General features: G+C 73.7%; 51 protein-coding genes and 1 riboswitch (2 of these 52 cut by a window edge). Of the genes, 31 read left to right on the forward strand and 20 right to left on the reverse strand.

Annotated features, from left to right (window positions below; genetic code table 11):
• The 3 genes from ACIOGZ_RS18565 to ACIOGZ_RS18575 all read right to left on the reverse strand — a co-directional run.
• On the reverse strand, positions 1-1,235 hold the 5' portion of the coding sequence (locus ACIOGZ_RS18565; protein WP_363580603.1) for a S8 family serine peptidase. It extends 253 nt beyond the left edge of the window; 1,235 of the gene's 1,488 nt are visible here — the first part of the coding sequence; the start codon lies at positions 1,233-1,235; the stop codon falls past the left edge of the window.
• Between the two features lie 208 nt (positions 1,236-1,443).
• Positions 1,444-2,580, reverse strand: a complete 1,137-nt coding sequence (locus ACIOGZ_RS18570; RefSeq protein WP_400986471.1) for an amidohydrolase family protein — start codon at positions 2,578-2,580, stop codon at positions 1,444-1,446.
• Between the two features lie 3 nt (positions 2,581-2,583).
• Complete coding sequence (locus ACIOGZ_RS18575) at positions 2,584-4,038, reverse strand: glutamine synthetase family protein (protein WP_363580599.1); 1,455 nt, start codon at positions 4,036-4,038, stop codon at positions 2,584-2,586.
• Positions 4,039-4,569: 531 nt separating this feature from the next.
• Here ACIOGZ_RS18575 and ACIOGZ_RS18580 point away from each other — a divergent pair.
• The 9 genes from ACIOGZ_RS18580 (at position 4,570) to ACIOGZ_RS18620 (ending at position 16,169) form a co-directional block, all read left to right on the forward strand.
• Positions 4,570-6,345: a 3-hydroxybutyryl-CoA dehydrogenase gene (locus ACIOGZ_RS18580; RefSeq protein ID WP_363580597.1), complete on the forward strand. Its 1,776-nt coding sequence runs from the start codon at positions 4,570-4,572 to the stop codon at positions 6,343-6,345.
• Positions 6,346-6,539: 194 nt separating this feature from the next.
• Entirely contained in the window at positions 6,540-7,460 is a 921-nt protein-coding gene (locus ACIOGZ_RS18585; RefSeq protein ID WP_363580595.1) for a TetR family transcriptional regulator, read from the forward strand.
• Positions 7,461-7,826: 366 nt separating this feature from the next.
• On the forward strand, positions 7,827-9,164 hold the full coding sequence (gene ccrA / locus ACIOGZ_RS18590; RefSeq protein ID WP_363580593.1) for a crotonyl-CoA carboxylase/reductase: 1,338 nt from the start codon (positions 7,827-7,829) through the stop codon (positions 9,162-9,164).
• Positions 9,165-9,174: 10 nt separating this feature from the next.
• Positions 9,175-11,202 carry a protein meaA gene (locus ACIOGZ_RS18595; protein ID WP_400986473.1) on the forward strand — a complete coding sequence of 676 codons (2,028 nt, stop codon included), beginning with the start codon at positions 9,175-9,177 and terminating at the stop codon, positions 11,200-11,202.
• Between the two features lie 27 nt (positions 11,203-11,229).
• Positions 11,230-12,213 carry an HpcH/HpaI aldolase/citrate lyase family protein gene (locus tag ACIOGZ_RS18600; protein WP_400986474.1) on the forward strand — a complete coding sequence of 328 codons (984 nt, stop codon included), beginning with the start codon at positions 11,230-11,232 and terminating at the stop codon, positions 12,211-12,213.
• A gap of 11 nt (positions 12,214-12,224) precedes the next feature.
• Complete coding sequence (locus ACIOGZ_RS18605) at positions 12,225-12,728, forward strand: MaoC family dehydratase (RefSeq protein ID WP_400986476.1); 504 nt, start codon at positions 12,225-12,227, stop codon at positions 12,726-12,728.
• A gap of 147 nt (positions 12,729-12,875) precedes the next feature.
• Positions 12,876-14,078, forward strand: coding sequence for an acyl-CoA dehydrogenase family protein (locus ACIOGZ_RS18610; RefSeq protein ID WP_363580585.1), 1,203 nt, complete (start codon positions 12,876-12,878; stop codon positions 14,076-14,078).
• A 533-nt stretch (positions 14,079-14,611) separates the two neighbouring features.
• The gene (locus ACIOGZ_RS18615; RefSeq protein ID WP_363580583.1) at positions 14,612-15,304 is read left to right on the forward strand and encodes a phosphatidylserine decarboxylase; all 693 of its coding nucleotides are present in this window, start codon (positions 14,612-14,614) and stop codon (positions 15,302-15,304) included.
• A complete protein-coding gene (locus ACIOGZ_RS18620) occupies positions 15,291-16,169 on the forward strand; it encodes a CDP-alcohol phosphatidyltransferase family protein (RefSeq protein WP_030059975.1) in 879 nt (292 codons plus the stop codon). The genes ACIOGZ_RS18615 and ACIOGZ_RS18620 overlap by 14 nt, the downstream gene beginning before the upstream one ends.
• Positions 16,170-16,271: 102 nt before the next feature.
• Here the strand turns inward: ACIOGZ_RS18620 and ACIOGZ_RS18625 are convergent, their stop codons facing one another.
• Positions 16,272-17,705, reverse strand: coding sequence for a hypothetical protein (locus tag ACIOGZ_RS18625; protein WP_363580581.1), 1,434 nt, complete (start codon positions 17,703-17,705; stop codon positions 16,272-16,274).
• A 346-nt stretch (positions 17,706-18,051) separates the two neighbouring features.
• Positions 18,052-19,173 carry an alpha/beta hydrolase family protein gene (locus ACIOGZ_RS18630; protein ID WP_400986478.1) on the reverse strand — a complete coding sequence of 374 codons (1,122 nt, stop codon included), beginning with the start codon at positions 19,171-19,173 and terminating at the stop codon, positions 18,052-18,054.
• A 263-nt stretch (positions 19,174-19,436) separates the two neighbouring features.
• Positions 19,437-19,569: riboswitch (cobalamin riboswitch) on the forward strand.
• A 107-nt stretch (positions 19,570-19,676) separates the two neighbouring features.
• Here ACIOGZ_RS18630 and ACIOGZ_RS18635 point away from each other — a divergent pair.
• The 5 genes from ACIOGZ_RS18635 to ACIOGZ_RS18655 are packed head-to-tail and all read left to right on the forward strand — an operon-like array spanning position 19,677 to position 26,347.
• Positions 19,677-20,645 (forward strand): cobalamin biosynthesis protein, encoded by a 969-nt coding sequence (locus tag ACIOGZ_RS18635; protein WP_363580577.1) that lies wholly within the window; start codon positions 19,677-19,679, stop codon positions 20,643-20,645.
• Positions 20,642-22,180 carry a cobyric acid synthase gene (locus ACIOGZ_RS18640; protein ID WP_363580575.1) on the forward strand — a complete coding sequence of 513 codons (1,539 nt, stop codon included), beginning with the start codon at positions 20,642-20,644 and terminating at the stop codon, positions 22,178-22,180. Before ACIOGZ_RS18635 ends, ACIOGZ_RS18640 begins: the two co-directional genes overlap by 4 nt.
• Positions 22,177-24,321: a putative cobaltochelatase gene (locus ACIOGZ_RS18645; RefSeq protein ID WP_400986480.1), complete on the forward strand. Its 2,145-nt coding sequence runs from the start codon at positions 22,177-22,179 to the stop codon at positions 24,319-24,321. The genes ACIOGZ_RS18640 and ACIOGZ_RS18645 overlap by 4 nt, the downstream gene beginning before the upstream one ends.
• Before the next feature lie 6 nt (positions 24,322-24,327).
• On the forward strand, positions 24,328-24,933 hold the full coding sequence (gene cobO, locus ACIOGZ_RS18650) for a cob(I)yrinic acid a,c-diamide adenosyltransferase (RefSeq protein WP_400986481.1): 606 nt from the start codon (positions 24,328-24,330) through the stop codon (positions 24,931-24,933).
• 4 nt (positions 24,934-24,937) lie between these two features.
• Entirely contained in the window at positions 24,938-26,347 is a 1,410-nt protein-coding gene (locus ACIOGZ_RS18655) for a cobyrinate a,c-diamide synthase (RefSeq protein ID WP_400986482.1), read from the forward strand.
• A 22-nt stretch (positions 26,348-26,369) separates the two neighbouring features.
• Here the strand turns inward: ACIOGZ_RS18655 and ACIOGZ_RS18660 are convergent, their stop codons facing one another.
• From ACIOGZ_RS18660 to ACIOGZ_RS18680, 5 genes are all read right to left on the reverse strand, one after another.
• Positions 26,370-26,843 carry a hypothetical protein gene (locus ACIOGZ_RS18660; RefSeq protein ID WP_400986484.1) on the reverse strand — a complete coding sequence of 158 codons (474 nt, stop codon included), beginning with the start codon at positions 26,841-26,843 and terminating at the stop codon, positions 26,370-26,372.
• Positions 26,844-27,053: 210 nt separating this feature from the next.
• Positions 27,054-27,842, reverse strand: coding sequence for a hypothetical protein (locus ACIOGZ_RS18665; RefSeq protein WP_400986485.1), 789 nt, complete (start codon positions 27,840-27,842; stop codon positions 27,054-27,056).
• A 66-nt stretch (positions 27,843-27,908) separates the two neighbouring features.
• Complete coding sequence (locus ACIOGZ_RS18670) at positions 27,909-28,943, reverse strand: TolB family protein (RefSeq protein ID WP_400986487.1); 1,035 nt, start codon at positions 28,941-28,943, stop codon at positions 27,909-27,911.
• The gene (locus ACIOGZ_RS18675) at positions 28,940-30,268 is read right to left on the reverse strand and encodes an MFS transporter (protein ID WP_400986488.1); all 1,329 of its coding nucleotides are present in this window, start codon (positions 30,266-30,268) and stop codon (positions 28,940-28,942) included. The genes ACIOGZ_RS18670 and ACIOGZ_RS18675 overlap by 4 nt, the downstream gene beginning before the upstream one ends.
• Before the next feature lie 5 nt (positions 30,269-30,273).
• Entirely contained in the window at positions 30,274-31,221 is a 948-nt protein-coding gene (locus tag ACIOGZ_RS18680) for an alkaline phosphatase family protein (protein WP_400807528.1), read from the reverse strand.
• 243 nt (positions 31,222-31,464) lie between these two features.
• On the opposite strand from ACIOGZ_RS18680, the gene ACIOGZ_RS18685 reads away from it, so the two are divergent.
• Both ACIOGZ_RS18685 and cobC read left to right on the forward strand, forming a co-directional pair.
• Positions 31,465-32,841 carry a cobalamin biosynthesis protein gene (locus ACIOGZ_RS18685; protein WP_400986490.1) on the forward strand — a complete coding sequence of 459 codons (1,377 nt, stop codon included), beginning with the start codon at positions 31,465-31,467 and terminating at the stop codon, positions 32,839-32,841.
• On the forward strand, positions 32,838-33,884 hold the full coding sequence (gene cobC, locus ACIOGZ_RS18690) for an Rv2231c family pyridoxal phosphate-dependent protein CobC (RefSeq protein ID WP_400986492.1): 1,047 nt from the start codon (positions 32,838-32,840) through the stop codon (positions 33,882-33,884). Before ACIOGZ_RS18685 ends, cobC begins: the two co-directional genes overlap by 4 nt.
• 53 nt (positions 33,885-33,937) lie before the next feature.
• On the opposite strand, the gene ACIOGZ_RS18695 is transcribed toward cobC, so the two are convergent.
• The 7 genes from ACIOGZ_RS18695 to ACIOGZ_RS18725 all read right to left on the reverse strand — a co-directional run bounded on the left by ACIOGZ_RS18695 (position 33,938) and on the right by ACIOGZ_RS18725 (position 40,973).
• Positions 33,938-34,729, reverse strand: coding sequence for an MOSC domain-containing protein (locus ACIOGZ_RS18695; RefSeq protein ID WP_400986494.1), 792 nt, complete (start codon positions 34,727-34,729; stop codon positions 33,938-33,940).
• Complete coding sequence (locus ACIOGZ_RS18700) at positions 34,726-35,256, reverse strand: hypothetical protein (protein ID WP_400807522.1); 531 nt, start codon at positions 35,254-35,256, stop codon at positions 34,726-34,728. Before ACIOGZ_RS18700 ends, ACIOGZ_RS18695 begins: the two co-directional genes overlap by 4 nt.
• Positions 35,257-35,305: 49 nt before the next feature.
• A complete protein-coding gene (locus ACIOGZ_RS18705) occupies positions 35,306-36,403 on the reverse strand; it encodes an LLM class flavin-dependent oxidoreductase (RefSeq protein WP_400807519.1) in 1,098 nt (365 codons plus the stop codon).
• Positions 36,404-36,620: 217 nt separating this feature from the next.
• Entirely contained in the window at positions 36,621-37,643 is a 1,023-nt protein-coding gene (glnII, locus tag ACIOGZ_RS18710; RefSeq protein WP_363580549.1) for a glutamine synthetase, read from the reverse strand.
• A gap of 220 nt (positions 37,644-37,863) precedes the next feature.
• The gene (locus ACIOGZ_RS18715) at positions 37,864-38,901 is read right to left on the reverse strand and encodes an SCO1860 family LAETG-anchored protein (protein WP_400986495.1); all 1,038 of its coding nucleotides are present in this window, start codon (positions 38,899-38,901) and stop codon (positions 37,864-37,866) included.
• A 184-nt stretch (positions 38,902-39,085) separates the two neighbouring features.
• On the reverse strand, positions 39,086-39,763 hold the full coding sequence (locus tag ACIOGZ_RS18720) for a uracil-DNA glycosylase (RefSeq protein ID WP_363580545.1): 678 nt from the start codon (positions 39,761-39,763) through the stop codon (positions 39,086-39,088).
• Positions 39,764-39,881: 118 nt separating this feature from the next.
• Positions 39,882-40,973, reverse strand: coding sequence for an amidohydrolase family protein (locus ACIOGZ_RS18725; protein ID WP_063349565.1), 1,092 nt, complete (start codon positions 40,971-40,973; stop codon positions 39,882-39,884).
• Between the two features lie 97 nt (positions 40,974-41,070).
• Between ACIOGZ_RS18725 and ACIOGZ_RS18730 the strand changes: the two genes are divergently transcribed.
• Together ACIOGZ_RS18730 and ACIOGZ_RS18735 are read left to right on the forward strand one after the other, a co-directional pair.
• Entirely contained in the window at positions 41,071-42,156 is a 1,086-nt protein-coding gene (locus tag ACIOGZ_RS18730; RefSeq protein ID WP_363580541.1) for an aminotransferase class V-fold PLP-dependent enzyme, read from the forward strand.
• Positions 42,157-42,409: 253 nt separating this feature from the next.
• The gene (locus ACIOGZ_RS18735; protein WP_400986497.1) at positions 42,410-43,990 is read left to right on the forward strand and encodes a phosphonate degradation HD-domain oxygenase; all 1,581 of its coding nucleotides are present in this window, start codon (positions 42,410-42,412) and stop codon (positions 43,988-43,990) included.
• A gap of 48 nt (positions 43,991-44,038) precedes the next feature.
• Here the strand turns inward: ACIOGZ_RS18735 and ACIOGZ_RS18740 are convergent, their stop codons facing one another.
• Entirely contained in the window at positions 44,039-44,818 is a 780-nt protein-coding gene (locus ACIOGZ_RS18740) for a GntR family transcriptional regulator (protein ID WP_363580537.1), read from the reverse strand.
• Between the two features lie 369 nt (positions 44,819-45,187).
• On the opposite strand from ACIOGZ_RS18740, the gene ACIOGZ_RS18745 reads away from it, so the two are divergent.
• The 13 genes from ACIOGZ_RS18745 to ACIOGZ_RS18805 all read left to right on the forward strand — a co-directional run bounded on the left by ACIOGZ_RS18745 (position 45,188) and on the right by ACIOGZ_RS18805 (position 55,449).
• Positions 45,188-46,354 carry an ABC transporter substrate-binding protein gene (locus ACIOGZ_RS18745; protein ID WP_400986499.1) on the forward strand — a complete coding sequence of 389 codons (1,167 nt, stop codon included), beginning with the start codon at positions 45,188-45,190 and terminating at the stop codon, positions 46,352-46,354.
• Between the two features lie 7 nt (positions 46,355-46,361).
• Entirely contained in the window at positions 46,362-47,399 is a 1,038-nt protein-coding gene (locus tag ACIOGZ_RS18750) for an ABC transporter permease (protein ID WP_400334696.1), read from the forward strand.
• A complete protein-coding gene (locus ACIOGZ_RS18755; protein ID WP_387818562.1) occupies positions 47,399-48,208 on the forward strand; it encodes an ABC transporter permease in 810 nt (269 codons plus the stop codon). The genes ACIOGZ_RS18750 and ACIOGZ_RS18755 overlap by 1 nt, the downstream gene beginning before the upstream one ends.
• 78 nt (positions 48,209-48,286) lie before the next feature.
• Entirely contained in the window at positions 48,287-49,372 is a 1,086-nt protein-coding gene (locus ACIOGZ_RS18760) for an ABC transporter ATP-binding protein (protein WP_363580531.1), read from the forward strand.
• A 55-nt stretch (positions 49,373-49,427) separates the two neighbouring features.
• Positions 49,428-50,177, forward strand: coding sequence for an HAD family phosphatase (locus tag ACIOGZ_RS18765; protein ID WP_363580529.1), 750 nt, complete (start codon positions 49,428-49,430; stop codon positions 50,175-50,177).
• A gap of 5 nt (positions 50,178-50,182) precedes the next feature.
• On the forward strand, positions 50,183-50,503 hold the full coding sequence (locus ACIOGZ_RS18770) for a multidrug efflux SMR transporter (RefSeq protein WP_363580527.1): 321 nt from the start codon (positions 50,183-50,185) through the stop codon (positions 50,501-50,503).
• A 100-nt stretch (positions 50,504-50,603) separates the two neighbouring features.
• The gene (locus tag ACIOGZ_RS18775) at positions 50,604-51,092 is read left to right on the forward strand and encodes a hypothetical protein (protein WP_363580525.1); all 489 of its coding nucleotides are present in this window, start codon (positions 50,604-50,606) and stop codon (positions 51,090-51,092) included.
• A gap of 134 nt (positions 51,093-51,226) precedes the next feature.
• Positions 51,227-51,523, forward strand: coding sequence for a hypothetical protein (locus ACIOGZ_RS18780; RefSeq protein WP_363580523.1), 297 nt, complete (start codon positions 51,227-51,229; stop codon positions 51,521-51,523).
• A complete protein-coding gene (locus ACIOGZ_RS18785) occupies positions 51,520-52,839 on the forward strand; it encodes a putative T7SS-secreted protein (protein WP_363580521.1) in 1,320 nt (439 codons plus the stop codon). The genes ACIOGZ_RS18780 and ACIOGZ_RS18785 overlap by 4 nt, the downstream gene beginning before the upstream one ends.
• On the forward strand, positions 52,829-53,509 hold the full coding sequence (locus ACIOGZ_RS18790; protein ID WP_363580519.1) for a hypothetical protein: 681 nt from the start codon (positions 52,829-52,831) through the stop codon (positions 53,507-53,509). Before ACIOGZ_RS18785 ends, ACIOGZ_RS18790 begins: the two co-directional genes overlap by 11 nt.
• On the forward strand, positions 53,506-54,165 hold the full coding sequence (locus tag ACIOGZ_RS18795; RefSeq protein WP_400986501.1) for a hypothetical protein: 660 nt from the start codon (positions 53,506-53,508) through the stop codon (positions 54,163-54,165). The genes ACIOGZ_RS18790 and ACIOGZ_RS18795 overlap by 4 nt, the downstream gene beginning before the upstream one ends.
• Before the next feature lie 78 nt (positions 54,166-54,243).
• The gene (locus ACIOGZ_RS18800; protein WP_400986503.1) at positions 54,244-54,720 is read left to right on the forward strand and encodes a WXG100 family type VII secretion target; all 477 of its coding nucleotides are present in this window, start codon (positions 54,244-54,246) and stop codon (positions 54,718-54,720) included.
• 75 nt (positions 54,721-54,795) lie between these two features.
• Complete coding sequence (locus ACIOGZ_RS18805) at positions 54,796-55,449, forward strand: hypothetical protein (RefSeq protein ID WP_400986504.1); 654 nt, start codon at positions 54,796-54,798, stop codon at positions 55,447-55,449.
• 19 nt (positions 55,450-55,468) lie between these two features.
• Here the strand turns inward: ACIOGZ_RS18805 and ACIOGZ_RS18810 are convergent, their stop codons facing one another.
• A complete protein-coding gene (locus ACIOGZ_RS18810) occupies positions 55,469-56,143 on the reverse strand; it encodes a phosphonatase-like hydrolase (protein ID WP_400986505.1) in 675 nt (224 codons plus the stop codon).
• Between the two features lie 11 nt (positions 56,144-56,154).
• A protein-coding gene (locus ACIOGZ_RS18815) for a TIGR03364 family FAD-dependent oxidoreductase (RefSeq protein WP_363580509.1) crosses the window boundary here: on the reverse strand, positions 56,155-56,787 show its 3' portion. It continues 489 nt past the right edge of the window; 633 of the gene's 1,122 nt are visible here — the last part of the coding sequence; its start codon lies off the right edge, out of view — the gene reads right to left on this strand; it ends in the stop codon at positions 56,155-56,157.

Consider the following 56,787-nt stretch of genomic DNA (forward strand, 5'->3'; position numbering starts at 1 on the left):
TGCATGTAGCCGTACTTGTTGCCCGGGATGGTGGAGAGGATCCGGCCGTTCTTGTCCGGGGTGTCCGGGATCTGGTAGCGGGCGTCGCCACCCGGCGCGGCGACGGTCACGACGCCCTTGCCGTAGCTGGAGTAGTACGCCTTGTCGCCCTTGACGCCCACCGAGGAGACGGCGATGACGCCGGGCAGCTCGGTCGGCAGCGACAGGCAGTCGTTGGTGACCGGGCGGGTCACCTTGGTGGTGTCGTCCGGGCTGGCGACGTCAACGGTCTTGTGCGCCAGGTCGATGTTCTCGTTGCCCGCCGCGGCGACGTTGAGGACGCCCTTGCGCTGCGAGAACGAGACCGCCTTGCGGACGGCGGCGCTGATCGCGGCCTGGTCCTTGTCGTTCGGGCAGTTGAACATCCACGGGTCGACGTAGTAGCTGTTGTTGGTCACCTTGAACTGGTGCTCACCGGCCCACACGAAGCCGCAGATCGCGTACTCCGGGTAGATGAACCCGCCGTCGTCGACGACCTTGACCGCGGCCAGCTTCACGTTCGGGGCGATGCCGACGACGCCCTTGCCGTTCTTGGCGGCGCCGATCGTGCCGGCCACGTGGGTGCCGTGGTCGCTGGTGGTGGGCTGCCAGGACTTCCAGTCGGTGTTCGGCTTGCCGCCGTCGATGCAGGAGACCGACTGCGAGGCGTCCACGTTGGCGGCCAGGTCCTCGTGCGTCGCGTCGATGCCGGAGTCCAGCACACCGACGGTGACGTTGCGGTTGCCGAGCGAGAGCTTGTGCGCCTTGTCGACACCGATCTGGCGCATGTCCCACTGGTTGGCCTCGTACGGCTCCTGACCGGCGGCGGGCGCGCCGGCGGGCTCGGCGGCGACCTCGGCCTTGGCCTGGTCGGCGGCGGTGATGCCCTTGGTGCGGCTGGCGCCGACGGAGTCGACGCCCTTGGCCTGACGCAGCTTCTGCGCGAACGCGGTGTCGTCCGAGCGGGCGATGACGACGCCGATCTGCTCGTACGAGTACACCACCGAGCCGCCGAGGGCGGTGATCGCCTTCTCGACCTTCTGCACCTGGCCGTGGTTGGCCTTGGTGTTGACGACGTAGCTGAGCAGCGGACCGGTCGTCGAGCCCGCCGAGGGGGCCGCGACGGCGGTGCCGGCCGGGAGCGCGAGGGCGCCGGCGGTGGCGAGCACGAGGCCCACCGCCGCGAACCGGGTCCGGCTGATCCGAGGAACTCTCATAGGGGTTGGCCCTCCCGAGTCGTCATGCGGCAGCTGCGGTGTGGCAGGTGCGCCTGGAATGATCGGGACGCTAATGAATATTCGCTGATAAGCGCAAGAGGTAGTCATCTAATCGTCACATGTTGGCCAACATCGGAACCGAGGAGTCCGGAGGCCCAACACGTCAACAGAGTTGAAGAGTGTTAAAAAGTGACGGTTCGCCGACGTGCTACGGTGCGCCGGGCAGTGAGTACAGCGCGCGGGCGTTGTCCGCGGCGACCAGCCGGGCCAGCCGCCGCGCGTCCGCCGCCGAACAGGCGCCACCCGCCTGCCAGTCGGCCAGCACCGCCCCCAGTCCGTACCGGAACTGGGCGGCGCCCACCAGGTACAACTCGGGCAGCCCGTACGCGTCGGTGGAGAACAACAGCTTGCCGAACGGCGCCAGTTCCAGCATCTCGCCCAGCACCGCCGCCACCCGCGGGCCGGTGTAGGAGGCGGTCAGCCCGAGGTCGGTGTACACCGTCGGGAAGGCCTGGGCCAGCCACCCGGCCTGGCGGTGGTACGGGTAGCAGTGCAGCAGCACCAGCGGGACGCCGCTCGGCTCGGCCGCGCGCACGAAACCGGTCAGCAGCGACGGATCGGCCCGGTGCAGGGTGAGGTCGGGATCGCCGAAGCCGGTGTGGAGTTGGAGCGGCAGGCCCAGCCCGGCGCAGACGTCCACGGCCGTCCAGAGCAGGTGGTGCAGCAGCACCGGGTCGGCCAGCCGGCCCCGCCCGCCGCGCAGCCAGGCGCCGGCCGCGGCCACGACGGCCGCCCGCGCGGGCCGTTCGGCGGGGGCGGCCAGGCCGTGCCGGTAGGCGAGCACCGACTTGACCGCGACCGCACCCGCGGCGGCGGCCGCCAGCGCCTCCCCGACGGCCTGCGGCCAGGACTCGGCCGGGCCCGCCACCGCCTCGGCCACCGACTCCAGCCGGACCACCTCGTGCACCACCGCCCCGGCGGCCGCGGCCAGTTCGCCGAGCGGCAGCAGCGGAAGGCCCGCGGCGGTGGTCAGCCCGGTGTCCACCAGGCAGGTGTCCAGCCCGGCGGCGGCCAGCAGCCGGCGGGTGGCCTCGGCGCCGCCCAGCTCGCGCCGCCGGGCCAGGTAGTCGGCGGCCGGGGCGTGCGCGGGCAGGCCGAGGGCGGGCGGGCACCAGCGCCGGACGGCCAGGCCGAGCGCGCTGTCGAAGGGCGAACAGCCGGGCGCGGGCGGTCGGTCGGACTCGGTGAGCAGCCCGGCCAGGACGTCGTCGGCGAGGTCGGCCGCCACCACGCTGTGGCAGTGGTGGTCGACCAGCGCGGGCAACGCCAGGGCCCCGGCGGGCACCGGTCAGTACCGCCAGCGGGTGGCGGCGACCAGCTGCTCGGGGGTGGCGACGGCGTACTGCTCGCCCTCGGCCCGGCGCACCGCCAGCACCGCCTCGTACAGCGGCCCGCCGAGCGCCTCGCGCAGCACCGCCGATCGCTCGAACGCGGCCAGCGCCTCCGCCGGGCCGGTCGGCAGCCGGGGCACCGAGCCGGGCTCGGCGGCGGCCGGGTCCCCGGTGAACTCCGGCGGCAGCGAGAGGTGTCGGTCGAGACCGACGAGACCGGCGGCGAGCACCGCGCCGACCGCCAGGTACGGATTGGCGCTGGCGTCGAAGCACTTGACCTCGGCGTTGGCGGCGGCGGCCCGCTCCCCCGTGGAGCCCGTCACCAGGCGCAGCGCGGCCTCGCGGTTCTCCAGGCCCCAGCACTGGTAGGCGCCGGCCCAGTGCGAGGGCACCAGCCGCAGGTAGCCGGCCGGGCTGGAGCAGCCGAGCACCAGGAGTTCGGGCAGCGCGCCGAGCACCCCGGCGAGGAAGCCCTCGGCCTCGGCGGTCAGGCCGTGCGGGCCGGGGCCGCCGTGGCCGAGGTTGTGGCCGTCCCGCCAGAGGCTCAGGTGCAGGTGCCCGCCGTTGCCGACCGCGCCGGGCTCGACCACGGGGGCGAAGGAGACCCGCAGGCCGTGCCGGGCGGAGACGGCCCGCACGGTGTGCCGGACCAGGACGGAGGTGTCGGCGGCGCCGACCGGGCCCTCGGGGGCCACCGAGACCTCGAACTGGCCCGGGGCGTACTCGGGGTGGATCTGCAGGACGGTCAGCCCCTGCTCGCCGAGGGCGCGCAGGACGTCCCGCAGGTAGTCGGTGAGGTCGGTGAGCCGGTGCATCCCGTACGCGGGGCCGTGCGTCGGGTACTGCGGCTCGTCCTGCGGGCCGCCGGCGAGGGCGACCACCCACTCGACCTCGATGCCGGCCCGCAGGGTCAGCCCGCGCTCGGCGGCGGCGGCCTCCATCCGGCGGGCGAACAGCCGCTGGCAGCCGGGGTGCGGGGTGCCGGCCTGGGTGTGCCGGTCCCCCGGGGCCCAGGCCCAGCCGGGCTGGGCGGCCAGCGGGACGACCCGGTCGAGGTCGGGGTAGAGCCGCAGGTCCCCGGTGGGGCCGCCGGTGCTCGGGCTGGTGGTGATGCCGTCGTCGGCGAGGAAGACGTCGAAGCAGGGTGCGGCGCCGACGCCCCACTGCGCGGCGTGCACCAGGGCGCCCAGCGGGACGGCCTTGACCCGGGTGATGCCCGCGTTGTCCACCCAGGTGACGGCCACCGCGTCGACGGCGGCGGTGCGCAGCCGGTCGACGGCGGCCTCGGCCTGTTCGACGCGCGCGGCGCACGGGGGCAGCGTGACGGCGGCGAGGTGCCCACCGAGGCCTCCGGCCGGGCCGGTGGAGCCGGTGGCGGACGCGGCGGGGCCGGCGGCGGTTCCGAGGGTCATGCCCCCATGTTGCCCCGCCCGTCGCGGCCGGGTAACTCCCCTATCGAGTGGTCCCCGTGGACGCCCGTCCGCCCGTTCACCCGTTCGGACCACCGCCGCCCGCCTGACCCGCCGTCCCGATGCCTTTTGTGACGCCCGCACCCCTTCCTACTCGCGGGTAGCTTCGCTACAGTGGCCGGACGCACCACCGCCGGGCTACGGGAGCCGCACCGGCGGGGGCCTGCGGTCGCCGTGTCCACGGCGGGCGCGCGGTGCGTCATTCACCGGCCGGCGCCGCGAACCGCGGCGGGCCGGGTCTCCTTCCTCGTATCAGAGCCGCTTCCTTTCACCCTTGAGCGCCTGAGCACCACGGCACACCCCTCAGTTCGGCCGGAGCGGACCGGCCGCCGCGGCGGTGTGCCGGAACCCGTCATCTCCCCAGCCCCGCGCGCGGACCCTCCCCCGGCGGCGGCCGCCCCCGCCGCACGCGCGGGCGCGGCGGCCCGGCCGCCGGGGCGTGCGCGGGCCCTTCAGGACTAGGAGTCAGGACAGATGGAGCGTCCCTTTTCCACGGTCGCCGTCGTCGGCCTCGGCACGATGGGTGCCGGTGTCGCGGTGGCCGTCGCCAGGAGCGGCCGCCGGGTGATCGGCATCGAGGCCACCGAGGACTCGGCCGCCCGGGCACTGGCCCGGATCGAGGAGGCGACCGCGCACGCGGTCGACCGGGAGCGGATCACCGCCGGGGAGCGCACCGCGCTGCTGGCGCTGATCTCGGTCGGCCACGAGCTGTCGGCCGCCGCCGGGGCCGAGCTGGTGATCGAGGAGGTGCCCGAGCAGCTGGAGCTGAAGCGGGAGCTCTTCGCCGAGCTGGACCGGATCTGCCCGGCGGAGACGGTGCTGGCCACCGGCACCACCGCGCTCTCGGTGACCCGGATCGCCGCCGCGACCGCCCGCCCGGAGCGGGTGCTGGGCCTGCACTTCTTCAACCCGGTGCACAGCATGAAGCTGGTCGAGGTGGTCCGCACGGTGCTGACCTCCCCGCAGGTCGCCGAGGACGCCGCCGCGTTCGCCCGGGACCTCGGCAAGGAGCCGGTGGCGGCCGGCGACCGGGCCGGCTTCGTCGTCAACGGCCTGCTGTTCGCGTACCTGAACCAGGCCGCCGCGATGTACGAGTCCAAGTACGCCTCCAGGGAGGACATCGACGCCGCGATGCGGCTCGGCTGCGGCCTGCCGATGGGCCCGCTGGCGCTGCTCGACCTGATCGGCGTGGACACCGCGCGGACCGTCCTGGAGGCGATGTACGAGCAGTCCCGGGACCGCCTGCACGCGCCCGCCCCGATCCTCGGCCAGCTGGTCGCGGCCGGGCTGCTGGGCCGCAAGTCCGGCCGCGGCTTCTACACCTACGAGGCGCCCGGCTCGTCCAGGGCCGTCGACGCGGCGGCCGGCCCGGCGCGGGCCGCGGTGGCGGGCCGGGAGGTCCGCGCGGTCGGCGTCTGCGGCTCGGGCACCATGGCGACCGGCATCGCCGAGGTCTTCGCCAAGGCCGGCCGCCCGGTGCTGCTGGCCGCCCGCAGCCAGGAGAAGGCCGACCGGGCCAAGGCGCAGCTGGCGAAGTCGCTGGCGCGCGCGGTCGACCGGGGCCGGCTGAGCGCGCAGGCGCGGGACGCCGCGCTGGCGCTGGTCACCCCGGTCGGCCAGTACGCCGAGCTGGCCGAGGTGGACCTGGTGATCGAGGCGGTGGCCGAGGACCTGGCGGTCAAGCGCGAGCTGTTCGCCACCCTGGACAAGATCGTCAGGCCGGGAGCGGTGCTCGCCACCACCACCTCCTCGCTGCCGGTGATCAGCTGCGCGACGGCCACCTCGCGGCCGCAGGACGTGATCGGCATGCACTTCTTCAACCCGGCGCCGGCCATGAAGCTGGTCGAGGTGGTCTCCACCGTGCTGACCGCGCCGGACGTCACCGCGACCGTGCTGGAGCTGACCGCCGAGGTCCGCAAGCACCCGGTGGAGTGCGGCGACCGGGCCGGCTTCATCGTCAACGCGCTGCTCTTCCCCTACCTGAACGACGCGGTGCGGATGCTCCAGGAGCACTACGCGACGGTGGACGACATCGACACCGCGATGAAGCTGGGCTGCGGCTACCCGATGGGCCCGTTCGAGCTGTTGGACGTGGTCGGCCTGGACGTCTCGCTGACCATCGAGCAGGTGCTGCACCAGGAGTTCCGCGAACCGGGCCTGGCCGCCGCGCCGCTGCTGGAGCACCTGGTCGCCGCCGGCTGCCTGGGCCGCAAGACCGGCCGCGGCTTCCGCGACCACGCGCGCCGGTGACCACGCCGGCTGCCGGGGGCGCCGCCGCGCGCGAGGCGGCGCCGCCCGGGACCGGGTCCGGCCCGGCCAGACCGGGCTGGAGCCCGGGGACGGTGTCCGCGCGCTGGCCCAGACCGGCCGTCACCGGCCCGGTCGCACCGGTCCGTCGGGGAAGGGCCGCGGCCGAACCGCCGGGGCCGTGTAGCGTTCCGGACATGGATCGGGTTCAGTCAGCCACCCCGCAGCACTCCGCCGGACCGCGCGGCGCCGACCGGACGGGCTCCTCGACCGGGGGCACCGGGCCGGAAGGGGGGCCGGGCAGCCGCCGGGCGGCGGCGCAGCGCCAGCAGATGCGTCAGGACCTGGCCACGGCCGCGATGGAGCTGTTCTCCTCGCAGGGCTACGAGGAGACCACGGTCGACCAGATCGCGGCCGCCGCCGGGGTGGCCCGGCGGACCTTCTTCCGGTACTTCCGGTCGAAGGAGGAGGCGATCTTCCCGGACCACGACGACACCCTCGTCCGGGTGGCCGACCTGCTGGCCAGCGCCGAGCCGGAGGAGCACCCGCTGGACGTGGTCTGCCGCGGCATCAAGGAGGTGCTGCGGATGTACGCCTCGACGCCGGGGGTGTCGGTCGCGCGGTACCAGCTGATCCGTCAGGTCCCGGCGCTGCGCGAGCGGGAGATCGCCGTGGTGGCCCGGTACGAGCGGCTGTTCACCCGGTACCTGCTGGGCCGCTTCGACACCGGGGAGTCCATCCCGTCGGGCTGGCAGCGCGGCGGCGAGGACGACTCGATGCTGGCCGAGGTGTCGGCGGCGGCGGTCGTCGCGGCGCACAACCACGTGCTGCGGCGCTGGCTGCGGGCCGGCGGGCGCGGGGACGTGGAGGCGCAGCTGGACCACTCCTTCGAGGTGATCCGGCGGACCTTCTGGGCCTCCAGCACGCCGGGTGCCAGACGCCGCGGCTCCCTGGTGGCACCGGGTGCCAATGGGGCTCCCGGTGACGTGCTGGCCGAGAGCGCACTGAGTGCCAGTCCTGGAGGTGAGGTACTCATCACAGTCGCCCGGACGGACGCTCCGCTGGACGTGGTGGTGGACAGCATCCGGGCCGCACTGAGTGGCGCCAGGGAGTCCTGAGCCCATCATTTAGCCAGTTCAGGGCGATATCGAGGGCCCGCGTCGAGCAGTCGACGCGGGCCCTTTCGATATCCGCCGCAGCGCGTTCAGGGGCCGCTCCAGCGCGCCGGAATTCGTGACACCCGGTGTCTTTACGAGTGGCACAGGGTGCCACTACCTTGTTACTCACCAGTCGCGGCGCCGCGGCTCCCCACCTCGGCGCGCCGTCGTCCGGCGTTCCCACACCCCGGGAGCAGTGCGCGTTCGGCCCGGTCCACCCGGGCGCCCAGCCCGACCACCCACCACCCACCTCAGCGAAGCCGGTGTCCGCTCCCGGCTACCCCAGACGCCCTGTGCCCTCACACAGGTACGCCTTCGGAGGCAGCCATGCAGGAAATCCTCGACGCGATCCTCAGCAACGACGCCACGTCGGAGGACTTCGCCGCCGTCAAGCTTCCCGAGTCCTACCGAGCGGTGACGCTCCACAAGGACGAGGAGCAGCTGTTCGCGGGCCTCGACAGCCGCGACAAGGACCCCCGCAAGTCCCTTCACCTCGACGAGGTCGCCCTGCCCGAGCTGGGCCCCGGCGAGGCGCTGGTCGCCGTCATGGCCAGCGCGGTGAACTACAACACCGTCTGGAGCTCGATCTTCGAGCCGGTCTCCACCTTCTCCTTCCTGGAGCGCTACGGCCGGCTGTCGCCGCTCACCAAGCGCCACGACCTGCCGTACCACGTCCTCGGCTCCGACCTCGCGGGCGTGGTGCTGCGCACCGGCGCCGGCGTCAACGCCTGGAAGCCCGGCGACGAGGTCGTCGCGCACTGCCTCTCCGTCGAGCTGGAGTCCCCGGACGGCCACAACGACACGATGATGGACCCCGAGCAGCGCATCTGGGGCTTCGAGACCAACTTCGGCGGGCTGGCCCAGATCGCCCTGGTGAAGACCAACCAGCTGCTGCCCAAGCCCAAGCACCTCACCTGGGAGGAGGCCGCCTCCCCCGGCCTGGTCAACTCCACCGCGTACCGCCAGCTGGTCTCGCGCAACGGCGCCGGCATGAAGCAGGGCGACAACGTGCTGATCTGGGGAGCCAGCGGCGGCCTCGGCTCGTACGCCACCCAGTACGCGCTGGCCGGCGGCGCCACCCCGATCTGTGTGGTCTCCAACGACCAGAAGGCCGCGATCTGCCGCGCCATGGGCGCCGAGGCGATCATCGACCGCTCCGCCGAGGGCTACCGGTTCTGGAAGGACGAGCACACCCAGGACCCGCGCGAGTGGAAGCGCCTGGGCGCGAAGATCCGCGAGTTCACCGGCGGCGAGGACGTCGACATCGTCTTCGAGCACCCGGGCCGGGAGACCTTCGGCGCCTCGGTGTACGTCACCCGCAAGGGCGGCACCATCGTCACCTGCGCCTCCACCTCCGGCTTCATGCACCAGTACGACAACCGCTACCTGTGGATGTCGCTCAAGCGCATCGTCGGCTCGCACTTCGCCAACTACCGCGAGGCCTTCGAGGCCAACCGCCTGATCGCCAAGGGCCGGATCCACCCGACCCTGTCCAAGGTCTACTCCCTGGAGGAGACCGGTCAGGCCGCCCTCGACGTGCACCACAACAAGCACCAGGGCAAGGTCGGCGTGCTCTGCCTGGCGCCGGAGGAGGGCCTGGGCGTGCGCGACCACGCGCTGCGCGAGCAGCACCTGCCGGCGATCAACCGCTTCCGGAACGTCTGAGGCCGACCCGATGACCGATCAGCACAAGCGCGACCGCCCCTGGCTGATGCGCACCTACGCCGGGCACTCCACCGCGAGCGACTCCAACGCGCTCTACCGGCGGAACCTGGCGAAGGGCCAGACGGGCCTCTCCGTCGCCTTCGACCTGCCGACCCAGACCGGCTACGACTCCGACCACCTCCTCGCCCGCGGCGAGGTGGGCCGGGTCGGCGTCCCGGTCGGCCACGTCGGCGACATGCGCACCCTGTTCGACGGCATCCCGCTCGAACAGACCAACACCTCCATGACGATCAACGCCACCGCGATGTGGCTGCTGGCGCTCTACCAGGTGGTCGCCGAGGAGCAGGGCGCCGACATCGCCAAGCTCACCGGCACCACCCAGAACGACATCGTCAAGGAGTACCTCTCGCGCGGGACGCACGTCTTCCCGCCCGGCCCCTCGGTGCGCCTGATCACCGACATGATCGCCTACACCGTCGGCCGCATCCCCAAGTGGAACCCGATCAACATCTGCAGCTACCACCTGCAGGAGGCCGGGGCCACGCCCGTCCAGGAGATCGCCTACGCGATGTGCACCGCCATCTCGGTGCTCGACGCCGTCCGCGACTCCGGCCAGGTACCGGCCGAGCGGATGGGCGAGGTGGTCGCCCGGATCTCCTTCTTCGTCAACGCCGGCGTGCGCTTCGTCGAGGAGATGTGCAAGATGCGCGCCTTCGCCCAGCTGTGGGAGAAGGTCACGCTGGAGCGCTACGGCGTCCAGGACCCGAAGCAGCGCCGCTTCCGCTACGGCGTCCAGGTCAACTCGCTCGGCCTGACCGAGGCCCAGCCGGAGAACAACGTCCAGCGGATCGTCCTGGAGATGCTGGCCGTCACCCTCTCCAAGGACGCCCGCGCCCGCGCCGTCCAACTGCCGGCCTGGAACGAGGCGCTGGGCCTGCCCCGGCCCTGGGACCAGCAGTGGTCGCTGCGGATCCAGCAGGTGCTGGCCTACGAGTCGGACCTGCTGGAGTACGGCGACCTCTTCAACGGCTCCGAGGTGGTCGAGGCCAAGACCGCCGACCTGCTGGCCGGCGCCGAGGCGGAGATCGCCAAGGTGCTGGCCATGGGCGGGGTGATTCCGGCCGTGGAGTCCGGCTACCTGAAGTCCAACCTGGTCTCCTCGCACGCCGCCCGGCGGGCCCGGATCGAGTCCGGCGAGGACAGGATCGTCGGCGTCAACTGCTTCGACACCACCGAGGAGAGCCCGCTCACGGCCGACCTCGACACCGCCATCATGGTCGTCGACCCGGCCTCCGAGCAGTCCGTGCTCGCCGCCCTGGAGGCCTGGCGCGGACAGCGCGACGAGGCCGCCGTCCAGACCGCGCTGGCCGAGCTCAAGGCCACCGCGGCCACCGACGCCAACCTGGTGCCGGCCACGCTCGCCTGCGCCCGGGCCGGCGTCACCACCGGCGAGTGGGCCTTCGCCCTGCGCGAGGTCTTCGGCGAGTACCGCGCGCCCACCGGCGTCGGCGGCGCCCCGGTCGCGGTGTCCGCCGAACCCGGCGGGGAACTGGCCGCGGTGCGCGCCGCCGTCGCCGCCACCGCCGAGGAGCTGGGCTCCGGCAAGCTGCGTCTGCTGGTCGGCAAGCCCGGCCTGGACGGGCACTCCAACGGCGCCGAGCAGATCGCCGTCCGGGCCCGCGACGCCGGGTTCGAGGTGGTCTACCAGGGCATCCGGCTGACCCCCGAGCAGATCGTCTCCGCCGCCGTCGCGGAGGACGTGCACTGCGTGGGCCTGTCGATCCTCTCCGGCGCCCACTGCGAGCTGGTGCCCGACGTCCTGCGCCGGCTGCGCCGGGCCGGGGTGCAGGATGTCCCGGTGATCGTGGGTGGCATCATCCCGGCAGCGGACGGCGAGGCCCTCAAGGCCGCCGGCGTCGCCGCCGTGTTCACCCCGAAGGACTTCGGCATCACCACCATCATCGGCCGGATCGTGGACGAGATCCGGCTCGCCAACAAGCTCCAGCCCTGGACGCCCGCACCCGCGCCCACCAGCTGACCACTGGGAAGGAACCGACCCACCCTCATGTCTGCCCACCCGTCGCCCGCCGCCACCTTCAACCGACTGCGCCCGCGCCGCTCCTGCCTCGCCGTGCCCGGCAGCAACCCGCGCTTCCTGGAGAAGGCCCAGGGCCTCCCCGCCGACCAGGTCTTCCTCGACCTGGAGGACGCCTGCGCCCCCCTGGCCAAGGAGAGCGCCCGCCACCACATCGTCGACGCGCTCAACAACGGCGACTGGGGCGGCAAGACCCGCGTCGTCCGGGTCAACGACTGGACCACCCACTGGACCTACCGCGACGTGATCACCGTCGTCGAGGGCGCCGGCCCCAACCTCGACTGCATCATGCTGCCCAAGGTCCAGGACGCCGAACAGGTCAAGGCGCTCGACCTGCTGCTCACCCAGATCGAGAAGACCATGGGCTTCGAGGTCGGCCGGATCGGCATCGAGGCGCAGATCGAGAACGCCAAGGGCCTGGTCAACGTCGACGCCATCGCCGAGGCCTCGCCCCGGCTGGAGACCATCATCTTCGGCCCCGCCGACTTCATGGCCTCCATCAACATGAAGTCCCTGGTGGTCGGCGAGCAGCCGGCCGGCTACTCGGCCGACGCCTACCACTACATCCTGATGCGCATCCTGATGGCCGCCCGCGCCAACGACCTCCAGGCGATCGACGGCCCGTACCTGCAGATCCGCAACCAGGAGGGCTACCGCGAGGTCGCCCGGCGCGCCGCCGCCCTCGGCTTCGACGGCAAGTGGGTGCTCCACCCCGACCAGGTCGGCGCCGCGAACGAGATCTTCTCGCCCTCCCAGGAGGACTACGACCACGCCGAGCTGATCCTCGACGCCTACGACTGGTGCACCTCCGAGGCGGGCGGCGCCAAGGGCTCCGCGATGCTCGGCGACGAGATGATCGACGAGGCCAGCCGCAAGATGGCCCTGGTCATCGCCGGTAAGGGCCGGGCCGCCGGCCTGGAGCGCACCACCAAGTTCGAGATCCCGGAAAGCTGAGGCCCGACGCGATGCAGTTCGGACGCACCTACGAGGAGTTCGAGGTCGGCGCGGTCTACAAGCACTGGCCCGGCAAGACCGTCACCGAGTACGACGACCACCTCTTCTGCCTGCTCACCATGAACCACCACCCGCTCCACCTGGACACCAACTACGCCGAGCGGACGACGGACTTCGGCAGGAACGTGGTGGTGGGCAACTACGTCTACTCGCTGCTGCTGGGCATGTCCGTCCCGGACGTCTCCGGCAAGGCCCTCGCCAACCTGGAGATCGAGTCGCTGCGGCACGTCGCGCCGACCTTCCACGGCGACACCCTCTACGGCGAGACCACCGTCCTCGACAAGTGGCCGTCCAAGTCCAAGGACGACCGCGGCATCGTGTACGTCGAGACCAAGGGGTACAAGCAGGACGGCACGGTCGTCTGCATCTTCCGCCGCAAGGTGATGGTGCCGACCGAGACGTACGTCAAGGAGCGCGGCGGCGAGCAGCCCGGCCGCCCGACTCCCCTCTCCTAGGGCCCCGAATCCCCTGAGACCCCGGAGGGGCCGGCCGCCGTCATCGGCCGGCCCCCACCCGGAACGGGGGCCCTGCCGTCGCAGCCACGCCGGCAGGGCCCCCGGCAATCCCCCCCCCCGCCCCCTTAAACCTTTCGGAGCCGCACGATGGGACGCCTGGCACAGACCGACGGCCTCACCGAGATCCAGCGGGACATCCTCGCCACCGTGCGGGATTTCGTCGACAAGGAGATCATTCCGGTCGCGACCGAGCTGGAACACCAGGACGAGTACCCGACCGCCATCGTCGAGGGGATGAAGCAGCTCGGCCTCTTCGGCCTCACCATCCCCGAGGAGTACGGCGGCCTCGGCGAGTCGCTGCTCACCTACGCCCTGGTGGTCGAGGAGATCGCCCGCGGCTGGATGAGCGTGTCCGGCATCGTCAACACCCACTTCATCGTGGCGCACATGATCAACGCCCACGGCACCCAGGAGCAGAAGGACCACTTCCTGCCGAGGATGGCCGCCGGGGAAATCCGCGGCGCGTTCTCGATGTCCGAGCCCGGCCTCGGCTCCGACGTTTCGGCCATCTCCACCAAGGGCGTCAAGGACGGGGAGTCCTACGTCCTCAACGGCCAGAAGATGTGGCTCACCAACGGCGGCACCTCCACCCTCGTCGCGGTCCTGTGCAAGACCGACGAGGGCGGCAGCACCCCGTACAAGAACATGACCACCTTCCTGATCGAGAAGACCCCCGGATTCGGCCCGAACCCGACCGTCCCCGGCCTCACCGTGCCCGGGAAGATCGAGAAGATGGGCTACAAGGGCGTCGACACCACCGAGCTGGTCCTCCAGGACGTCCGGATCCCGGCCGACCGCGTCCTCGGCGGCGTCCCCGGGCGCGGCTTCTACCAGATGATGGACGGCGTCGAGGTCGGCCGCGTCAACGTCGCCGCCCGCGGCTGCGGCGTCGCCCGCCGCGCCTTCGAACTCGGCATCTCCTACGCCCAGCAGCGCTCCACCTTCGGCAAGAAGATCGCCGAGCACCAGGCCATCCAGTTCAAGCTCGCCGAGATGGCCACCAAGGTCGAGGCCGCCCACCAGATGATGGTCATGGCCGCCCGCAAGAAGGACGGCGGCGAGCGCAACGACCTCGAGGCCGGCATGGCCAAGTACCTCGCCTCCGAGTACTGCAAGGAGGTCGTCGAGGACGCGTTCCGCATCCACGGCGGCTACGGCTTCTCCAAGGAGTACGAGATCGAGCGGCTCTACCGCGAGGCCCCGATGCTGCTCATCGGTGAAGGAACTGCGGAGATCCAGAAGATGATCGTCGGACGCCGACTCCTGGAGGAGTACCGGATCGCGGAGTGAGCACCGGGTCACCCCGGCTCGACGAGCGGCCCCCGGGGCGCTCCGGGCCGGCTGGACGACCCCTTCCGAACCGCCGGTCGACGGGCGTGCGGGCCCGTCCCGGCCACCCGCCGTGCCATCACGGCCCCGGCCTGGTCCGCCGGGGTCCGGCACGGCCCTCCGGAAGCGGCCGCAGGGCGTACAGCTGCGGCGACACGCCCCGCGGCCGCTTCCGCACACCCTCGACGGGCCGTGTCCCGCACCCCCGGCGACCGCGAACGGCCCGTTCCGCCCACCGGGTTCCGCCGACAGGCCTGTTGAGACAAGTGTCACCAGCCCCGTCCGGTCCCTTGGGAACCGGACCGGGGCGAGCTACGGTCGTAGAGGTGGGACGCGCACACGCGCTTCCACCGGACACGTGAACGAGCAGGCGGGTTGCCCACCCACCGTGTGCTCCCGATAGCATCCACCGGGACAGCAAGCCGTCCCTCTATTACCCGATCCCGCGGTGGCCCCCGTCCAGCGGCCATGATCCCCCGCGACAAAGGTCTTCGATGCCCATCAGCCCGTCCCCTCACACCTCCGTCACGGACCGCGATGCCCTCGCAGCCACGACGGCCGGTCGGCGACCCCGCGTGACCATCGCGCGCGGAGCCACCCCCTGGTTCGTCCCCACCCTCGCCACGGCCGCCGTGACCACCGCCCTCACCCGGCGCAGCGGCAAGTGGGCCCTGGCAGCGGTACCCGCCTGTGCGCTCGGCGCGGGCATGCTGTGGTTCTTCCGCGACCCCGAGCGTGAGATCGGCGCGGGCAGAGTGATCTCCCCCGCCGACGGCGTGGTGCAGAGCATCGACGCCTGGCCGGACGGCCGCACCCGGGTCGCGATCTTCATGAGCCCGCTCAACGTCCACGTCAACCGCGCGCCCCTGCCCGGCACGGTGACGTCGGTCGAGCACGTCGCGGGCGGCTTCGTCCCCGCGTTCAACAAGGACAGCGACCAGAACGAGCGGGTCGTCTGGCACTTCGACACCGAGCTCGGCGACATCGAGATGGTGCAGATCGCGGGGGCCGTGGCCCGTCGCATCGTGCCGTACGTCGCCGCCGGTACCAAGGTCGAGCAGGGCGACCGGATCGGTCTGATCCGGTTCGGCTCCCGGGTCGACACCTACCTGCCGGCCGGCGTCGAGGTCGGCGTCGAGGTCGGCCAGAAGACCACAGCCGGGGTGACGCGCCTTGACCGTGACTGATCCTGAGACAATCGTCGGCCTGGACGACGAGGAGACGGCCCTGCGCCGTCGCCGCTGGGCCCGCGACCGCGAGCTGCGCGCCCCGCGCTCTCCCCAGCACCTGTCCACCGCCGACTTCCTGACCCTGGGGAACGCCGTCTGCGGCTTCCTGGCGATCTACTCGATCACCACCGGGGTCCTGGTCCCGCACATCACCAACCCGGACGCCGCACCCGACCGGCACAGCGCCGCCACCGCGGTCACGCTGCTGCTCATCGGCTCCATGTGCGACCTCTTCGACGGGCTGGTGGCGCGCAAGCTCCGCTCCTCCGCCCTCGGAGCGGAACTGGACAACCTGGCCGACCTGATCAGCTTCGGCATCGCGCCGGCCTACTTCGTCGCCGTCTGGGGCATGGTCTCGCAGGGCTCCAACAGCAAGCTCTCGGCGCTCATCGCGATCACCGTCCTGCTCGCGGTCGTCCTGCGGCTCGCCCGCTTCTCCGCCGTCAAGATGCGGCCCGGGGTGTTCCAGGGCATGCCCTGCCCGATGGGCGCGATGACGGTCATCGCCATCGTGCTGCTCGACCCGCCGTTCCTGCCCGGTCTGCTCGCCATCTTCGGCGCCGCGTACCTCATGGTCAGCCGGATCGAGTACCCCAAGCCCCAGGGGCTGCTGGCCACCGCCACGCTGTGCTGGATCGTCGTCTCGATCGGCTGCCTCGCGGCCTGGGCGACCGGCCTGCCCGGCGGCGACGCCCTGATGCACGTCGGTGCCTTCGCCCAGATCACGCTCGCCGCGATGGCCCCGCTGCTGGTCATCCGGCGCAAGGTCGGACAGAAGGTCGGCGACGTCCGCGCCAGGCGGGCGGAGTCCCGCCTCGGCTGAGTCGTTCCCGTACGCGAGAGGGGCCCGGATCCAGTCGGATCCGGGCCCCTCTTCGTCGTGCTCGCTCTTCTCCTCGTCGCGCTCGTTCTTCGACGGGCGCTGCTACGCGCCGCCGGTGTGCACGCTGAACGCCGAGCGGCGGGCCGCCCGTGCCACGCCCGGATCCGGGTGCACGCCCGAGACCGCCGTCAGCACCGAGGCCGCCCGCGGGTGCCCCGACTGCCGGGCCCGGGCGAACAACCGCACCGGATCGCCAGCCGCGGCGCCCTCGACGTGGCCCACCAGCAGCTCCGTCTCGCCGTGGTCCAGCACCGCCGCAGCCGTGTCCACCCACAGCCAGGCCGCGTCCTCCGCCCCCAGCACGTCCGCCGGCGAAACGCCCTCGTCCGAGCGTTCCGCCAGCCACAACAGCGCGTACGGGCGCAGCACCGGCTCGTCCACCGATGCCCGCACCGCCTGCTCGGCCGGGCCGCCGGCCACCCGCAGCGCCTCGAAGGCCAGGCCGCGCACCAGCGCGTCGTCCCCCTGCGCCGCGTCCAGCAGCTCCGCCACCGCCCGATCGGCCGGACGGGCCGCCACCCAGGCGCGGAACTCGGCCCGCGCCGGGCCCGGCGAGTAGTCCGCGCAGGCGTTCAGCAGCTCGAAGGCGCTCTGCTCGATGTGCCCGGCCGCGGTCTGCGCGACCGTGCAGATCTCCTCCAGCTTCGCCCGCACCGCCCAGTGGCCCAGCGGCGACAGCTCGGCGGCCTCGTCCCTGCGGACCACGGCCCCGACGGCCGCCAGGCCGTCCAGCATCCAGTCCAGGACCGCGGCCACGTCCGCCGGCGACGGCGGGGTGTCGATCTGCGGCTCCCGGCACGTGCCGCGGACCGCCGAGACCGCCGAGGCGGCGTGCGGCACGGGCGACAGGCCCGAACCGTCCGTGCCGCCCACCCGGCGCTCGTCCAGCCCCCGGCGCAGCAGCTCCAGCAGTTCGCCGTCCGACACCGGACCGGCCACCAGGTGCAGGAACGACAGCAGCTGCGGCGCCTGGTCCACCGCCTGGCCGGCCAGCACCGCGAACACGCCCCGCAGGGCGGCGGGCGGCACCGGGGCGAGCAGCGTCCAGGCGTCGAACAGTGCCGACCAGCCGCGGACGACCGCCTCGTCGTCGTGCTCCCAGGCGTGCAGGCGCCAACCCGGGACCGCACCGCCGTCCCTGGCCTCCACCAGGCCGACCAGCAGCGCCTGCCCCCACGCCTTGGCGGCGGCGCCGACCGTCATGGCCAGCGCCCGACCCGCCGCACGGGCGTCATCGGGCAGCAGCTCGCCCCGCTTGTCGACCTCTTCCAGGTCCCCCGCCCAGCGGGCGATCCGGACGGCGTCCACCAGCATCCGGCGGGCCAGCGGCGCCAGCTCGGCCGGCGCGGGGAAGCCCTCCGGTACGGGAACCCTCCCCCGACCGGGCGCCGCAGCGGGCCCTCGTCGGCGGGGTACCCCGGCCCCGCCCGGCTTGCCGGCGGCGGGCCGGTGGGCCGTACCGGGGAGACGGGTCACCGTCGCACCAGTACCGATCGTCGGAGGGAGCGGGGCATCACGGTCGCGCGGATTCCGAGACGTCACGTCGAGCAGTCTTCCCCTTGTACCGGCCTTCTGTCACATCCGGTTGGCTGTACGGACGGGCGGCCGTCGACGGCACCTCCCCAAGATCGGGCAACAATCGGGCAACAGAGGCAAACCGCCTGGCCGGAAACAGGTGGCGGGGTCATGCCATCACGGCTCAACCCTTGCGGCGACGGTCGCGCTACCCGCCCGACCGGTCACACTCCGTGGCCGACAGGTGAGGTCCGGGTTCCGTACGGAGGCCCCGCGGGTGTGACTTCTCACGCGGGGGGGGCTGGGTTCAGAGAAGGGGGGTGAGCCAGCGGCGGAGGAGTTCGGTGTAGTGGGTGGGGGCGGAGTTCCAGAGGGTGGCGTGGTCGGCGCCCGGGAAAGGGCGGAGGCTGACCACACCGGGGCGGGCGGCGGCGAGGCGCTCGGCGGCGCGGAAGGGGGCGACCTGGTCGTCGGGGCTGTGCAGGAGGAGGGTGGGGACGCGCAGGTCGGCGCCCTCGGCGATGCGGCCGAAGTCGGCGAGGTCGACGCCGGTGCGGCCCTCGGCGGCGAGGGCGCCGAGCTCGGCGGCGGCGCCGGTGTAGCCGGCCCGGGCGGCGCCGCGGCGGGCGGTGGCGGGCAGGTCGAGGACCGGCGAGTCCAGGACGAGGCCGCTGATGGCATGGGCCCAGGCGGAGCGGGAGGCCGTCTGGAGGGCCATGGTGGCGCCGAGGGACCAGCCGTACAGGATGACCCGGCCGGCGCCGCTGTCGAGGGCGAGCCGTACCGCCGACTCGACGTCGCGCCACTCGGTCTCGCCGAAGTGGCCGAGCCCGTCCGGCGAGGCCGGGGCGCCCTGGTCGCCGCGGTAGGTGACGGCGAGGGCGGGCAGGGCGAGGCGGTCGAGGACGGGGAGGACCGGGAGGGTCTGCTGCCGGTCGGCGCCGGGGCCGTGGACGAGGATCACCCAGGTGCCGCGTTTGCCGTCGAGGCGCCAGGCGGGGAGGGCGCCGAGTTCGCCGTCGGCGGCGGTGTCGGTGAAGGGGAGGCCGAGCGCCTCGGTGGGGTCGCCGAGGTGGACGCGGGGGGTGAAGCGGACCTCGGTGCCGGGGGTGAGGGTGCCCCGGTCCGCGCGGACGAGGCGGCGGGTGACGCCGTTCTCGTCGCTGTGCAGGACCTCCTCGACGACGGCGTGGCCGTGGTCGTCCCATTCCACGGCCCAGCGGCCGGGGCGCAGGCTCTCGGGGCGGCGGTTGAAGGTGATCCGGCCCGCGGCGAGGCTCCGCACCAGGACGGGGCCGGACTCCCGGGCGGCGCTCGCCGGGTGGACCAGCCGTTCGGAGGCCCGGCGGCCGATCACCAGGACGGCGGCCCCGGCGGCCCCGGCGCCGACGACGGCGGCCGCCACGACGGCCGCGGTTCCCCAACGCATATCGCTCCCCGCTCTGCTGGTCTTGGACCGGACGGTGTCCGGGCGGTGTCCGGGCACCAGTTCACCGGGGGGCCGCGCGGGCGGCCACCGGGCTGGGCCGTCCGGGGCACGGCGGGGCCTCGGGCTGGGCGGGCGTCAGGCAGGGCGGGGCGGGCGGATCGGAGGTGGCGACGGGGCTCCGAGGTGTGACCAACCCCTCCGTGACCTCGGTTGACTCCCGGTTCGGCCGCGTGATGGGATCCTGGGGCCAAACGGAGGCATGCAGAGGAAGCCGGTGCGAGTCCGGCGCGGTCCCGCCACTGTCACCGGGGAGCACGCTCGGAACATTGCCACGGCGGACCGTCAGAAGCCGCTGGAAGGCCCGGGGGTGTGTCCGACCCGGAAGCCAGGAGACTCTCGCCCCCGGTACGTCGATCCAGGGCGCGGACCCTGAGTGAGGACACGCACGCGATGCAGGCTGCCCCGCCCCGCCGGACCCCACGCGGCCTTCCGCCGAACCCGCCGTGCGCCCGCTGACCCGCGCCGCCGCGTTCGCGCTCGGCGCCGCCGCGGGCTTCGCCGCGGACGCCCGCTTCGCCGACCCCCGGCGCGGCCACCCGGTGGCCGTCTTCGGCGGTGCGGCGACCCGGCTGGAGCGGCGGGTGTGGCAGGACGACCGGGTGGCCGGCGCCGGGTACACGGCGCTGTGCGTCGGCGCGGTCGCGGCCGGCGCGGTGGCCCTGGACCGTACGGTGGGCCGGCGTCCGCTGGGCCGGGCCGCGCTGGCGGCCGCCGCGACCTGGACGGTGCTGGGCGGCACCTCGCTGACCCGGGAAGCGCGCACCATCGGCCGGTCGCTGGCCACGGGCGACCTGGCGGCCGCGCGGGAGCGGCTGCCGCACCTGTGCGGGCGGGACCCGAGCGCGCTGGACGGGCCTCAGATCGCCCGCGCGGTGGTCGAGTCGGTGGCCGAGAACACGGCGGACGCCGTGGTGAACGCGCTGGTCTGGGGCACGCTGGCGGGCACCCCGGGGCTGCTGGCGTTCCGCGCGGTGAACACGCTGGACGCGATGGTCGGCCACCGCTCGCCGCGGTACGCCCGGTTCGGCTGGGCCTCGGCCCGGCTGGACGACGTGGCGGGCTGGCCGGGCGCCCGGCTGACGGCTCTGCTCACGGTGGCCGCCGCGCCGCAGCCGAAAACGGCCTGGCGGGTCTGGCGGCGGGACGGTTCGGCGCACCCGAGCCCGAACGCGGGCCAGGCGGAGGCGGCCTTCGCGGGCGCGGTGGGCGTCCGGCTGGGCGGGACCCTCCAGTACGGGGAGCGGGTGGAGCACCGGCCGGTGCTGGGCGCGGAGTTGCGGCCGGTGACGGCGGACGACATCGAGCGGGCCTGCGTGCTCTCCCGGCGGGTGGGCGCGCTGGCCCTGGGTACGACGGTCGCGGGGCACGTCGCGCTGCGCTTGCTGACGACACGGTGGAGGGGAAGGGCATGAGCAACGCACTGCTGGTCGCGGGGACGACCTCGGACGCGGGCAAGAGTGTGGTGACCGCGGGCATCTGCCGCTGGCTGGCCCGGCAGGGGGTGCGGGTCGCGCCGTTCAAGGCGCAGAACATGTCGCTGAACTCCTTCGTCACCGCCGACGGCGCCGAGATCGGCCGGGCGCAGGCGATGCAGGCGCAGGCGGCCAGGGTGGAGCCGGAGGCGGCGATGAACCCGGTGCTGCTGAAGCCGGGGGCGGACGGCCGCAGCCAGGTGGTGCTGCTGGGCCGGCCGGTCGCCGAGGTGGGCGCGCTGGACTACCGCGAACGCAAGCCCGTCCTGCTGGAACGGTCGCTGGAGTGCCTGGCGGATCTGCGCCGCCGCTACGAGGTGGTGGTCTGCGAGGGCGCCGGTTCGCCCGCCGAGATCAACCTGCGGGACCGGGACATCGCCAACATGGGCCTGGCGACGGCCGCCGGGCTGCCGGTGGTGGTGGTCGGGGACATCGACCGCGGCGGCGTCTTCGCGGCGATGTACGGGACGCTGGCACTGCTGTCGGCGGAGGACCAGCGGCACGTGGCGGGCTGGTTCGTCAACAAGTTCCGCGGCGACGCGCGACTGCTGGCGCCCGGCCTGGAGATGCTGCACGGGCTGACCGGCCGTCCGGTGCTGGGCACCCTGCCGATGCTGCCGGGCCTGTGGCTGGACGCCGAGGACTCGCTGGACCTGTCCACGGTGGTGGACCGGGTGGACGGCCGCGGCCCGCTCGGGGCGGACGTGCTGCGGGTGGCCGTGGTGCGCTTCCCCCGGCTGTCGAACTTCACCGACCTGGACGCGCTGGCGCAGGAGCCCGGTGTGCTGGTGCGCTGGGTGACCCGGCCGGAGGAACTGGCCGACGCCGACCTGGTGGTGCTGCCCGGCACCCGGGCCACCGTGGCCGACCTGGCCTGGCTGCGCGAACGCGGCCTGGAGCCGGCGCTGAAGGCGCGGGCGGCGGCCGGGCTGCCGGTCCTCGGGGTGTGCGGCGGCTACCAGATGCTGGCGCGCGGGATCGAGGACGAGGTGGAGTCCGGGGCCGGCTCGGTCGAGGGCCTGGGCCTGCTGCCGACACACGTGCGGTTCGGCGCCGAGAAGGTGCTGGCGCGGCCGGCCGGCACGGCGTACGGGCAGCGGGTCGAGGGGTACGAGATCCACCACGGAGTGGTGGCCGTGGAGGGGGGCGAGCCGTTCTTCTCCGATGACGACGGGCACGGCCTGGACGGCTGCCGGGTCGGCCCGGTGTGGGGCACCACCTGGCACGGCGCGCTGGAGAACGACGGCTTCCGCCGTGAACTCCTGCGCGAGGTCGCCGCGTTGGCGGGCCGGGCGTTCGTGCCGGCGCCGGACACCTCGTTCGCCGAGGCGCGCGAGGCCCGGCTGGACCGGCTGGGCGACCTGATCGAGGAACACGCGGACACCGACGCGCTGTGGAAGCTGATCGAGGGCGGGGTGCCGGCGGCCGGATCGCTGCCGTTCCTGGCGCCCGGGGCACCTGGGGAGTATGCATGAGTGACGTCCGCTATCCGTTCACCGCGATCGTCGGCATGCCCGACCTGCGGCTCGGACTGCTGCTCAACGCGGTCTCGCCGGCCGTGGGCGGCGTGCTGGTGCGCGGCGAGAAGGGCACCGCGAAGTCGACCATGGTGCGCGCGCTGGCCGGCCTGTTGCCGACCCTCGCGGCCGTCGACGGCTGCCGGTTCGCCTGCGACCCGGCCGCTCCGGACCCGCAGTGCCCGGACGGGCCGCACGACCGCCCTTCGGCGTCCGAACGCCCAGCCCAGCTGGTCGAGTTGCCGGTCGGCGTGGCCGAGGACCGGATCGTCGGCTCGCTCGACCTGGAACGGGCGCTCGCCGAGGGCGTCAAGGCGTACGAGCCGGGGCTGCTCGCCAAGGCGCACCGCGGCGTGCTCTACATCGACGAGGTGAACCTGCTCCAGGACCACGTCGTGGACCTGCTGCTGGACGCCGCCGCGATGGGCCGCTCGTACGTCGAGCGCGAGGGCGTGTCGGTGCGGCACGCCGCCCGCTTCCTGCTGGTCGGCACGATGAACCCGGAGGAGGGCGAGCTCCGGCCGCAGCTGCTCGACCGGTTCGGCCTGACCGTCGAGATCGCCGCCACCCGGGACCCGGCCGAGCGCGCCGAGGTGGTCCGCCGCCGGCTCGGCTACGACGCCGACCCGGCCGGCTTCGCCGCGCGGTTCGCCGCGGACGAGCAGGCGCTCGCCGAACGCATCACCGCCGCGCGGGAGTTGCTGCCCAAGGTGGAGCTGACGGATGTGGCACTGCGTCAGATCACCGCCGTGTGCGCCGCGTTCGAGGTGGACGGGCTGCGCGCCGACATCGTGATGGCCCGCACCGCCGTCGCGCTCGCCGCCTGGGGCGGGCGGACCGAGGTGCTGGAGGAGGACGTCCGCAAGGCCGCCCAGCTGGCGCTGCCGCACCGGCGCCGCCGCAACCCCTTCGACGCGCCGGGGCTGGACGAGGAACAGCTCGACCGGACGCTGGAGGAGCACGCGCAGCCGCAGGAGCCCTCGGAGTCGTCGGAGCCATCGGAGCCCGAGGAGTCGTCGGAGCCCGAGGAGCCCGGGGGCTCAGGAGAGGCTGAGGGCGACGGCGAGGGCGACGGCCCCGAGGACGACGGTCCGGGCCCGGACGGCGGCCCCGGCGGCGGCCCGGACGGCGGCGGGGCCCCCGAGCCCGCCTCTGGTCCGGAGGCATCGGCCGCCGAGCCGGACGAGCCGCTCCAGCAGCCCGTGCCGGCCCAACACCCCGCCCCTGCACGGGAGTCGGCGCCGGTCGCGGCCGGCGACCCGTACCGGACCAAGCTGTTCACCGTGCAGGGCACCGGCCACGGCGCCCAGGGCCGCCGCTCCCCCGCCGAGACCACCGGCGGGCACACCGTGCGCGCCCGGCGCCCCCAGGGTGCGCTCAGCCGGCTGCACCTGACCGCCACCCTGCAGGCCGCCGCACCGCACCAGGCGGCACGCGGGCGGGCCGGCCGGGCGCTGGTGCTGCGCAAGGACGACTTCCGCGAACAGGTCCGCCAGGGACGGGAGTCCAACCTGGTGCTGTTCGTCGTCGACGCCTCCGGCTCGATGGCCGCCCGGCAGCGGATGACCGCCGTCAAGGGCGCCGTGCTGTCCCTGCTGATGGACGCCTACCAGCGGCGCGACAAGATCGGCATGATCACCTTCCGGGGCGCGGACGCCGAACTGGCGCTGCCGCCGACGTCGTCCGTGGAGGTCGGCGCGGCCCGGCTGGAGTCGCTGCCCACCGGCGGTCGCACCCCGCTGGCCGCCGGCCTGCTGCGCGCGCACGAGGTGCTGCGGGTGGAGCGGCTGCGCGACCCGAGCCGCCGCCCGCTGCTGGTCGTGGTGACCGACGGCCGGGCCACCGGCGGGCGGGACGCGCTCGCCCGGTCGCAGCGCGCGGCCGGGCTGTTCGCCGCGCAGGGCACCGCCAGCGTGGTGCTGGACTGCGAGTCCGGCCCCGTCCGACTCGGCCTCGCCCGCACCCTGGCCGGGCTGCTCGGCGGCACCGCCGTCAGCCTGGACGAGCTGCGCCCCGAGGGCGTCGCCTCGCTCGTCCGCGAGAACCGGCAGGACAGCCGGCGCGAGAACCGTGCCACCACCATGCGAAAGGCGGCCTGAGCCGACATGCCCAAGGGTGTCCCCGAGAGCGTCCCCGACGATGGCCTGACGACCCGTCAGCGCCGCACGCAGCCGATCACCGCCGTGCACACCGGCCCCGGCAAGGGCAAGTCCACGGCCGCGTTCGGCATGGCGCTGCGGGCCTGGAACCAGGGCTGGCCCGTCGGGGTGTTCCAGTTCGTGAAGTCCGCCAAGTGGAAGGTCGGCGAGGAGAACGCGCTGCGCATGCTCGGCGCCTCCGGCGAGGGCGGGACGGTCGACTGGCACAAGATGGGCTCCGGCTGGTCGTGGATCCAGCGCTCCAGCGAGATGGAGATGGACAGCGAGGCGGCCGCCAAGGAGGGCTGGGAGCAGGTCAAGCGCGACCTGGCGGCCGAGACCTACCGCTTCTACGTGCTGGACGAGTTCACCTACCCGATGCACTGGGGCTGGGTCGACCCGGAGGAGGTCGTGTCGGTGCTCAAGGACCGCCCGGGCAGCCAGCACGTCGTCGTCACCGGCCGGTACGCACCCGAGCCGCTGACCGAATTCGCCGACCTGGTCACCGAGATGACCAAGGTCAAGCACCCCATGGACGCCGGCCGCAAGGGCCAGCGCGGTATCGAGTGGTAGACCGTTGAGCACTGCCGGCAGGCCGTTGGCCGCCATCCCCCGCCTCGTCATCGCCGCGCCCTCCTCGGGCGCCGGCAAGACCACCGTCGCCACCGGTCTGATCGCGGCGCTCACCGCGCGCGGGCTGGCGGTGTCCCCGCACAAGGTCGGCCCCGACTACATCGACCCGGGCTACCACGCGCTCGCCGCCGGGCGCCCGGGCCGCAACCTGGACGCCTTCCTGTGCGGCCCGGAGCGGATCGCCCCGCTCTTCCTGCACGGCGCGGCGGGGGCGGACGTCGCGGTGGTCGAGGGGGTCATGGGCCTGTTCGACGGGGCCTCCGGGCGGGGGGAGCTGGCCTCCACCGCGCACGTCGCCAAGCTGCTGCGGGCGCCCGTGGTCCTGGTGGTGGACGGCTCCTCGCAGTCCCGGTCGGTGGCCGCGCTGGTGCACGGCTTCGCCTCCTGGGACCCGGAGGTGCGCCTCGCCGGGGTGATCCTCAACCGGGTCGCCTCCGACCGGCACGAGCACCTCCTGCGCGAGGCCCTGGAGGAGGGCTCGGGCGTGCCCGTGCTGGGCGCGCTGCGCCGCTCCACGGCGGTCGCCACGCCGTCCCGCCACCTCGGGCTGATCCCGGCCGTGGAGCGCTCGGCGGAGGCCCTGCGCGCCGTCGCCGACATGGGTGAACTCGTCGCCGCCTCGGTCGACTTGGACGCCCTGCTCGAACTCGCCCGGACGGCACCGGAGTTGACCGCCGAACCGTGGAACCCGTCGGCCGAGGTCGACCCGGTGGCCGGCACACCGCGGATCGCGGTGGCGGGCGGCGCCGCGTTCTCCTTCTCGTACGCCGAGAACGCCGAACTCCTCACCGCCGCAGGCGCCGAGGTCGTCCCCTTCGACCCGCTGCACGCCTCGGCGCTGCCCGACGGCACGGCCGGCCTGGTGATCGGCGGCGGCTTCCCCGAACTGTACGTCCGGGAGCTGAGCGGCAACACGGCGCTGCGCGGGGCCATCGCGGCGTTCGCCGCCGGCGGCGGCCCGATCGCCGCCGAATGCGCCGGACTCCTCTACCTGGGGCGCGAGTTGGACGGCCTGCCGATGTGCGGCGTGCTGGACACCGGCGCCCGGATGACCGAACGGCTCACCCTCGGCTACCGGGAGGCCGTCGCCCTGCACGACTCCCCGCTCGCCCGGACCGGCACCCGGGTGCGCGGCCACGAGTTCCACCGGACGGTCTGCGAACCGGGCGCGGGCGAACACCCCGCCTGGGGCTGGCGCCTGCCCACCGGCCCCCGCACCGAGGGGTTCGCGGGCAGCCACGTCCACGCCTCCTACCTGCACCTGCACTGGGCCGGAGCCCCGTCCCTGGCCACCTCCTTCACCTCCGCCGCAGCCACCTACCAGGCGACCCCCGGGAACCCCGCGTCACCGTGACCCCCCTCGGGCCCTGCCCGTCTCAGGACGGGCCGTTGCCGAAGGTGCCGGTCAGGGGGTCGGGGCGGTCGGGGCGGTCGGCGCGGTGGCAGGTGGCGCAGCGGAGGCGGGTGTAGATCGCCACCGGGCCCATGAAGACGTCCTCGCGGCCGTCCGCCGGGGAGGCGGAGGCGGCCGGCCCGCCGCAGTCCAGGCAGGCGCGGCGAGGGCGGGCGGCGATGGAGCAGGAGCGGCAGACCAGGTGGGTCGGGTGCTCGGCGTGGACGACCACGGGCTGGGGGCCGCCGTTGAGCAGGTGGACGCACCACGTGCAGGACTCGTCCGCCTGCGCCGCCAGCATCCGGGCCCTGGTCTCCTGCTGCCACCTGGCGGCCTTCTGCACCGGGACCGTCACCGGCGACCCCCACCCGGCGGCACTGAGCCACTGGGCGCCCTCCGCCCCTGCCGCCCGCAGCTGGTCGTCGACGGCGATGTCCCTGGGGGTCTTGTCCTTCATGGGCTCCTCCTCCGGTGCGGTTCCCGCCGGGTTAACGCCACCGGGGAGGCCACGGACACGCGAACTGCCCGACCACTACGGCCGCCTGCCGCTGCTGACGCCGCCCGCGCACGTCCGGACCGACCGTCACCGCGGGGCCGCCCCGGCCCCCCAACGTACGCCGAAGCGCCGGACCGCGCGGCGGTTCAGGCGCAGACGCCGGGGGCGCGCTCAGCCGGTGGCGCGGATGTAGATGTCGGCGGCGCCGGGGGCGGCGCCGGGGATGGTGGCGACGTAGATGCGGCGGGTGGTCTGGGGGTGGCTGGGGGGCGGGGTGGGGGTGAGGGAGGGAGTGGGGGTGGGCGTCGGGGTGAGCGTTGGGGTCGGGGTCAGGGGGAGGGTGACGGAGGGGGTGGGCTCGGGGGTTTCGTCGTCGAGGTCCGGGGTGGGGTCGGCGTCGGCGTCCGGTTCGGCGTCGGGGTCGGCGGCCTGGAGGCCAGGGGGTGCCGCGGGCGCCGGGGGCGCCGGGTCCGCGGTGGTGGCGTCGGGGGTGGGGGTGGGCTCAGGGTCCGGGAGGAGTTCGGGGGCCTCGGCCGGGCCGTCGCCGCCGAGGGCGGCGGTGAGGTCGGCCGGGAGGGGTGCGGTGGGGCCGGGGGCCGGGAGGTCGTAGGCGCGGAGGAAGTCGCCGAGGCCGACGTCCTTGCCCGCGACGCGGTAGTGCAGGTAGGCGATGGGGGCGCCGTCGGGGGTGTGGGTGTAGACGGCGCCGACGGGGACGTAGGAGCGGCCGACACCGGGGTGCTGGGAGGGGTGGAGGCCGGCGAGGAGTTCGGCGCGGTCGCGGTCGGTCTCGCGGCCGACGCGGCCGGCGGTGAGCGAGTTGACGCCGCGCACCACGAGGGCGGCCGCGACGGACACGCAGAGGACCAGTCCGACGGCGACGGTGCGCCGCAGGACGGGTCGGCCGTGCAGGGCCGGCCAGGAGTCGGTGACCGCGCGCTCGGGCGGGATGCCGTCCACGATTGTCGTTCCCCCGTTCGATCAGGACGTCATTGTGCTCGACGAGGGACCGTAGCCGAGAGTTCCTCAGCCCAGGTAGGCGGGGGCGACCGCGGCCTGGGTGACCCGCCGGGGGGCGCCGCCGCCGTCGGCGGGGACGGTCCACAGGTCGGCGCCGTAGTCGCCGGGCAGAGCGTAGAGGAGGGTACCGGTGTCCGACCAGACGGCCTGGTCGTCGATGTTGCGCTGTTCGGCGGTGGCCGTCTCGGTCATGGTGGCGAGGTCGAGGACGTACAGGCGCCAGGGGGCGTCGGGGGACAGGCCGGGGACGCGCTTCTTGTACACGATGCGGGTGCCGTCCGGGGAGAGCGAGGGGCACTCGACGTTCTCGTGCAGGGTGGTGAGGGTGTGGGCGGCGAGGTCGCCGCGGACGAGGTGGGTGTGGCCGCCGGTGGCGAGGGTCGCGTAGAAGGTGTTGTCGTCGGCGAAGGTCACGCCCCAGATGTTGATGTCGTGGGCCTGGTAGGGGTGGCCGTCCTTGATCACGTCGAAGGTCTCCAGGTTGTCCCGGAGGTTCCAGTCGCGGACGTCGACGATGGAGGTGCGGGTGGAGAAGTCGGTGCCCGCGTAGGAGTCGCCGCTGACGAAGACCGTCCAGGCGGCGAGGTGCCCGGACGGGGAGACTCGGGAGCGGGTGGGGATGCCGGCCGCCGGGTAGGAGCGCCGTTCGCGCAGGTGGTCGTCGAGGACGACGGCGCGGTAGGTGTCCTCCAGGGCGCCGTGCTGGGCCTGGAGGCAGATGCCGGTGCCGGCGGCGGCGTAGAAGCGCAGGCACTGGACGCCGGAGGCGGTGCGCGGACCGTCCGGGCGGTCGGCGGGGACGGCGGTGAGTTCGTCGCGGTGCGGGCCCCAGGCCATGTTGCGGAAGACCAGCTTCCGCCCCTCGGAGGGCTTCTGCAGGGTGACGGCGCCCTCGGTGACGGCGGGGCCGCCGGGCTGGGCCTGGTCGCGCCGGGCGGTGCGGTCGGCGGCGTGGAGGACGGCCCCGGTGCCGACGGCGCCGAGCAGCAGGACGGCGACCAGGAGGATGATCACCCTGGTCCGGTTCTGGAGTCGGTTCACGGGCTCTCCTCGACGGTGGTGGTGGCGGGTTCACGCAGGACGGCGGCCGCGCCGAGCACGCAGAGCGCGAGCGCCCCCGCCGACCAGCCCAGCGCGCCGGTGCCGCCGACCGCGCTCCACAGCGCGCCGAACAGCAGCGAGCAGGCGAACCGGGCGAGCGCCTGCCCGGTGCCGACCAGGGCCAGCCCGGCGCCGCGCTGCCCGGCCGGGACGGCGTCGGCCGCGGCGGCGGCGAGCACGCCGTCGGTGGCCGCGTAGAAGGCGCCGTGCAGCACGAGGACGCAGACGGCCACCGCCGGGCCGCCGGCCGGCGAGAGCAGCAGCCCGTACGCGAGCAGCAGCAGCACGTGCCCGCCGAGGAAGAGCCGGCGGCGGCCGATCCGGTCGGCGAGGGCGCCGAGCGGGACGGCGAGCAGCAGGAAGGCGGCGGCGGTGCCGAGCGGCAGCAGCGGGAACAGGTCGACGGAGAGGCCGAGCCGGCGCTGGACGAGGAGGTAGAGGAAGGAGTCGCTGACGGTGGTGAGTCCGAGCAGGACGGCGCAGAGCGTGAGCCGTCGCAGCCCGGGCAGCCGCAGCAGGGTGAGGCTGTCGCGTAGCGCGGGAGCAGTAGTTGACGGTTCGTCAGTAGACGGCCGGTTCGGCACGAACAGCAGCAGGACCAGCACGCCGAGGGCGGCGACGCACGCGCTGACCGTGAACACCGCGTTGTAGCCGTGCCGCTCTCCCCCGTCGGCGAGCATCGGCCCGCCCGCCAGGCGCAGCACGAGGAAGGCGGTGAGCGGGCCGAGCAGGGCCCCGGCGGTGTCCATCGCCCGGTGCACGCCGAACGCCCGTCCGCGGTGGGCGGGTTCGGTGGAGAGCGAGATCATCGCGTCCCGGGGCGCGGTGCGCAGGCCCTTGCCGGTGCGGTCGACGGCGATCACGGCGCCGATCAGCGGCACGGTGTGGACGAGCAGCAGCAGCGGTTTGCAGAGCGCGGACAGGCCGTAGCCGACGGCCGCGACGGCCTTGTGGCGGGCGGCGCCGTCACGGCCGCGGCGGTCGGCGAGGTGGCCCCCGGCGAGGCGCACGAGTGCGCTGAACCCGTTCTGGATGCCGTCCAGCAGCCCGAACCCGAGCGGGGAGAGGCCGAGGCCGGTGAGCAGGTAGAGCGGCAGGACGGCGGTGACCATCTCGGAGGAGATGTCGGTGACCAGGCTGACGGCGCCGAGGGCGAGCACCGTCCCGGGTACGGCGCGCAGGGCGGCGCCCCGCCGCCCCGGCGGCTCCGTTGCGGAGGCCGGGGCGGCGGGGGCCTTGGAGCTGCGGGAGTCCGCGACGTACACGGGCGTCAGTTCCAGATGCCGGTGATGTCGGTGGCGTTGGCGGCGTTGCCCGCGTGGGTGGTCAGCCCGGCGAGGTCCTCCAGGGTGCGCAGCACGTTGTAGTGGTTGTAGGTGGTGCCGGTGCTGCTGCCGGGGGTGACGTGGGCGCCGTAGACGACGGTCGGGATGCGGTTGCCGGCGAGGCGGTTGTCCTCGTCGAAGGTGACCACGAGCAGGCTGTTGTGGCTCTTGGCCCAGTCCGCGTAGGCGGCGAGGTTGGTCTGCAGCCAGGCGTCACCGGTGCCGACGGAACAGTCGTGCATGTCGTTGCACAGGTCCGGGATGACGAAGGAGACCTTGGGCAGGGTGGTGTAGTCGGTCGGGAAGGCGTCCATGCCGTAGGCGCTGGAGGCGGGCACGTTGCCGAAGCCGAACCACGGGTTGTGCTTCTGCGCGTAGTTGTCGACGCGGCAGTCGGTGGCGCCCTGGGCGGGCAGGCCCTCGTTGTAGCTGGCCCAGGTCCGGCCGGCGGCGAGCAGTTCGGAGCCCAGGTTGGGCTGCTGGAGGGCGCCGACGTCGACGCAGCTGTCGTCGGTGACGCCCTGCGCGCTGCCGGAGAACAGCATGTAGTAGTTGGGCTGGCTGGGGTGGGTGAGCGCGAAGGACTGGGTGAGCGCGGCACCGCCGGCGACCAGCGTGTTGTTGATGTACGGCGCGCTGGAGCTGCTGCCGATGACCTGCGAGTAGGCGTGGTTCTCCATCATCACGACGATCACGTGGTCGGGCGAGGGCAGCCCGCCCGTGGTGTCGGCGGCCGCGCTGCCGCCGGCGGCCCACAGGCCGAGCGAGCCGCCGACGAGGCCGAGCCCGGCGGCGAGGGCGGTGAGGGGCCGGCGGAGCGGGCGGCGGAGCGGGCGGCGGGAGGGGCGGCGGGGGGACGTGGTTCCGGGGGTGCGGAGTCGTGCGAAGGCCATCGGGTCCTCCGTGCGTCGGGGCTGCCTGGTTGGAGCGCCGAGAACAGTAGGATCGCGCCGTGTCGTGTACCGCACAAGACAAGTGAAGAACAGACGAACAGCTGCCGCCCGTCGGCGGTCCACGTCACAACCGCCCCGATTGACCCGTTCCGACCGGGCGTGGTGGGATCACGGGGGCCCTTGTGGCGGGATCGCGGATGCTCGTGCGCGGGGATCGCGGGGCTTTGGGTGAAGGAGCGGGACGTGATCGGACTGGTCGCCCTCAACGGGACGGGCCGCCTGCTGGCCGACGAGATCCACGCCGCCTGGCCCGAGACCACCCGCATCCACACCGCGGTGGTCAGCGCCTGCTTCGGTCCGACCGAGGCCCTGGACTACGCCCTCGGCCGGGACGACCTGGTGGTCTGCCTCGCGCCGGTCGCGGCCACCGTGCGGCTGTTGATCGACGGCTCGCACCTGCGCCCCGGCGGGCCCGGCCTGGTCAGCCTGGACCTGAACCTGCGCTACGCCGTCCCGCTGACCGGGCGCGACAGCGGCGCCGACGAGCTGGCCGAGGAACTCGCCGCCCTGCTCGGTGTCCGGGCCGTCCTGGCCAGCGGCCCTCCCCCGGCCACCGCCCCGCCCTTCGCGCATCTGGCCGGGCACGCGTCGACGTCCACCCGCGGGCCGCGCGGCTCGGCGGCCGCGCAGGCGCTCGCCGAGGGCCGACCGGTCCGGCTGGAGAGCGACCTGGCGTACCCGCTGCCCGCCCTGCCGTCCTCCGCCCGTCCCGACGCGCCCGCCGACGCCCCCGTCCTGCGGGTCACCGACCGCACCCACCCCGAGGAGGACGTGCTCCTCGTGCACCCGCGCACCCTGGTCGTCGGGGTCGGCGCGGGCGGCGGCGCCACGGACTCCGAGCTGATGCGACTGATCACGGACACCCTGGCCGAACACGGCCTGGCCCGCGCCTCGATCGCCCGGCTGGCGACGGTGGCCGGCAAGGCGGACCACCCGGAGGTGCGCTGGGCCGCGTTCTGCCTCGGCGGGGTGCCGGTGGACGAGCACCCGGCGGCGGCCCTGGCCGCGGTGGCGGTGCCGAACCCGTCCGACCTGGTCGGCGCCGCCGTCGGCACCGCGAGCGTCGCCGAGGCGGCCGCCCTGGCGAGCGCCCCGGGCGGCGAACTCGTCGCCACCAAACGGAAGTCCGCCGCGGCGACGGTCGCGATCGCCCGGGCGGCGGTCCGCGGACGCCTCGCCGTCGTCGGGCTCGGGCCCGGCGCGCACGACCTGCTGGTGCCGCGCGCGCTGGCGGAACTGCGGCGCGCGTCGGCGGTCGTGGGCGCGTCGGGCGCGGTCGAGGCGGTCGCCGAGCTGCTGCGGCCCGGGACCAGGCGGATCGCGACGGACGACGGCGCCGGGGCGGCCGTCGGGGCGGCCGTCGACCTGGCCGCCGACGCGGCCGTTGACCTGGCTGTTGACCTGGCCGCGCACGGGCACGCCGTCGCACTGGTCGCCCTCGGCGACGGCGCGGCACTGAGCGTGCCGCCGGGCCCGTACGACGTCCACCGCGTCCCGGGGCTGCCCCTTCATCCGCTCGCCCCCGATGTGCCCGCCCACCCGCAAGGAGACCCCGCGTGACCGCCCCCGAACCCGACCTGCGCCACCACGGCGACGCCGAGGTGCGCGCCGACGGGTCCGGCCTGGTCGACCTCGCCGTCAACGTCCGCACCGGCACACCCCCGGCCTGGCTGCGCGACCGGCTCGCGGCCACCCTCGGCGACCTCGCCGCCTACCCCGACCAGGGCGCCGCCCGCGCCGCGGTGGCCGCCCGGCACCGGCGGCCGGCCGACGAGGTGCTGCTCACCTCGGGGGCGGCGGAGGCCTTCGTCCTGCTGGCCCGCGTCCTGATGTCACGTCACATCGTCGTCGTGCACCCGCAGTTCACCGAACCAGAGGCGGCTCTGCGGGACGCCGGACACCAGGTGCACCGGGTGCTGCTGTCCCCCGAGGACGGGTTCCGGCTGGGGGCCGTCCCGGAGGAGGCCGACCTGGTCGTCCTCGGCAACCCCACCAACCCGACCTCCGTCCTGCACCCCGCCGACGCCGTCGCCGCACTCGCCCGCCCCGGACGCACCCTGGTGGTCGACGAGGCGTTCATGGACACCGTGCCCGGCGAACGCGAGTCCCTCGCCCCGGTCCGGGACCTGCCCGGCCAGGTTGTCGTCCTGCGCAGCCTCACCAAGACCTGGGGCCTGGCCGGACTGCGGATCGGTTACGTCCTCGGGCCCGCGCCACTGATCGCCGCACTCGGCGCCGCCCAGCCGCTCTGGCCGGTCTCCACCCCCGCGCTGGCCGCCGCCGAGGCGTGCAGCGGCCCGGCCGCGCTGGCCGAGGCGGAGGCAGCCGCCGCCGAACTGGCCTTGTGGCGGACGTACTTGCTGAAGGGCTTGGCCGCCTTCCCGACTCTTCGGGTGTACGGCGAGCCGGCCGCGTCCTTCGTCCTGGTACGGCTGCCGGAGGCGGCGGCCGTCCGGGAGCGGCTGCGCGGGCGCGGCTTCGCCGTCCGGCGCGGGGACACCTTCCCGGGGCTGGGCGAGGAGTGGCTGCGGATCGCCGTCCGGGACGAGGCCACCACCGACCGCTTCCTGGGCGCCCTCACCGCCGTCCTCGGCCCAGCCTGACCCCCGCCACCGCCCCTGCCCCGACCCCGCCTGACCTCCGCCCCGACCCCGCCTCAGTCCAGCCTGATCGCATCCCCCACCGCGACCCGGCCGGGCACCAGCACCTGCGCGTACACCCCCGCGCAGGGCAGCGCGGGCATGCCCTCCAACGGGACCAGGCGGTTCCGCTCGGCCGGGACGCGCAGGGCGGACGTGCTCCGGGGCAGCGGGCCGTGCCGCAGGGTCGGGACGGCGCAGCGCGGCGTGAGCACCACGACGCGCAGCCGCAGCACCGGCCCGATCGCCAACTCCCGCCCCACCCAGGCGTTCTCGACGTACCCCTCGCCCTCGGTGCGGATCACCAGGTTCGGCCGGTAGCGCTCCGCCTCGGCGCCGGTCGCGGCCAGCGTCGAGGTGGTGACCAGGTGCAGCGGGGCGAAGTCGAAGAAGCCGCCGTCCGGCGCGGCCCGGCCCAACTCGTTGACGGTGACGTCGACTTCGGCCTCGATGCCGTGCGCCAGCACCTCCTCCGGCACGGCCCGCTCGATCGTCGCCCCGGGCGGGCACTCGGCGATCAGGGCGACCTTGCGGCCGAGCGCCGCCGACAGCTCCTCCTCGTCCACGCACCGCCCGTCCGGGCCGGTGATCACCACGCCGCCCGCCGTGGTCGCCGCCGTGTAACCGAGCAGGCCCGCCCACAGCCGCGGGTTCTTGGCGCTGGCGACCTTCCCGGTGTCGAGGTCGAGCAGGGCGCGGCCGCGGTCCCGCTCCAGGCCGCGCCCGTCCACCCCGACCGCCGCCAGTTCCTCCCCCAGCAGCGACTTCACCGGGTAGCGCCGCAGCCGTTCGACCGTCCCGATCCTCATGCCGCGACCGCCCATTCGCGCAGGGCCATGAAGTCGGCGGCCAGCAGGCCGATTCGGGGGTTGACGTGGAACGTGAGTGCCGGGGCGGGGTGGTGGGCGGCTATCCAGGCGGTGTCCTGCGGGCCCAGTTCGTCGTCCACCCAGGCGAACGGGCGGCCGTCCGCCCAGGCGACCACGTCCCGGGTCTTCCAGTGCAGGCCGTCCGGGTCCTCCCCGAACAGGTCCGTCCACTGGATGTAGGGGAGTTCGGGCAGTCCGAGGTTCGGGCCGATGTGGGTGTTCGCCTCGCCCATCCAGCCGGTGGCCCACACCAGTTCGTACGGCAGGCCGAGCAGTTCCGGCCCGTGCGCCGGGTTCAGCCACACCCGCAGCGGCTTCGCCCGCGCGTGGGAGTAGTGCGCCTGCCGGTCCGCCCACCAGGTCGGGAGCAGGCGGTGGGTGTCGTACCCCTCCGGCCGCCGGGTCGTCGGCGCGGCGTAGGGGTTGAGCGGTCCGTCCACGTCGAGGAGGAGCAGGGGCAGCGTCATGCCGTGAATTCTCCGGCCGACCCGGCGGATTGACCAGCGGTTTGCGGGTTCACGGCCGGTGCCACAGGTTGCGGGCGGCCAGCAGCGGCAGCACGCCCTCGCCGAACCAGTACGCCTCCTCCAGGTGCGGCATGCCCGACAGCACGAACTCGTCGATCCCCAGCTCGTGGTACTCGGTGATCAGGTCCGCGACCTCCCGGTGGCTGCCCACCAGGGCCGTCCCGGCGCCGCCGCGCAGCAGGCCGATCCCGGCCCACAGCCCCGGGTACACCTCCAGCCGCTCGGCCGATCCGCCGTGCAGCGCGAGCATCCGCCGCTGGCCCTCCGACTCGCTCTCGGCGAGCGCCCGCTGGGTCCGGCGCACGAGCCCCGGGTCCATTCCGGCGAGCAGCCGCTCGGTCTCCGCCCAGGCCTGCGCGGCGGTGTCCCGGGTGATCACGTGCAGCCGGATCCCGAACCGCACCACCCGCCCGCGGGCGGCGGCGAGTTCGCGGATCCAGCGGATCTTCTCCCGCACCTGGGCGGGCGGTTCGCCCCAGGTCAGGTAGACGTCCGCGGACTGCGCCGCGACCTCGCCGGCCGCCGGGGACGAGCCGCCGAAGTACACCGTCGGCACCGGCTCCGGCAGCCGGTTCAGCCGGGCCCGCTCGACCCGCAGATGGGGCCCGTGGTGGTCGACCGTCCCGCCCGCCCACAGCCGCCGGACGATGTCCAGGAACTCCCCGGTCCGCGCGTACCGGGCGTCCTTGTCCAGGAAGTCCCCGTAGGCGCGCTGCTCGGCGGACTCCCCGCCGGTCACCACGTTCAGCAGCAGCCTTCCGCCGGACTGCCGTTGGTACGTCGCGGCCATCTGCGCGGCCAGCGTCGGGCTGATCTGCCCGGGCCGGAACGCCACCAGGTACTTCAGCCGCTCCGTCACCTGCGTCAGCATCGCCGTCGTCAGCCAGGCGTCCTCGCACCACGCCCCGGTCGGCGTCAGCACCCCCTCGAACCCCAACTGCTCCGCGCTGCGGGCGACCTGCCCCAGGTACCCCAGGCTCGGCGGCCGGTCCGCCCCCGCCACCCCCGGCGTGGACCCGTGACCACCCCCGACGATCTGCCGACTGTCACCGTTGGTGGGAAGGAACCAGTGGAACACGAGCGACATGAACGGACACACTCCTACGCCGGGTTGCCTGCGGGATGAGGACGGAGACACTCACCGGCAACACGCGGCCGCGCACACCCGCACCAGGTCCACGTGCAGACGTCGCACGAGGACACGGCGGGCGGAAGCGGTCATGCGAGCGATTATGCCCGACGACGACGGCCGCCGGCCCTCCCTCGTACGGGAGGACCGGCGGCCGGTGCGGAGCGGGGGCGGATCAGACCTGGCCGGCCTTCTCCAGGGCCTCGCAGCAGGTGTTGATCATGAGGCGGGTGACGACGTACGGGTCGATGTTGGCGTTCGGGCGACGGTCCTCGATGTAGCCCTTCTGCTCCACCTCGACCTGCCACGGGATGCGGACCGAGGCGCCGCGGTTGGAGACGCCGTAGCTGTAGACGTTCCACGGGGCGGTCTCGTGCTTGCCGGTCAGGCGGGACTGGATGTCGTCGCCGTACTGGCTGACGTGCTCCAGCACCTTGTCCTGGGAGGCGCCGAGGGACTCGCAGGCGGTGATGATGGCGTCGTAGCCCTCGCGCATCGCCCTGGTGGAGAAGTTGGTGTGTGCACCCGCGCCGTTCCAGTCGCCCCTGACCGGCTTGGCGTCCAGGGTGGCGTCGATGCCGAACTCCTCGGCGGTGCGGTACAGCAGGTAGCGGGCGATCCACAGGTCGTCCGAGACGGTCAGCGAGGAGACCGGGCCGATCTGGAACTCCCACTGGCCGGGCATGACCTCGGCGTTGATGCCGCAGATCGCCAGGCCGGCGTCGATGCAGCGGTCCAGGTGCAGCTCGACGATCTCGCGGCCGAAGACCTCCTCGGCGCCGATGCCGCAGTAGTAGCCGCCCTGCGGGGCCGGGAAGCCGCCCTCCGGGAAGCCGAGCGGGCGGGAGCCCTTGAAGAAGGTGTACTCCTGCTCGATACCGAAGATCGACTCCTGGGCCGCGTACTTCTCGTCGACCTCGCGCAGCAGGGCGCGGGTGTTGGACTTGTGCGGGGTGCCGTCGGTCTCCAGCACCTCGCACAGGACGAGGATGTTGTCACCGCCGCGGATCGGGTCCGGCACGACCTTCACCGGGTCCAGCACGCGGTCCGAGGCGTGGCCCTCCGCCTGGTTGGTCGAGGAGCCGTCGAAACCCCAGGTCGGGATCTTGTCCGCGTTGGGCAGGACCCGAGTCTTGGAACGGAGCTTCGCGGTCGGCTTGGTGCCGTCGATCCAGATGTACTCGGCCTTGATTGCCACGGCGGTGTACCTCGCATTGCTGGGTGGTGGGTGCCCGCGTAGCGTCGCAAGCCGCCGTTTCCCGGTTGTTCCTCTCGTGTAACGCGGATGTGAACCAACCCTCCGTGATGACACGGTCACGGTGCGGGAGTGCCAGGGCGACATCCGGAGTGGCGGGGTGGCACCCGGGGTGCCGAGGTGGCACCCCGGGTGGCGCTCCCGCACCGCGAGGGGCCGGGGCTCAGTGCCGGCGGGCGTGCGCGGCCCGGCGGCGCCGGGTGGCCCACAGGGCGCCGGCCCCGCCGGCGACGAGGGCGGCGGCCCCGGCGGCCAGCGGGCCGGTGGCGCTGCTGCCGCCGGTCGCGGCGAGGCCGGCGGCCGGCTTCTCCGACGGGCCGGGCTTCTCGGTGGCGGCCTGCGGGACGACGGCGCGGGTGGTGGTGTCGGCGACCGGCTGGGCGGTGGCGGCGGTGCCGGTCGGCGCGGGCGACGTCGGGGCCTGGGTCGGGGTCGCGCCGGCAGCCGGCGCGGAGGGCTTCTCGCAGCTCACCGAGGCCACGGTGATCTTGCCGGTGACCTTGGCGACGTTCAGGTTCAGCGGGTTCACCTCCACCTGGACCTCCAGGGCGGAGGCGGCGGCGGTGGTCGAGGTGGTGCTCTTCTTGGAGAGCTCCACCGACACGCTGCCGATCAGCGGCACGTCCACCTTGGTCGGCCCGTACAGGCCGATGGTGACGGGCTTGCCGAGCACCGTCAGCTTGGCGGGCGCGACGACGTCGGCGGTCGGCTGCCCGTCGACGGGGCAGGTCGCCTCGGCGCTCATCGCCTCCAGGCCGATCAGCGTGGTGGCGGGCAGGCCGGGGGCGTGCACGTCGGCGTTGACCAGCTTGACGGAGGCGGCGGTGCCCTTGGCGTCGATGCGGGTCACGGCCGTGCCGACGTCGGCCTTGACCAGGGTGACCGGGCCCTGCTGGTCGACGCCGTCGACCTTGGCGGTGAGGAGCGAGCCCTCGCTCTGGGCCGGCGTCTCCACCTTGTTGAGCGCGAGGTCCACCGGGACGTCGACCGTCTTGTTCAACAGGCTGACGTCCAGGGCGAGTTCGGCGGTGACGGCGCGCGCCTTGCCGGGCGAGGCGGCGGACGACGGAGAGGACGACGCAGTGGCCGCCGGGGCGGCGCACGCGGGCGGGACGGTGAGCAGCGTGCAGGCCGCGACCACGGCGGCGGCGGAAGCGGTTCGGCGGACGGAACGGGCGGAGCTGGTGGAACGAGAAGACATGGCGGTACCCCCACAGGTGCTGTTGATCCGGAGCGCGCCCAGACGTCACCCGCGACAGGCGGGGAGGGGCCGGCGTTCCGAACGGTGAGCCGCCAGTCTTCTCGAACAGTCCGTCACAGGAGCCACACAGAACGTCATTTCACTCGTTGGAGTGAGATTGACGTCTGCTACTGACTCCGGTCTGCTACGGCAGTCGCCAGTCCACCGGCTGCGCCCCCTGCCGCGCCAGCAGCTCGTTCGCCCGGCTGAACGGCCGCGAGCCGAAGAAGCCGCCGCTCGCCGAGTACGGGCTCGGGTGCGCCGACTCGATCGCCGGGACGTCTCCGAGCAGCGGCCGCAGGTTGCGGGCGTCGCGCCCCCACAGGATCGCCACCAGCGGGCCGCCGCGCGCCACAAGAGCCCGGATCGCCTGCTCGGTGACCTCCTCCCAGCCCTTGCCCCGGTGCGCGGCGGGCTTGCGCGGCGCGGTGGTCAGCGCGCGGTTGAGCAGCAGGACGCCCTGCCGCGTCCACGGGGTGAGGTCGCCGTTGGACGGCTGGGGCAGGCCGAGGTCGCTGCCGTACTCCTGGAAGATGTTGATCAGGCTGGCCGGGATCGGCCGGGTCTCCGGCGCCACCGAGAAGCTGAGCCCGACGGCGTGGCCCGGGGTCGGGTACGGGTCCTGTCCGACGATCAGCACCCGCACGTCGGCGAAGGGCTGTTGGAAGGCCCGCAGCACGTTCGGCCCGGACGGCAGGTAGGTACGGCCGGCGGCCAGTTCGGCGCGCAGGAAGTCGCCCATGGCGGCGACCCGCCCGCCGACGGGCTCCAGGGCGGTGGCCCAACCGGGCTCGACGATCTCGTTCAGTGGACGCGGTGCCATGGTGGCCACCCTATCGGCCTACACCGACAGCGCGTTCAGCGGATGATCATGCACACGAGCCCGGAGCCGTCCGGCCCGGCGGCCGACCACGACGGGCCACCCGCCACCGGCCACCCGCTCACCCCACCGGCCGGCCGCGCAGCACCACCAGCCGGGGGTCGGCGAGCACCCGGACGTCCGCCCGCGGGTCCTCCCCGTACACCACGAAGTCGGCCGACTCCCCCTCCTCCAGCCCCGGCCGCCCCAGCCACTCCCGCGCACCCCAACTGGCCGCCGACAGTGCCTGCGCCGGGCTCAGCCCCGCCTTCACCAGTTCCGCCACCTCCTCCGCGACCAGCCCGTGCGCCAGCGAGCCGCCCGCGTCCGTGCCGACGAACACCGGGATGCCCGCGTCGTGCGCGGCGCCGACGGTGGCGTAGCGGCGCTCGTGCAGCCGCCGCATGTGGGCCGCCCAGGCCGGGAACCTGCCCTCGCCGCCGGCCGCCAGGCCCGGGAAGGTGGCGATGTTGACCAGCGTCGGGACGATCGCCACGCCGCGCTCGGCGAAGGCCGGGATCAGCTCCTCGGTCAGTCCGGTGGCGTGCTCGATGCAGTCGATACCGGCCGCCAGCAGGTCCGGCAGCGACTCGGCGGCGAAGCAGTGCGCGGTGACCCGCGCGCCTTCCTCGTGCGCCGCCGCGATCGCCTCGGCCAGCGCGTCGCCGGGCCAGCAGGCGGCGAGGTCGCCGCGCTCGCGGTCGATCCAGTCGCCGACCAGCTTCACCCAGCCGTCGCCGCGCCGGGCCTCCGCGCGGACGTACGCGGCGAGGTCGCCGGGCTCGATCTCGTGCGCGTAGTTGCGGATGTAGCGGCGGGTGCGGGCGATGTGCCGCCCGGCGCGGATGATCCGGGGCAGGTCCTCGCGCTCGTCGATCCACCGGGTGTCGGCGGCCGAGCCGGCGTCGCGGATCAGCAGGGTGCCGGCGTCACGGTCGGTGAGCGCCTGCTTCTCGCTGGTCTCCGCGTCGACGGCGCCGTGCGCGTCCAGGCCGACGTGGCAGTGCGCGTCCACCAGGCCGGGCAGCACCCAGCCGGTCACCGTCCGGACGTCCTCGGCGCCGGGCGGGCGGGTGAAGCTCACCCGGCCGTCCACGACCCAGAGTTCGTCCCGGACGTCCTCCGGACCGACCAGCACCCGACCCCGGACGTGCAGCACCGCGCCATCGCTCATGGCCCGCACTCTACCGACGGGCGTGTTCCCTGTAAGCAGCAAAGATGCGGCAGACTCGTTCCGGCACCCACCACCCCACGCCCGAAAGGCCGCTACCGTGAGTCCCTTCCTCGACCTCCCCCCGCTCAGCGCCGCCGAGTTCGCGGCGATCGAGGACCAGGTGGCCGCACTGCTGCACACCACCGCGGACGTCATCGTCACCCAGGGTGAGGCGCTGCTGCCGCTGGAGGCCGCGATCCGCGGCGCCGCGCACCCCGGCTCCACCGCGCTCAACATCGTCACCGGCCCGTACGGGCAGACCTTCGGCAACTGGCTGCGCTCCTGCGGGGTCGAGGTCGTGGACCTGGCCGTCCCCTTCGACAGCGCGGTCAGCGCGCAGCAGGTCGCCGACGCCCTCGCCGCCCGTCCGGCCGTCGACTTCGTCTCCCTCGTCCACGCCGAGGCCGCCACCGGCAACACCAACCCCGTCGCCGGGATCGCCGCCGCCGTCCGCGAGCACGGCGCCCTGCTGATGCTCGACGCGGTCGCCTCCGTCGCCGCCGAGCCGCTGCTCACCGACGAGTGGGGCGTCGACCTGTGCGTCATCGGCGGCCAGAAGGCCATGGGCGGCCCCGCCGGGGTCTCCGCCGTCTCCGTCTCCCAGCGCGCCTGGGAGCGGATCGCCGCCAACCCGGCCGCCCCGCGCCGCTCCTACCTGTCCCTGCTCGACTGGAAGGAGCGCTGGACGGACGCCGGGCGCACCGTGCTCCCGCACGCCCCCGCCCAGTTGGAGATGCTGGCCCTCGGAGCCTGCCTCGACCGGATCGCCGCCGACGGCCTGCCCGCCGTCATCGCCCGCCACCGCGCCGCCTCCGCCGCCACCCGCGCGGGCGCCCGCGCGCTCGGCACCCTCGCCCCGTTCGTCACCGAGGACGCCCACGCGGCCCCGGTCGCCACCACCCTGCGCACCCCGGCCGGCGTGCACGCGGCCGAGCTCGCCGCCCGCCTCGACCCCGCCCTCCCCGTCCAGCCCGGCGGCGGCCCCCTCGCCGCCTCGATGCTCCGCGTCAACCACTACGGCCCCGCCGCCGCCCTGCCCACCGTCCACGCCTGCCTCACCGCCCTCGCCACCGCGACGGACGCGGACCCGGCCCCGGCCCTGGCCGCCGCGGAGGCGGCCTGGACGGCAGCCGTCCAGGGCTGACACCACGGCGCCGTCAAGGCCCGAGCACGCGGAGCGGCCCCCGGGACACTCGGTCCCGGGGGCCGCTCCGCCTCTCCCCCGGACAGGGCCTGGCCGCGCACGGCACGGCGGGTTTCGGCCATGGGCTCCCGGCACAGTTCCCGCAGCGTTCATCTGCGCGGCACGCCGATCTCACCGGGGACCGGCAGGCTCCGGCCAGGGGTGAAGTTGGCTATACAACTTCACCCGAGACGCCGCCGAGGAGGAGACCACCGTGACCGAGCTGCCGCCGTACTGGCTGCGCGACAACTGCCCGTGCGCCGAGTGCCGGGACCCCCGGAACGGGCAGAAACTGTTCCAGATCGACGACCTGCCGCAGGACCTGGCGGTCGCCGCGAGCACCGAGACCGACGGGGGCCTGGAGGTGCTCTGGTCGGACGGGCACCGCTCGCGGTACCCGCTGGAGTGGCTGGGCGCCGAGCGGGACGGCGACGGGCGGACGGAGGAGGGCAAGCGGCTCTGGGTGGCGGCGGACTTCGCGCGCGGGATCCCCGAGGCGCGGTGGGAGGCGTACCTGTCCGACCCCGCCGAGCAGGCCGCCGTCCTCACCGCCGTGCGCAGCAGCGGCTTCGCGGTGCTGCGCGGGGTGCCGGCGGTGGAGCGGCAGGTCCTCGCGGTGGCCGAGAGCTTCGGCTACGTCCGGGTCACCAACTACGGGGAGCTGTTCGACGTCCGGGTCGAGCCGGATCCGAACAACCTGGCGTTCACCAGCGTCGCGATCGCGCCGCACACCGACAACCCGTACCGGGACCCGGTGCCGACGCTCCAGCTCCTGCACTGCCTGGAGAACTCCGCGACCGGCGGCGACTCCGGCCTCGTGGACGGGTTCCGGGCGGCGGCGGTCCTCCGGGAGGAGGCGCCGGCGGACTTCGAGACGCTCACCCGCACGCCCGTCCCGTTCGTCTTCCGCGACCGCCGCACCGAACTGCGCGCCGACCGCCCGCTGATCGAGGTGGACGCCCTGGGCCGGATCCGCGAGGTGCGGTTCAACAACCGCTCGATCGGCACCCTGCGCGGGAGTTCCGCCGAACTGACGGCCTTCTACGCCGCGTACCGCCGCTTCGCCGCGATCACCCTGCGCCCCGAGCTCCAGCTCACCTTCCGCCTCGACCGCGGCGACTGCCTGATCTTCGACAACACCCGGCTGCTGCACGCCCGTACGGCCTTCCAGCAGGACGGCCACCGCCACCTCCAGGGCTGCTACGCCGACCTGGACACGCTGGGCAGCACCCTCGCCGTGCTGCACCGGCGCGCCGCCGCGCTGGACGCGATCGCCGGGCTGTTCGCGGGCGAGGGCGCCGGGGAGTACCTGGGCGAGGAGGTCACCATGGCCGAGCACATGCTCCAGGCCGCCGCTGCCGCCGAGGCGGCCGGGGCGCCGGACCACCTCGTCGCCGCCGCGCTGCTGCACGACGTCGGCCACTTCCAGGGAGCACTGCACGGTAGGGACTTGATGGAGGGTCAGGACAACCGGCACAGCGACACCGGCGCCGACTGGCTGGCACGGTGGTTCGGCCCGGAGGTGACCGAGCCGGTCCGGCTGCACGTGGCCGCCAAGCGCTACCTGTGCGCGGTGGAGCCGGACTACCGGCAGCGGCTGTCCGAGGCCTCGGAGTACACCCTCACCGTCCAGGGCGGCCCGATGGACGAGCGGCAGGCCGCCGCGTTCGCCGAACTCCCGGGCGCCGCCGACGCGGTGGCCGTCCGCCGCTGGGACGAGCAGGCGAAGACGGCCGGGGCGCCGACACCCGGCTTCGAGCACTACCGCCCGCTGCTCGCCGCGCTCATGCACTGACGGCACCGGCCGGCACGCCCGGGAGGATGGCCGGGCTCGGCCCCGGACTCAGTCGCCCTCCCGGGCGTGCCGCGAAAGCGCCGACGCGGCCAGCGAGTTGTGGATGCTGAAGGCCACCGTCCCGGGCAGGTAGCGGTCCTGGGACCACTCCACCGGAGTGCCGGTCGGATCCGTCGTGCGCCGCCGTTCGCGCAGCAGCGGGCCGCCGCGGCGGCAGCCGAGGAGCCGGGCGTCCTCGGCGTTGGCGGCCACGATGTCGATGGTGTGGTCGGCGTCGGTGAACAGGATGCCGTGCTCGCGCAGGACTTCGGTGTGCGAGACGACGTCCGCCGGCAGCTCGGCGACGATCTCGCCGACCCGCGGCGGGTAGACGGTCCGCTCGACCATCACGGGCGCGCCGGAGAGGGTGCGCAGCCGGACGGTCACGTACACCTCGGCGCCCGGCTCCAGGCGCAGTTGCTCGCGTTCGGCGGTGTCGGCGGGGCGGCGGACCAGCGAGTCCAGGATGCCGCCGGGCTCCTCGCCCATCGAGTACGCCCAGTGCGTGAAGCTGAGCAGTTCGGAGAAGCTCTGCACCCGGGCGCCCCCGAGCACGACGCGCCGGGTGCCGCGGCGGGAGGTGACCAGCCCGTCGGAGCGGAGGACGGCGAGCGCCTGGCGGACGGTGCCCCGGGAGACGCCGTACTGCTCGGCGAGCGCGCCCTCGGCGGGCAGCCGGCCGGCCTCGCCGTACGCGCCGGTGGTGATGGCCTCGCGCAGGTCGGCGGCGACCTTCCGGTACAGGGCGCCGGGAGCGCGCTCGGCGGGGCGCCCGGGCTCAAGTGCCACGTCAGTCAATGTCCCTCCTGGGGCGGTGTCCTGCGCAGCCGTACCGGCACGGACAGCCCGACCTTATCCCGCTGCGCCTTTGAAGCATCGCACCGAACGGATCACGCTCAGATGGCCGGATTCGACCGTTCCCGCAGCCGACCCCGGTTCTGGGCCGTCCGTTCACCTTCCCGTCATCGGACTCCGGCGTACTTACCTCCGTCAGCGAAGTTGGCTAGTCAACTCGGACGGCCTCGAACGGCTCCGGGCGGCTCCGAACGGCACCGGACACCTCAGAACGGCTCCGAACGGCCACTCGCACGATCCCCCGATCAGACAACCCCACCGCAGCTCACCCCCTTGCAGTACACCCGATCAGGAGACTGACCCGTGTCCGTGCACCGCGCCCGTTCCGCCGCCTTCGCAGCGGTCCTGACCGCCGCCGCGCTGTCCCTCACCGCCTGCGGCTCCGCCGGCTCCTCCACCGCGAAGTCCGGCGACGCCGCGGGCGGCAAGAGCGCCAAGACCGCCACCTCGGTCGCCGACTTCGGCGGGATGGACGGCCTGATCGCCGCCGCCAAGAAGGAGGGGAAGCTGCACGTCATCACGCTGCCTCGCGACTGGGCGAACTACGGCAAGCTGATGGACGACTTCAAGGCGAAGTACGGCATCGAGATCGAGGACGAGAACCCCGACGGCGCCAGCCAGGACGAGATCAACGCGATCACCTCCCGCAAGGGCCAGGACCGCGCCCCCGACGTCGTCGACCTCGGCTCGGCCTTCGCGCTCAGCGCCGCCAAGCAGGGCCTGCTGGCCCCGTACAAGGTCACCGACTTCGACAAGATCCCGGCCACCATGAAGAACGCCGACGGCCTGCACTACAACGACTACGGCGGCTACATGTCGATCGCGTGCGACGCCAAGAAGGTGTCCGCCTGCCCGAAGACCTTCGCCGACCTGCTGAAGCCCGAGTACAAGGGCATGGTCGCCCTGAACGGCAACCCGACCAAGGCCGGTGCCGCGTTCGGCGCCGTCTACGCGGCCGCGCTCGCCAACGGCGGCTCGCTGGACAACATCCAGCCCGGCATCGACTTCTTCGCCAAGGTCAAGCAGGCCGGCAACTTCAACCCGGTCGAGGTCACCCCGGCGACCATCGAGAAGGGCGAGACCCCGATCAGCATCGACTGGTCGTACCTGAACGCCGGCTACGCCGACAAGTTCAGGAGCAAGGGCATCGACTGGCAGGTGGCCATCCCCTCGGACGGCTCCTACGCGCAGTACTACAACCAGGCGATCAACAAGGACGCGCCGCACCCGGCCGCCGCCCGCCTGTGGGAGGAGTACCTGTACAGCGCCGAGGGCCAGAACGGCTTCCTGGGCGGCTACGCCACCCCGGCCCTGTTCGACGCCATGAAGACGGCCGGCACCCTGGACGCCGCGGGCGCCGCGAAGCTCCCGCCGGTCGAGAAGCCCTTCACCACCTTCCCGGCCCAGGAGCAGACGGACACGGCCAAGAAGACCGTGACCGAGAACTGGGCCAAGGCGATCGCGGGCTGACCTGACGATGACCACGGCTCCCACCCCGGTGCCGGCCCCCGCCTCCGCCGCCCAGAGCGGCGGGGGCGCCCCCGGCCCCGCAGCAACCACCCCCGCCACCGCCGACGCCACCACGGCCGAGGCCACCGACACCGCGGCCGAGACCGCCGCGGCCAAGAGCACCGAGACCGCCAGGGCCCCCCGCCCCGGCAAGCCCCGGGCCGGCCGCGGTCGTGCCTGGATGGCCGCCCTCCCCCTGCTCCTGTTCTTCCTGGTCGGCTTCGGCCTGCCCGCCGTCGCGATCGCCATCGGCGCGTTCACCACCTCGCCCGACGCCCCCGACGGCGGCGGCACCTTCACCACCGACAACCTCACCGGCTCGCTGCAGGGCGCCTACTGGACCGCCCTGTGGGGCAGCGTCAAGCTCTCCCTGCTGACCGCGCTGATCGCCGCCGTGGTCGGCCTGCCGCTGGCCCAGGCCGTGGCCACCTCCCGGTTCCGGGTGTTCCGCGAGGCGGTGCTCTCCGCCTCCGGCGTGCTCGCCAACTTCGGCGGCGTGCCGCTCGCCTTCATGTTCGTCGCCACCCTCGGCAACGCCGGCGAGGTCACCAAGAAGTTCGGCCTCACCAGCCACGGCTGGAACCTCTACACCTTCACCGGCCTCTCCGTGGTCTACCTGTACTTCCTGGTGCCGCTGATGGTCATCACCATCACCCCGGCCCTGGAGGGCCTGCGCACCCAGTGGCGCGAGGCCGCGTACAACAACGGCGCCACCGTCGTGCAGTACTGGCGGCACGTGGCCCTGCCGGTCCTGGTGCCCTCGCTGCTCGGCGGCTTCGTGCTGCTGTTCGGCGCCTCCTTCGCCGCGTACGCCACCGCCGAGGCCATGGTGGGCAGTTCGGTGCCGCTCATCTCGATGCAGATCGGCGACGCGCTGTCCGGCAACGTCCTGGTCGGCCAGGGCAACCTCGCCCTCGCCCTCGGCCTCGACATGATCGTGGTCGCCTGCCTGGTGATGGCCGTGTACCTGCCCCTTCAGCGCCGGAGTGCCAAGTGGCTCGCCTGATCAATCGCATCCGTTTCGGCCGCGGCCTCGTCCTGCTGCTCTGCGGCGTCTACTTCGCCGTACCGCTGGCCTCCTCGGTGATCTTCAGCGTCGACGACAACAAGGGCGGCACCACCTTCCGGGCCTACACCGAGCTGCTGAACGCGCCCGGCTTCCTGGACAGCCTGGTGCTGAGCCTGGAGCTGGCCGGCGTCACGGTGGCGGTGCTGCTGCTCCTGCTGGTCCCGGCGATGCTCGCCGCCCGGCTCGGTGCGCCGAAGCTGCGCCCGGTGATCGAGGTGATGTGCTCGATGCCGCTGGTCGTCCCCGTGGTCGCGCTCACCACCGGCATCATCGGCGTGCTGCGCTGGGGCCCGGACTACCTCCAGGACACCCCGCTGTTCCAGACCATCGTGGCCATCCAGGACCCGAAGTTCCCGATCGTCCTGGTCATCGCCTACGTGCTGATGGCGCTGCCGTTCGCCTACCGGGCGCTGGACGCCGGGCTGCGCGGCGTGGACGTCGCCACCCTGGTCGAGGCCGCCCGCAACTGCGGGGCCGGCTGGCTGCGCGCGGTGTTCACCGTCGTCCTGCCGAACCTGCGCAGCGCGCTGCTGAACGCGGCCGTCCTCACCGTCGCCCTGGTGCTCGGCGAGTTCACCACCGCCTCCATCCTCGGCTTCGCCCCCTTCTCGGTGTGGATCAACTCCAACGGCAAGAGCGACGGCCAGATGTCCGTCGCCGTCTCGATGCTCAGCCTGCTGATCGTCTGGCTCGTCCTGCTGCTGATGTCCGCCGCCGGCCGCGGCCGCAAGGGCGCGCGGGCCTGAGGCGCCCCGCCGCACGGCCATCCCGCGCTCCGGCCGCACGGTCCTGAACCACCCCACGCTTTCCAGGAGTTACCAGCCATGACCACGGTTTCCGCCCCCGTCACCGGTGTCGCGCTCGCCCCCGGCGGCGCCACCGTCGAGTTCCGCTCGCTGCGCCGCTCGTTCGGCGCCACCACCGCCCTCGACGGCCTGGACCTGACCGTCCACCCGGGCGAACTGCTCGCCCTGCTCGGCCCGTCCGGCTGCGGCAAGACCACCGCGCTGCGCATCCTGGCCGGCTTCGAGCAGCACGACTCCGGCGAGGTCCTGGTCGACGGGCAGGACATCACCGCGATCCCCGCCCACAAGCGCGACGCGGGCATGGTGTTCCAGTCGTACAGCCTCTTCCCGCACCTGACCGCGCTGGACAACGTCGCCTTCGGGCTGCGGATGCGCGGCGCCGGCAAGGCCGAGCGCCGCAAGCGCGCCCAGGAGCTGCTGGAGCTGGTCGGGCTGCCGCACCGCGCCGAGCACTACCCGCACCAGATGTCCGGCGGCCAGCAACAGCGCATCGCGCTCGCCCGGGCGCTCGCCCTGCAGCCGCGCGTGCTGCTGCTCGACGAGCCGCTGTCCGCGCTGGACGCCAAGGTCCGCCTCCAGCTGCGCGAGGAGATCCGCCGGCTCCAGCAGGAACTGGGGATCACCACCCTGTTCGTCACCCACGACCAGGAGGAGGCGCTGTCGATGGCCGACCGGGTCGCGGTGCTGCGCGCGGGCCGGCTGGAGCAGTGCGCCACCCCGTCCGAGCTGTACGGCCGCCCGGCCACCGCGTTCGTCGCCGAGTTCGTCGGCACCATGAGCCGCATCCCGTGCACCCGCACGTCCGACGGCGTCGAGGTGCTCGGCCGCCGGCACGCGGTGGACGGCGACCTGCCCGCCGACGGCGAACTCCAGGTGCTGGTCCGCCCGGAGAACGTCACCCTGACCCCGTCCGAGGCCGGCCCGGCCCTGGTGATCACCGCGTCCTTCCTGGGCGCCGTCACCCGGCTCACCGTCCGCCTCGACGACGGCACCGAGGTCAAGGCCGACCTGCCGACCGAGGCCGCCGCCGCGCTGCCGGCCGGCTCGCGCGCCGAGCTCCTGCTGCCGGAGCGTCCGGTGCTGGTGGACCGCCGCACCGTCTGAGAGCCTCGAACCCCATCTGCGTAGCACCATCTGATGAACCACCGAAGGTACCGCCATGCCTGAAGCCCTGACGCCCTCCTCCCCGACGCCATCCTCCCCGACGCCCGGCGCCCCGACGCCCGGCCCCTCGACGACCGAAGCTCCCCGCCCCGCCGCCGTCCTGTTCGACATGGACGGCACCCTGGTCGACACCGAGCAGCTCTGGTGGCAGGCCGCCGCCGAACTCGCCGACGAGCTCCACCACGCGCTCACCGACCAGGACGCCCCCGAAGTGCTCGGCCAGGCCGTCGAGCACACCGCCGCCCACCTGCACAGGGTCAGCGGCACCACCCTCACCGAGGCCGAACTCGCCGCCCGGCTCGGCGAGTCCTTCGCCGCCAAGGTCGCCGCCGAGACCGTCCCGCGCCCCGGCGCGCTCGCCCTGCTGGCCTCCCTGCGGGACGCGCGGGTGCCCACCGCGCTGGTCTCCGCCTCCCCGCGCCAGGTCGTCGACCTGGTCCTCGCCGCCATCGGCCGGGACTGGTTCGCCGTCACCCTGGCCGCCGAGGACACCCCGCGCACCAAGCCCGCACCGGACCCGTACCTCGCCGCCGCCGAACGGCTCGGCCTGGACCCGGCCACCTGCGTCGCCGTCGAGGACACCCCGACCGGAGTCGCCTCCGCCGCCGCGGCCGGCTGCGCCGTGCTCGCCGTGCCGTCCACCGCGACGCCGATGCCCGACGGCGGCCGGATCACCCTGCTCGCCAGCCTGGAACAGGCCGACCTCGCCCTGCTGGGGAAGCTCGGCGCCGCCCGGGCCGTTTGACCGGCATGCCCTATTTCCTGCTCTCCCTCGCCATCCTGAGCGAGGTCTGCGCGACCAGTTGCCTCAAGCTCACCGAGGGGTTCACCCGCCTCTGGCCGAGCGTGGGGGTGGCGGTCGGCTACGTGCTGTCCTTCGTGCTGCTCGGGCGCGCGCTCAAGCACATCCCGGTCTCGGTCGCCTACGCCGTCTGGTCGGGGGCCGGGACGGCGGCGGTCGCCGGAATAGGCGTGGTCGCCTTCGGCGAATCGCTGGGACGCCTCCAGTGGCTGGGGATCGCCCTGGTGATCGTCGGAGTGGTCGTGCTCAACCTCAAGAACAGTCACTGACGGGCCGCCCCCCGCCCGCGGCGCTGGTCAACTACCCTTTCGGAGCGGGAAGTCGGATGTGCCGACCGCCCGCTCCGAGTGGTTCGCTACCGTGGGCCCCATGAGCGACCCACGACCCCACCACTACCGCTTCGTCCACCGCGAGCTCGCCCGCCAGGTCCTCGAATTCGGCCCCCGGCTGACCGTCCCGGACGCCGGCGGCAGCCTCCTGCCCGTCCTCACCGGCATCTGGGACAACCTCGGCCAGACCCTCCCGCCCGAGGACCGGCTGCCCAGCCACGGTCTGGACTGCCAGCACCTGCGGGCCGACGGCCACCCCCTGCTGCTCGTCACCCTCCCCACCCCGACCAGCGCCACCGAGGCCCACTTCGTCGCCGCCGTCCACCCCCAGGGCACCAAGACCGTCCGCTACGTGACCCTGGAGCACGCGCTCAACCCCTTCGACAGCAGCCCCGGCACCGTCCTCGGCGAGTGGTCGTCCGAAGGCCACCTCAACCACGGCGAGGGCCCCTCCCCCGTCGCCGAACTGTTCGTCGCCGCGGTGGCGAAGCTCGTCACCCCGAAGAAGCGCGGCTTCTGGCGCCGCTGACCCCGACGCCGCCGCGCGCCGGCGCATCGTCAAGGTCCCGTCATCGCACCGTGAAGCACCCGTCACAACAGATCGCCCGCGCACCGACTGCGGCTATGCTCGGCCGGTCACGCCATCGACACATCGGGGGAGCAGTGGCCGACTTCACGGTCAGCACCGAGTTCCTCGCCAAGCTGGCCAAGGACCTCAAAGGCTGCGGCGACGAACTCGACCAGGGACTCAAGGCGCTCAAGGAAGCGAGTCGCAGCGGACTGGGCTACGACTTCCTCGACGAGGCCTGCGGACACTTCCAGGGCACGTGGGAGTACGGGCTGAAGAAGGTCCGGGAATGCGTCAAGATCCTTGACGACGGCCTGGAGAAGGTGCAGCAGGGCTACGACAGCACCGAACAGGACACCACCAAGGCCCTCACCCCCCAGGGGCGCTCATGACCGACCCCACGCCCGACTGGTCCGGCCTCGGCTTCAACCCGACCCCCGGCGACACCGCCGCCGTCACCGGCCTCAGCGGAAGCCTGCGCCGGGTCGGCCAGCACCTGACCGACGTCCACACCACGCTCTCGCAGCTCTCCGCCAACCAGGGCCAGTGGACCGGCGAGGCCGCCAAGGCCTTCGCCGGCCAGTTCGGCAAGCTCCCCGCGTACCTCCAGGACGCCGCCGACTCGATCACCGCCGCCTACCAGGCCCTCGACGTCTGGTACCAGGCACTGACCGAACACCAGCCCAAGGCCGCCGAGTTGGCCCGCTCCGCGGTCGCCGCCAAGCAGCAGAAGGAGCAGGCCGAACAGGCGCACACCGCCGCGGCCGCCGACCCCGACCTCAAGCTCGCCGGCCAGACCTTCCCCGACGACGCCGGCCTCGCCGCCGCCGAACAGCGCTACACCAAGGCGAAGGACCACCTGGACGCGGCCGCCAAACTGGTCTCCAGCGCCGCGAGCGACCTCACCCAGCTCCAGAACCAGGCCCACGAACTCGCCGGGGGCCACAAGTCCGACGCCCACAAGACCGCGGCCGCCATCCGCAAGGCCGCCGACAGCAAGGCCCCGCCGGAGCCCGGCTGGCTCAGCAAGGTCGGCAACTGGCTCAAGAACCACGGCGCCGACATGCTCACCGTGGCCGCCGGCATCTGCGGCGTCGCGGCGATCTTCTTCCCCGCCTTCGCGCTGCCGGCCCTCCTGCTGAGCGCCGCCGCGGCAGGCACGCACGCGACCAAGTACGCCCTTGAGGGCAAGCTGTGGCCGCCGCAGAAGAACATCGGCAACTGGCTGACGCTGGGCGGCGACGTGATCGGCGCGATTCCCGGAGTGGGCGTCGCGGCCAAGGGCCTGAACGCCACCCGGGGGGCGCGCGCCGCCGGTACGAGCGTGCGCGGCGCCATGAGCGCCGGTACGACCGAGGTCCGGGCCGCCGCCCGCGCCGTCGACCCGGCCAACCCGATCTTCACCACCGCGATCGAGAAGCCCGCCATCAAGCTCGGGGTCTCCAAGGCCACCGCGATGAACGTCTCCGACGGCGTCCAGGCCGCCACCACCTTCGGGCTCAACGTCCCGACGGCGTACGCCCTCAGCAAGGACAGTCCGAGCGACGGCCTCACCAACGCGGTCAACTACACCACCGGCGGCAACAACGTCATCGGGTCCGTCGGAGTCGGCACCGCCGGCGGCAAGGGCTCCGCCGTCATCGGCACCGTGTCCGCCGTCGGCAACCTGCTCGGCATGGGCGGATGGGCGGCCGGCTATGGCCGTTGAGACCACCGGGATTCCGCCGCTCTGGCTCACCCTGCCCGCGGGCTTCACCCCCCTCGACCTCGACGAGGACCTCGGCGACCGGATGGCCCGCACGGCGGAGGGCCTGGACGCGGCCTTCCCCGACGCCCGGCCCGAGCAGAAGCTCAGCACCGTGATCGCCGCCGAGACCGCGCTGCAGGCCCAACTGCGCGAGGGCGCGGTCCACGTCTCCAGCTGCCTGGTCCGGGCCGAGGACGGCGAGCCCATCCACGGCATGCTCACCGTCTTCGTCCGCCCGCAGGACCTCGGCGCGCCCGGCAGCTACCCCGCCCGGGTCGCCGAACAGCTGGCCGAAGCCTGGCCGGACGCCGACGTCGGCGTGGTGGACCTGCCGACCGGCCGCGCCGCGCTCGCCGCCCGCGACCTGGCCGTCCCGGTGCCCGGCGCGGTGTTCGGCGTGCCCGAGTCCACCGTCAACACGGTGCGCCAGCTCGAACTGCTGATCCCGCACCCGTGGAGCCCGCACGTGGTCGCCGCCGTCTTCACCACCGAGGACCTCGACCACTGGGACGAATGGCTGCCGCTGCTGGCCACCGCGTTCCGCGGAATCTCCTTCCACCCGCCCCGGGACGAGAGCGCCGACGCGCTGCCGCCCGACCAGTGGGACAACATCCGGAAGGCCTTCGGATGACGGCCTTCCCCCACGGCCAGGACCCGCGCGACGGGCTCCGCCGCCTCCGCGGCGCACTGGCCCTCATCGCCCTCTCCACCGCCATCCTCATCGGCGTCATCGCGCTGGACGTGTACGTCAACTCGTTCATCGCCACCATCGTGGGCTTCGCCTACCCCGTGGTCATGCTGCTCGCCCTCGCCCTACGACGCGACGCCGACAGCAACCCCGCGTTCCAGCGGAAGGCGTTCGCATGGGGCGCAGGCATCGCCGCCGTCGCCTTCGTCGCGTACCTGTCGGGCTCCGTCGCCTGGACCAACCTGATCCTGGGCTCGGGCCGGACCGTGAAAGCCGTGGTCCTCAACGAGAAGACGACCGACTCGCTCCACGGCTCCGGGCGGGCGTACGCCCTCGCCTCGACCGACCCGGCCGGCGAGATCCCCGGCGGCGACCTCGAAGAGAGCTCCACCCGGCTCAAGCCCGGCGACGTCATCACCGTCCGCATGGACCCGGCCGGCCGGGTCGCCCCCAAACTCCCCGGCGAAGTCGACTCCACCGCCTACCTGTCGACCTTCCTCGGCTGCAACATCCTGATCAGTGCCACCCTGCTCTGGTCCGTGCGCAGACCCACACCGTCGCGCGACTCCTCCGATACCGTGACCCAGATCTCTCCGTAGCCCGCAACCCCGCCGCTCCTCCGCGGATCTCTCCCTTCGCTCCTTCTCAACGCACGGACAGCACGGGGGGATGACGCCATGGCGGATGACGGACCGAGAGCCGGCGGCCCGGAGTTCAAGATCCGGCCGGGGGACCTGAAGGCGGCCTCGCCGACCTTCCAGGCTCAGAGCAAGGCACTCAAGGACGCCCTCGACACGCTCAGGCACAACCTCGCCGGCGCCGGCAGCCCGTGGGGCGACGACAAGCAGGGCAAGGAGTTCGCCCAGGCTTACAACGGCCCGCACGACCACGTGCTCTCCGCACTGGACATCCTGGTCAAAGGCCTCACCAGCATCCACGACGGGCTGAACGCCCACGCCGACGCCGACAACCACGTCCGCATGCTCACCGGCGCCGGCCTCACCTACGGCTACGACGCCACCTTCCAGACCGGCCCGGTCATGCCCCTCGACCTCGTTCTCGGCGCCGTCGGCAGCGCAACCGGACCGAGCGGCAAGGGGGTCGACACCGCGAAGCGGATCACCGACCCCGCCATCCGGCGTCGCCACCGATGACCGGGACCCCGCCCGAAGGCCGTCAGGATCCGGGCGTAGCCTTCCACCCCGTCGTAGGAAGATCGGGGGGATGCCATGGCCAGGGAGAGAAGCCGCCGCGGAACCGTCGCGCTGACGGGCGCGCTGGTGGCGGCGGTGCCGGTGGGGACGTTCGGGCTGGTGCTGCTGAGCACGTACGTCAGCTGGGGCCTGGCGTGGCTGCTCGGGTTGGTTGTCGGGGTCGCCTGGATCGTGGGCGTCGTCCGGCTGGTCGGGGTGGTGGGCTGTTGGGTGGCGATCGTGTCCGTCGCGCTGTGGGGCGGCGCGCTGGGGGAGGTGATCACGGCCCGGGACGCGGTGGTCCTGAACGCCACCGGGGTCACCACCTCCGCCCGGATCACGGCGGCGCACGATCACCCGGAGGCGAAGCACCCGGACTCGACGTACGACCTCGCCGACGAGTGGGGCATGCCGATCCCGAACGGCACGGTGTACGGGGGCCTTCACTCGCACGCGGTCGGCGACCGGCTCACCGTCCGCTACGACCCCAGGGGCGTAGCGGCCGCGCGCACCCCGGACGACATCGACCTCTCGAAGGACCTGGCCATCGCCGGCGGCCTGGACGCCGTCCTGATGGCGGCCGTCGGCGGTCTGGGCGTGGCCGTGGTCCGCAACGGTCGCCCACGTCGGGTCCCGTTCAGCCGGGCGGGCGGAGTCCGGGGCGCCCCCCACGACTCCGCCCACCCGTAGCGCGCTGGACCGACCGCCTCTAACCGAGCAGCCCCGGCAGTTCCGCGACCGAGCCCAGCACGTGCGTCGCCCCGTCGGCGCGCAGCCGGGCCTCGTCGTGGGCGCCGGTGAGCACGCCGGCGACGACGGACGCCCCGGCCCGTACGCCGGTCAGCATGTCGTAGCCGGTGTCGCCGGCGACGGCGATCTGCCGCACCGACTCGACTCCGGTCCACAGCAGCGCGGTGAGCGCGAGGTCCGGGTAGGGGCGGCCGCGGCCGGCCTCGGCGGGGCTGAGGGTGAGGTCGGCGACGGACTGCCAGCCGAGGGCGGTGAGGATGCGGTCCTGGGTGGCCCGGGAGAAGCCGGTGGTGAGGGCGACCTTCCGGCCCTGACCGCGCAGTTCGGCGATGGCTTCGGCGGCGCCGGGCAGGGCGGCGCAGTGCCCGGCGTCGACGAGGTCGTGGTAGGCGGCCTCGAAGGCGGTGTTGGCCCGCTGGGCCTTGTCCTCGTCCCCGAAGAGGTGCCGGAAGACGGAGATCTTGGATTCGCCCATGGTGGCGCGGACGTGTTCCAGCATGGGGCCGAAGCCCGGGCTGCCGGCCTCGACGCCGAGCGTCCGGGCGGCGGCGGTGAAGGCCTGTTCGACGAGGCCGTCGTCGGCCACGGTGGTGCCGGCCATGTCGAGGACGACCAGGCGGATATCAAAGGACATGTCAACTACCCTTACAGGTTTGCGAGTTCGGCGGTGGTTTCGGCGATGGCCGGGGAGCAGGTCATGCCGCGGCCGCCGGGGCCGGTGACGAGCCAGACGCCGTCGCGGAGTCGTTCGCGGTGGACGACCCGGGTGGTGTCGACGCACTGCGCGTACACCCCGGCCCAGCGGCGGCGGACGCGCGGCAGGGGGCGGCCGAGCAGGTCCTCGGCCACGGCGACCAGGTGGTCGTACGGGTCCTCGACGACGTCGAAGCCGAACGGCTGGTCGTACTCGTGGGTGTCGCCGATGGTGAGGCCGCCGTCGCGCCGCTGGACCATGAGCAGCTGCATCTTGTGTTCGGCGGCGACGTCGGGCTGCGGCTGGGTGTCGCGGAGGCGGTCCAGGGCGGTGCCGGCGAAGGCCGGGTAGTAGCGGAAGCTGTCGCCGTCGGCGACGGAGGTGGTGAGGGTCTCGCCGAGCGGGTCGGTCTGCATCATCTGCAGCCGGACCCTGCGTACGGGCAGCGAGGGGGCGAGTTCGCGGACGAGGCCGCCGAGCCAGGCGCCGGTGCAGAGGATGACGAGGTCACCGGTGTGGATGTCGCCGTGGTCGTCGCGGACGGCGTTCTCGCCAATCACGTCGCGGACCTCGCGGCCGGGCAG

The sequence above is a fragment of the Kitasatospora sp. NPDC088160 genome (genome assembly GCF_044741445.1).
Classification (GTDB): Bacteria; Actinomycetota; Actinomycetes; order Streptomycetales; family Streptomycetaceae; genus Kitasatospora.

Excerpts from the sequence above, each read along its gene's own strand:
- ACIOGZ_RS18575 (WP_363580599.1), bottom strand. The coding sequence starts at position 4,038 with ATGACCCTCGGAACCGCCGCCGGCCCCGCCGCGTCCGCCACCGGCTCC.
- ACIOGZ_RS18580 (WP_363580597.1), top strand. The coding sequence starts at position 4,570 with ATGGAGCGTCCCTTTTCCACGGTCGCCGTCGTCGGCCTCGGCACGATG.
- ACIOGZ_RS18585 (WP_363580595.1), top strand. The coding sequence starts at position 6,540 with ATGGATCGGGTTCAGTCAGCCACCCCGCAGCACTCCGCCGGACCGCGC.
- ccrA (WP_363580593.1), top strand. The coding sequence starts at position 7,827 with ATGCAGGAAATCCTCGACGCGATCCTCAGCAACGACGCCACGTCGGAG.
- ACIOGZ_RS18595 (WP_400986473.1), top strand. The coding sequence starts at position 9,175 with ATGACCGATCAGCACAAGCGCGACCGCCCCTGGCTGATGCGCACCTAC.
- ACIOGZ_RS18600 (WP_400986474.1), top strand. The coding sequence starts at position 11,230 with ATGTCTGCCCACCCGTCGCCCGCCGCCACCTTCAACCGACTGCGCCCG.
- ACIOGZ_RS18605 (WP_400986476.1), top strand. The coding sequence starts at position 12,225 with ATGCAGTTCGGACGCACCTACGAGGAGTTCGAGGTCGGCGCGGTCTAC.
- ACIOGZ_RS18610 (WP_363580585.1), top strand. The coding sequence starts at position 12,876 with ATGGGACGCCTGGCACAGACCGACGGCCTCACCGAGATCCAGCGGGAC.
- ACIOGZ_RS18615 (WP_363580583.1), top strand. The coding sequence starts at position 14,612 with ATGCCCATCAGCCCGTCCCCTCACACCTCCGTCACGGACCGCGATGCC.
- ACIOGZ_RS18630 (WP_400986478.1), bottom strand. The coding sequence starts at position 19,173 with ATGCGTTGGGGAACCGCGGCCGTCGTGGCGGCCGCCGTCGTCGGCGCC.
- ACIOGZ_RS18640 (WP_363580575.1), top strand. The coding sequence starts at position 20,642 with ATGAGCAACGCACTGCTGGTCGCGGGGACGACCTCGGACGCGGGCAAG.
- ACIOGZ_RS18645 (WP_400986480.1), top strand. The coding sequence starts at position 22,177 with ATGAGTGACGTCCGCTATCCGTTCACCGCGATCGTCGGCATGCCCGAC.
- cobO (WP_400986481.1), top strand. The coding sequence starts at position 24,328 with ATGCCCAAGGGTGTCCCCGAGAGCGTCCCCGACGATGGCCTGACGACC.
- ACIOGZ_RS18660 (WP_400986484.1), bottom strand. The coding sequence starts at position 26,843 with ATGAAGGACAAGACCCCCAGGGACATCGCCGTCGACGACCAGCTGCGG.
- ACIOGZ_RS18680 (WP_400807528.1), bottom strand. The coding sequence starts at position 31,221 with ATGGCCTTCGCACGACTCCGCACCCCCGGAACCACGTCCCCCCGCCGC.
- ACIOGZ_RS18695 (WP_400986494.1), bottom strand. The coding sequence starts at position 34,729 with ATGAGGATCGGGACGGTCGAACGGCTGCGGCGCTACCCGGTGAAGTCG.
- ACIOGZ_RS18700 (WP_400807522.1), bottom strand. The coding sequence starts at position 35,256 with ATGACGCTGCCCCTGCTCCTCCTCGACGTGGACGGACCGCTCAACCCC.
- ACIOGZ_RS18705 (WP_400807519.1), bottom strand. The coding sequence starts at position 36,403 with ATGTCGCTCGTGTTCCACTGGTTCCTTCCCACCAACGGTGACAGTCGG.
- ACIOGZ_RS18715 (WP_400986495.1), bottom strand. The coding sequence starts at position 38,901 with ATGTCTTCTCGTTCCACCAGCTCCGCCCGTTCCGTCCGCCGAACCGCT.
- ACIOGZ_RS18720 (WP_363580545.1), bottom strand. The coding sequence starts at position 39,763 with ATGGCACCGCGTCCACTGAACGAGATCGTCGAGCCCGGTTGGGCCACC.
- ACIOGZ_RS18725 (WP_063349565.1), bottom strand. The coding sequence starts at position 40,973 with ATGAGCGATGGCGCGGTGCTGCACGTCCGGGGTCGGGTGCTGGTCGGT.
- ACIOGZ_RS18750 (WP_400334696.1), top strand. The coding sequence starts at position 46,362 with ATGACCACGGCTCCCACCCCGGTGCCGGCCCCCGCCTCCGCCGCCCAG.
- ACIOGZ_RS18760 (WP_363580531.1), top strand. The coding sequence starts at position 48,287 with ATGACCACGGTTTCCGCCCCCGTCACCGGTGTCGCGCTCGCCCCCGGC.
- ACIOGZ_RS18765 (WP_363580529.1), top strand. The coding sequence starts at position 49,428 with ATGCCTGAAGCCCTGACGCCCTCCTCCCCGACGCCATCCTCCCCGACG.
- ACIOGZ_RS18770 (WP_363580527.1), top strand. The coding sequence starts at position 50,183 with ATGCCCTATTTCCTGCTCTCCCTCGCCATCCTGAGCGAGGTCTGCGCG.
- ACIOGZ_RS18775 (WP_363580525.1), top strand. The coding sequence starts at position 50,604 with ATGAGCGACCCACGACCCCACCACTACCGCTTCGTCCACCGCGAGCTC.
- ACIOGZ_RS18785 (WP_363580521.1), top strand. The coding sequence starts at position 51,520 with ATGACCGACCCCACGCCCGACTGGTCCGGCCTCGGCTTCAACCCGACC.
- ACIOGZ_RS18790 (WP_363580519.1), top strand. The coding sequence starts at position 52,829 with ATGGCCGTTGAGACCACCGGGATTCCGCCGCTCTGGCTCACCCTGCCC.
- ACIOGZ_RS18795 (WP_400986501.1), top strand. The coding sequence starts at position 53,506 with ATGACGGCCTTCCCCCACGGCCAGGACCCGCGCGACGGGCTCCGCCGC.
- ACIOGZ_RS18800 (WP_400986503.1), top strand. The coding sequence starts at position 54,244 with ATGGCGGATGACGGACCGAGAGCCGGCGGCCCGGAGTTCAAGATCCGG.
- ACIOGZ_RS18805 (WP_400986504.1), top strand. The coding sequence starts at position 54,796 with ATGGCCAGGGAGAGAAGCCGCCGCGGAACCGTCGCGCTGACGGGCGCG.
- ACIOGZ_RS18810 (WP_400986505.1), bottom strand. The coding sequence starts at position 56,143 with ATGTCCTTTGATATCCGCCTGGTCGTCCTCGACATGGCCGGCACCACC.